56 protein-coding genes and 1 pseudogene (1 of these 57 only partly in view) are annotated in these 55,141 nt (G+C 69.1%); 40 read left to right on the top strand and 17 right to left on the bottom strand.

Features of this window, described 5'->3' with window-relative positions:
• The 17 genes from rplF to rplQ all read left to right on the top strand — a co-directional run.
• Nucleotides 1-11, top strand: the final stretch of a protein-coding gene (gene rplF / locus H0S67_RS19230) for a 50S ribosomal protein L6 (protein ID WP_180934348.1). 529 nt of this gene lie to the left of the window's left edge; the window shows 11 of its 540 coding nt (coding positions 530-540); its start codon lies beyond the left edge, outside the window; the stop codon is at nt 9-11.
• A gap of 2 nt (nt 12-13) precedes the next feature.
• Entirely contained in the window at nt 14-397 is a 384-nt protein-coding gene (gene rplR / locus H0S67_RS19225; RefSeq protein WP_180934347.1) for a 50S ribosomal protein L18, read from the top strand.
• 36 nt (nt 398-433) lie between these two features.
• Nucleotides 434-1,054, top strand: coding sequence for a 30S ribosomal protein S5 (gene rpsE, locus H0S67_RS19220; RefSeq protein WP_180934346.1), 621 nt, complete (start codon nt 434-436; stop codon nt 1,052-1,054).
• Nucleotides 1,054-1,236, top strand: a complete 183-nt coding sequence (gene rpmD, locus H0S67_RS19215; RefSeq protein ID WP_180934345.1) for a 50S ribosomal protein L30 — start codon at nt 1,054-1,056, stop codon at nt 1,234-1,236. The genes rpsE and rpmD overlap by 1 nt, the downstream gene beginning before the upstream one ends.
• A gap of 1 nt (nt 1,237) precedes the next feature.
• Nucleotides 1,238-1,678, top strand: a complete 441-nt coding sequence (gene rplO, locus H0S67_RS19210; protein WP_180934344.1) for a 50S ribosomal protein L15 — start codon at nt 1,238-1,240, stop codon at nt 1,676-1,678.
• Between the two features lie 178 nt (nt 1,679-1,856).
• Nucleotides 1,857-3,161, top strand: a complete 1,305-nt coding sequence (gene secY / locus H0S67_RS19205) for a preprotein translocase subunit SecY (RefSeq protein WP_180934343.1) — start codon at nt 1,857-1,859, stop codon at nt 3,159-3,161.
• Entirely contained in the window at nt 3,162-3,737 is a 576-nt protein-coding gene (locus H0S67_RS19200) for an adenylate kinase (RefSeq protein ID WP_180934342.1), read from the top strand.
• An 11-nt stretch (nt 3,738-3,748) separates the two neighbouring features.
• Complete coding sequence (gene map / locus H0S67_RS19195) at nt 3,749-4,567, top strand: type I methionyl aminopeptidase (protein ID WP_180934341.1); 819 nt, start codon at nt 3,749-3,751, stop codon at nt 4,565-4,567.
• A 225-nt stretch (nt 4,568-4,792) separates the two neighbouring features.
• Entirely contained in the window at nt 4,793-5,845 is a 1,053-nt protein-coding gene (locus H0S67_RS19190) for a TerC family protein (RefSeq protein WP_180937011.1), read from the top strand.
• A gap of 43 nt (nt 5,846-5,888) precedes the next feature.
• Complete coding sequence (locus H0S67_RS19185) at nt 5,889-6,935, top strand: LLM class flavin-dependent oxidoreductase (RefSeq protein ID WP_246354887.1); 1,047 nt, start codon at nt 5,889-5,891, stop codon at nt 6,933-6,935.
• A 297-nt stretch (nt 6,936-7,232) separates the two neighbouring features.
• Entirely contained in the window at nt 7,233-7,454 is a 222-nt protein-coding gene (gene infA, locus H0S67_RS19180; RefSeq protein WP_011757309.1) for a translation initiation factor IF-1, read from the top strand.
• Nucleotides 7,455-7,494: 40 nt separating this feature from the next.
• Complete coding sequence (gene rpmJ / locus H0S67_RS19175) at nt 7,495-7,608, top strand: 50S ribosomal protein L36 (protein WP_011757308.1); 114 nt, start codon at nt 7,495-7,497, stop codon at nt 7,606-7,608.
• Between the two features lie 158 nt (nt 7,609-7,766).
• Complete coding sequence (gene rpsM / locus H0S67_RS19170; protein WP_180934340.1) at nt 7,767-8,141, top strand: 30S ribosomal protein S13; 375 nt, start codon at nt 7,767-7,769, stop codon at nt 8,139-8,141.
• Nucleotides 8,142-8,209: 68 nt separating this feature from the next.
• Nucleotides 8,210-8,617 carry a 30S ribosomal protein S11 gene (gene rpsK / locus H0S67_RS19165; protein ID WP_090849777.1) on the top strand — a complete coding sequence of 136 codons (408 nt, stop codon included), beginning with the start codon at nt 8,210-8,212 and terminating at the stop codon, nt 8,615-8,617.
• 31 nt (nt 8,618-8,648) lie between these two features.
• The gene (rpsD, locus tag H0S67_RS19160) at nt 8,649-9,257 is read left to right on the top strand and encodes a 30S ribosomal protein S4 (protein WP_180934339.1); all 609 of its coding nucleotides are present in this window, start codon (nt 8,649-8,651) and stop codon (nt 9,255-9,257) included.
• A 117-nt stretch (nt 9,258-9,374) separates the two neighbouring features.
• Nucleotides 9,375-10,391 (top strand): DNA-directed RNA polymerase subunit alpha, encoded by a 1,017-nt coding sequence (locus tag H0S67_RS19155; protein ID WP_180934338.1) that lies wholly within the window; start codon nt 9,375-9,377, stop codon nt 10,389-10,391.
• 139 nt (nt 10,392-10,530) lie between these two features.
• A complete protein-coding gene (gene rplQ, locus H0S67_RS19150) occupies nt 10,531-11,097 on the top strand; it encodes a 50S ribosomal protein L17 (RefSeq protein ID WP_180934337.1) in 567 nt (188 codons plus the stop codon).
• Nucleotides 11,098-11,179: 82 nt separating this feature from the next.
• On the opposite strand, the gene H0S67_RS19145 is transcribed toward rplQ, so the two are convergent.
• Nucleotides 11,180-11,548, bottom strand: a complete 369-nt coding sequence (locus H0S67_RS19145; RefSeq protein WP_180934336.1) for a GntR family transcriptional regulator — start codon at nt 11,546-11,548, stop codon at nt 11,180-11,182.
• Nucleotides 11,549-11,640: 92 nt separating this feature from the next.
• Here H0S67_RS19145 and H0S67_RS19140 point away from each other — a divergent pair, with 92 nt between their 5' ends.
• Nucleotides 11,641-12,552: a PfkB family carbohydrate kinase gene (locus H0S67_RS19140; RefSeq protein WP_246354886.1), complete on the top strand. Its 912-nt coding sequence runs from the start codon at nt 11,641-11,643 to the stop codon at nt 12,550-12,552.
• 19 nt (nt 12,553-12,571) lie between these two features.
• Here the strand turns inward: H0S67_RS19140 and H0S67_RS19135 are convergent, their stop codons facing one another.
• On the bottom strand, nt 12,572-14,233 hold the full coding sequence (locus H0S67_RS19135; protein ID WP_180934335.1) for an NAD(P)/FAD-dependent oxidoreductase: 1,662 nt from the start codon (nt 14,231-14,233) through the stop codon (nt 12,572-12,574).
• Between the two features lie 69 nt (nt 14,234-14,302).
• On the opposite strand from H0S67_RS19135, the gene truA reads away from it, so the two are divergent.
• Together truA and H0S67_RS19125 are read left to right on the top strand one after the other, a co-directional pair.
• A complete protein-coding gene (truA, locus tag H0S67_RS19130) occupies nt 14,303-15,163 on the top strand; it encodes a tRNA pseudouridine(38-40) synthase TruA (protein WP_180934334.1) in 861 nt (286 codons plus the stop codon).
• Nucleotides 15,156-15,755: a class I SAM-dependent methyltransferase gene (locus H0S67_RS19125; protein ID WP_180934333.1), complete on the top strand. Its 600-nt coding sequence runs from the start codon at nt 15,156-15,158 to the stop codon at nt 15,753-15,755. The genes truA and H0S67_RS19125 overlap by 8 nt, the downstream gene beginning before the upstream one ends.
• Nucleotides 15,756-15,759: 4 nt before the next feature.
• Here the strand turns inward: H0S67_RS19125 and H0S67_RS19120 are convergent, their stop codons facing one another.
• Nucleotides 15,760-16,218: an ArsI/CadI family heavy metal resistance metalloenzyme gene (locus H0S67_RS19120; RefSeq protein WP_180934332.1), complete on the bottom strand. Its 459-nt coding sequence runs from the start codon at nt 16,216-16,218 to the stop codon at nt 15,760-15,762.
• An 80-nt stretch (nt 16,219-16,298) separates the two neighbouring features.
• Here H0S67_RS19120 and H0S67_RS19115 point away from each other — a divergent pair, with 80 nt between their 5' ends.
• From H0S67_RS19115 to H0S67_RS19095, 5 genes are all read left to right on the top strand, one after another.
• Entirely contained in the window at nt 16,299-16,658 is a 360-nt protein-coding gene (locus H0S67_RS19115; protein ID WP_180934331.1) for an ArsR/SmtB family transcription factor, read from the top strand.
• The gene (locus H0S67_RS19110; RefSeq protein WP_180934330.1) at nt 16,655-17,326 is read left to right on the top strand and encodes an aquaporin; all 672 of its coding nucleotides are present in this window, start codon (nt 16,655-16,657) and stop codon (nt 17,324-17,326) included. Before H0S67_RS19115 ends, H0S67_RS19110 begins: the two co-directional genes overlap by 4 nt.
• A complete protein-coding gene (locus H0S67_RS19105) occupies nt 17,323-17,727 on the top strand; it encodes an arsenate reductase ArsC (protein WP_180934329.1) in 405 nt (134 codons plus the stop codon). Before H0S67_RS19110 ends, H0S67_RS19105 begins: the two co-directional genes overlap by 4 nt.
• 48 nt (nt 17,728-17,775) lie before the next feature.
• Complete coding sequence (gene mgrA, locus H0S67_RS19100; RefSeq protein ID WP_180934328.1) at nt 17,776-18,843, top strand: L-glyceraldehyde 3-phosphate reductase; 1,068 nt, start codon at nt 17,776-17,778, stop codon at nt 18,841-18,843.
• A 180-nt stretch (nt 18,844-19,023) separates the two neighbouring features.
• Complete coding sequence (locus H0S67_RS19095; protein ID WP_180934327.1) at nt 19,024-19,698, top strand: hypothetical protein; 675 nt, start codon at nt 19,024-19,026, stop codon at nt 19,696-19,698.
• Between the two features lie 87 nt (nt 19,699-19,785).
• Here the strand turns inward: H0S67_RS19095 and H0S67_RS19090 are convergent, their stop codons facing one another.
• Nucleotides 19,786-20,055 (bottom strand): hypothetical protein, encoded by a 270-nt coding sequence (locus H0S67_RS19090; RefSeq protein WP_180934326.1) that lies wholly within the window; start codon nt 20,053-20,055, stop codon nt 19,786-19,788.
• Between the two features lie 108 nt (nt 20,056-20,163).
• On the opposite strand from H0S67_RS19090, the gene H0S67_RS19085 reads away from it, so the two are divergent.
• Together H0S67_RS19085 and H0S67_RS19080 are read left to right on the top strand one after the other, a co-directional pair.
• A complete protein-coding gene (locus tag H0S67_RS19085; protein WP_246354701.1) occupies nt 20,164-21,312 on the top strand; it encodes an IS30 family transposase in 1,149 nt (382 codons plus the stop codon).
• Nucleotides 21,313-21,796: 484 nt separating this feature from the next.
• Complete coding sequence (locus H0S67_RS19080) at nt 21,797-24,679, top strand: helix-turn-helix transcriptional regulator (RefSeq protein ID WP_180934325.1); 2,883 nt, start codon at nt 21,797-21,799, stop codon at nt 24,677-24,679.
• Between the two features lie 640 nt (nt 24,680-25,319).
• Here H0S67_RS19080 and H0S67_RS19075 read toward each other — a convergent pair.
• A complete protein-coding gene (locus H0S67_RS19075) occupies nt 25,320-26,507 on the bottom strand; it encodes an anti-sigma factor (RefSeq protein ID WP_180934324.1) in 1,188 nt (395 codons plus the stop codon).
• 1 nt (nt 26,508) lies between these two features.
• Complete coding sequence (locus tag H0S67_RS19070) at nt 26,509-27,036, bottom strand: SigE family RNA polymerase sigma factor (RefSeq protein ID WP_180934323.1); 528 nt, start codon at nt 27,034-27,036, stop codon at nt 26,509-26,511.
• Between the two features lie 488 nt (nt 27,037-27,524).
• Here H0S67_RS19070 and H0S67_RS19065 point away from each other — a divergent pair, with 488 nt between their 5' ends.
• From H0S67_RS19065 to H0S67_RS19055, 3 genes are all read left to right on the top strand, one after another.
• Entirely contained in the window at nt 27,525-27,986 is a 462-nt protein-coding gene (locus tag H0S67_RS19065; protein WP_180934322.1) for a hypothetical protein, read from the top strand.
• Nucleotides 27,983-28,390 (top strand): hypothetical protein, encoded by a 408-nt coding sequence (locus tag H0S67_RS19060; RefSeq protein ID WP_180934321.1) that lies wholly within the window; start codon nt 27,983-27,985, stop codon nt 28,388-28,390. Before H0S67_RS19065 ends, H0S67_RS19060 begins: the two co-directional genes overlap by 4 nt.
• Before the next feature lie 511 nt (nt 28,391-28,901).
• Entirely contained in the window at nt 28,902-29,360 is a 459-nt protein-coding gene (locus tag H0S67_RS19055; RefSeq protein WP_180934320.1) for a hypothetical protein, read from the top strand.
• Nucleotides 29,361-29,591: 231 nt separating this feature from the next.
• Here the strand turns inward: H0S67_RS19055 and H0S67_RS19050 are convergent, their stop codons facing one another.
• From H0S67_RS19050 to H0S67_RS19040, 3 genes are all read right to left on the bottom strand, one after another.
• Nucleotides 29,592-29,774 (bottom strand): hypothetical protein, encoded by a 183-nt coding sequence (locus H0S67_RS19050; protein WP_180934319.1) that lies wholly within the window; start codon nt 29,772-29,774, stop codon nt 29,592-29,594.
• 1,005 nt (nt 29,775-30,779) lie between these two features.
• Nucleotides 30,780-33,212: a hypothetical protein gene (locus tag H0S67_RS19045; protein ID WP_180934318.1), complete on the bottom strand. Its 2,433-nt coding sequence runs from the start codon at nt 33,210-33,212 to the stop codon at nt 30,780-30,782.
• Nucleotides 33,213-33,256: 44 nt separating this feature from the next.
• The gene (locus H0S67_RS19040) at nt 33,257-34,024 is read right to left on the bottom strand and encodes a peptidoglycan-binding protein (protein WP_180934317.1); all 768 of its coding nucleotides are present in this window, start codon (nt 34,022-34,024) and stop codon (nt 33,257-33,259) included.
• 377 nt (nt 34,025-34,401) lie between these two features.
• Between H0S67_RS19040 and H0S67_RS19035 the strand changes: the two genes are divergently transcribed.
• Nucleotides 34,402-35,079 (top strand): hypothetical protein, encoded by a 678-nt coding sequence (locus H0S67_RS19035; RefSeq protein WP_180934316.1) that lies wholly within the window; start codon nt 34,402-34,404, stop codon nt 35,077-35,079.
• 7 nt (nt 35,080-35,086) lie between these two features.
• Here H0S67_RS19035 and H0S67_RS19030 read toward each other — a convergent pair whose 3' ends face one another.
• The 3 genes from H0S67_RS19030 to H0S67_RS19020 all read right to left on the bottom strand — a co-directional run bounded on the left by H0S67_RS19030 (nt 35,087) and on the right by H0S67_RS19020 (nt 39,292).
• Nucleotides 35,087-36,358 carry a PP2C family protein-serine/threonine phosphatase gene (locus H0S67_RS19030; protein WP_180934315.1) on the bottom strand — a complete coding sequence of 424 codons (1,272 nt, stop codon included), beginning with the start codon at nt 36,356-36,358 and terminating at the stop codon, nt 35,087-35,089.
• Nucleotides 36,359-36,925: 567 nt separating this feature from the next.
• Nucleotides 36,926-37,192, bottom strand: a complete 267-nt coding sequence (locus H0S67_RS19025) for a hypothetical protein (RefSeq protein WP_180934314.1) — start codon at nt 37,190-37,192, stop codon at nt 36,926-36,928.
• 522 nt (nt 37,193-37,714) lie between these two features.
• The gene (locus H0S67_RS19020) at nt 37,715-39,292 is read right to left on the bottom strand and encodes a hypothetical protein (protein WP_180934313.1); all 1,578 of its coding nucleotides are present in this window, start codon (nt 39,290-39,292) and stop codon (nt 37,715-37,717) included.
• Nucleotides 39,293-39,746: 454 nt separating this feature from the next.
• Here H0S67_RS19020 and H0S67_RS19015 point away from each other — a divergent pair, with 454 nt between their 5' ends.
• On the top strand, nt 39,747-40,985 hold the full coding sequence (locus H0S67_RS19015) for an IS110 family RNA-guided transposase (protein WP_180934312.1): 1,239 nt from the start codon (nt 39,747-39,749) through the stop codon (nt 40,983-40,985).
• 115 nt (nt 40,986-41,100) lie between these two features.
• Here H0S67_RS19015 and H0S67_RS19010 read toward each other — a convergent pair whose 3' ends face one another.
• Both H0S67_RS19010 and H0S67_RS19005 read right to left on the bottom strand, forming a co-directional pair.
• A complete protein-coding gene (locus H0S67_RS19010) occupies nt 41,101-42,261 on the bottom strand; it encodes an NHL repeat-containing protein (protein ID WP_180934311.1) in 1,161 nt (386 codons plus the stop codon).
• On the bottom strand, nt 42,258-42,791 hold the full coding sequence (locus H0S67_RS19005) for an RNA polymerase sigma factor (RefSeq protein WP_180934310.1): 534 nt from the start codon (nt 42,789-42,791) through the stop codon (nt 42,258-42,260). Before H0S67_RS19005 ends, H0S67_RS19010 begins: the two co-directional genes overlap by 4 nt.
• A gap of 559 nt (nt 42,792-43,350) precedes the next feature.
• Between H0S67_RS19005 and H0S67_RS19000 the strand changes: the two genes are divergently transcribed.
• The gene (locus tag H0S67_RS19000) at nt 43,351-44,160 is read left to right on the top strand and encodes a Vgb family protein (protein ID WP_180934309.1); all 810 of its coding nucleotides are present in this window, start codon (nt 43,351-43,353) and stop codon (nt 44,158-44,160) included.
• A 268-nt stretch (nt 44,161-44,428) separates the two neighbouring features.
• On the opposite strand, the gene H0S67_RS18995 is transcribed toward H0S67_RS19000, so the two are convergent.
• Nucleotides 44,429-45,232 (bottom strand): SDR family NAD(P)-dependent oxidoreductase, encoded by an 804-nt coding sequence (locus tag H0S67_RS18995; protein WP_180934308.1) that lies wholly within the window; start codon nt 45,230-45,232, stop codon nt 44,429-44,431.
• Nucleotides 45,233-45,409: 177 nt separating this feature from the next.
• On the opposite strand from H0S67_RS18995, the pseudogene H0S67_RS28430 reads away from it, so the two are divergent.
• Nucleotides 45,410-46,555: pseudogene (locus H0S67_RS28430) on the top strand (IS30 family transposase).
• A gap of 124 nt (nt 46,556-46,679) precedes the next feature.
• Here H0S67_RS28430 and H0S67_RS18985 read toward each other — a convergent pair.
• Nucleotides 46,680-47,744: an alkaline phosphatase family protein gene (locus H0S67_RS18985; protein ID WP_180934307.1), complete on the bottom strand. Its 1,065-nt coding sequence runs from the start codon at nt 47,742-47,744 to the stop codon at nt 46,680-46,682.
• A 523-nt stretch (nt 47,745-48,267) separates the two neighbouring features.
• Here H0S67_RS18985 and H0S67_RS18980 point away from each other — a divergent pair.
• Nucleotides 48,268-49,101, top strand: a complete 834-nt coding sequence (locus H0S67_RS18980; protein ID WP_219635342.1) for an HAD family hydrolase — start codon at nt 48,268-48,270, stop codon at nt 49,099-49,101.
• Between the two features lie 37 nt (nt 49,102-49,138).
• Nucleotides 49,139-49,783 carry a hypothetical protein gene (locus tag H0S67_RS18975; protein WP_180934305.1) on the top strand — a complete coding sequence of 215 codons (645 nt, stop codon included), beginning with the start codon at nt 49,139-49,141 and terminating at the stop codon, nt 49,781-49,783.
• A 161-nt stretch (nt 49,784-49,944) separates the two neighbouring features.
• Here H0S67_RS18975 and H0S67_RS18970 read toward each other — a convergent pair whose 3' ends face one another.
• Nucleotides 49,945-51,450 (bottom strand): AAA family ATPase, encoded by a 1,506-nt coding sequence (locus tag H0S67_RS18970; protein ID WP_281369049.1) that lies wholly within the window; start codon nt 51,448-51,450, stop codon nt 49,945-49,947.
• 18 nt (nt 51,451-51,468) lie between these two features.
• Between H0S67_RS18970 and H0S67_RS25905 the strand changes: the two genes are divergently transcribed.
• From H0S67_RS25905 to H0S67_RS18955, 4 genes are all read left to right on the top strand, one after another.
• Nucleotides 51,469-51,855: a hypothetical protein gene (locus H0S67_RS25905; protein ID WP_246354883.1), complete on the top strand. Its 387-nt coding sequence runs from the start codon at nt 51,469-51,471 to the stop codon at nt 51,853-51,855.
• A 1,206-nt stretch (nt 51,856-53,061) separates the two neighbouring features.
• Nucleotides 53,062-53,529, top strand: a complete 468-nt coding sequence (locus H0S67_RS18965; RefSeq protein WP_180934304.1) for a hypothetical protein — start codon at nt 53,062-53,064, stop codon at nt 53,527-53,529.
• A 498-nt stretch (nt 53,530-54,027) separates the two neighbouring features.
• Nucleotides 54,028-54,420, top strand: a complete 393-nt coding sequence (locus tag H0S67_RS18960; RefSeq protein ID WP_180934303.1) for a YunG family protein — start codon at nt 54,028-54,030, stop codon at nt 54,418-54,420.
• A 135-nt stretch (nt 54,421-54,555) separates the two neighbouring features.
• Nucleotides 54,556-54,930: a VOC family protein gene (locus H0S67_RS18955; RefSeq protein ID WP_180934302.1), complete on the top strand. Its 375-nt coding sequence runs from the start codon at nt 54,556-54,558 to the stop codon at nt 54,928-54,930.
• Nucleotides 54,931-55,141 lie beyond the last annotated feature (211 nt).

The following is a 55,141-nucleotide window of genomic DNA, read 5'->3' as shown; positions in this document are numbered from 1 at the left end:
CTGGTAAGTGACCATGGCGATCTCGCTGAAGAACAACAAGCACACTGCGGGTCGCGTCAAGTCGCGCCTGCGCCGTCAGGTGCGGGGCCGCAAGAAGGTCGCCGGCACCGCCGAGCGTCCGCGCCTCGTCGTGACCCGCTCCTCGAAGCACATGACCGCTCAGGTCGTGGACGACCTGGTCGGCAAGACCCTTGCGTTCGCGTCGACCACCGAGAAGGACCTGCGGTCCTTCGAGGGCGACAAGACCGCCAAGGCCAAGAAGGTCGGCGAGCTGGTGGCCGAGCGTGCCAAGGCCGCCGGAATCGACGGCGTGGTCTTCGACCGCGCCGGCAACAAGTACCACGGCCGCATCGCGGCCCTTGCCGATGGCGCCCGCGAGGGCGGCCTGACGTTCTGATCGCAAGACAAGCAAGAGAGAGAAGAGGAAAGTCTCATGAGCGGAGCCCAGCGCGGACAGCGCGGTGGCGAGCGCCGAGGCAACCGCGACGACCGTCGCGGCGGCCAGGCTGCTGACAAGACCGCCTACATCGAGCGCGTCGTTGCGATCAACCGTGTCGCCAAGGTCGTGAAGGGTGGTCGTCGCTTCAGCTTCACCGCCCTCGTGATCGTCGGTGACGGTGAGGGTCTGGTCGGCGTCGGCTACGGCAAGGCGAAGGAAGTTCCGGCCGCGATCGCCAAGGGTGTCGAGGAGGCGAAGAAGCACTTCTTCCGCGTCCCCCGCATCCAGGGCACGATCCCGCACCCGGTCCAGGGCGAGAAGGCGGCCGGCGTGGTCATGCTGCGTCCCGCCGCTCCCGGTACCGGTGTGATCGCCGGTGGCCCGGTGCGCGCGGTGCTCGAGTGCGCCGGCATCCACGACGTCCTGAGCAAGTCGCTCGGTTCGTCCAACCAGATCAACATCGTGCACGCGACCGTCGAGGCGCTGCGGATGCTGGAGCAGCCGGAGGCCGTCGCGGCTCGCCGTGGCCTGCGGGTCGAGGACGTCGCTCCGGCGGCGCTGCTCAGGGCCCGCGCCGAGGTGCCCGAGGGCGTGTCGCAGGAGGTGTCGTCCTGATGGCACAGCTGAAGGTCCAGCAGAAGAAGGGCATCATCGGCGTCAAGGCCAACCAGCGCGAGACCCTGCGCACCCTTGGCCTCAAGCGCATCGGTGACGTCGTCGTCAAGGAAGACCGCCCGGAGATCCGGGGCATGGTCAACACCGTCCGTCACCTCGTGACGGTCGAGGAGGTGGAGTGACATGACGCTCAAGCTGCACCACCTGCGTCCGGCTCCCGGCGCCAAGACCGCGAAGACCCGTGTGGGTCGCGGTGAGGGCTCGAAGGGCAAGACGTCCGGTCGTGGTACCAAGGGCACCAAGGCCCGTTACCAGGTCCCGGTCGCCTTCGAGGGTGGCCAGATGCCGATCCACATGCGTCTGCCCAAGCTGAAGGGCTTCAAGAACCCCTTCAAGGTGGAGTTCCAGGTCGTCAACCTCGACCGCATCAACGAGCTCTTCCCCGAGGGTGGCACCGTGACCGTCGAGGACCTGGTCGCCAAGGGCGCCGTCCGCGACAGCCTGCCGGTCAAGGTCCTCGGCCAGGGTGACCTGTCCGTCGCCGTCCAGGTGAGCGCCAACGCGTTCTCCGGATCGGCGAAGGAGAAGATCGAGGCAGCCGGCGGCAGCACCACCGTCCTGTGACGGCACGCTGACCTGCCTTTCGAAAGATGGCTGTGACAGGGCGCGGGCGGCGGAAGCCGCCCGCGCCCTCGCCACATCCACCATGCATCGTCGGACCCTGTGGGGAGCCTGTTACGCTTCCCCGGGTCTTCGCGGGTGACGTGCGAGGGCCGCACCCCGCTCGGAGAAAGAGGATCCTGTGCTAGGCGCGTTCGCGAACGCTTTCCGGACTCCGGACCTGCGGCGCAAGCTGCTGTTCGTCCTGATGATCATCACGATCTTCCGGCTCGGATGCCAGATCCCGACCCCGGGCGTCGATGTGTCCAACGTCCAGACCTGCCTGAACAACGTGGGCAACTCGGGCATCTACAGCCTGATCAACCTGTTCTCGGGCGGTGCGCTGCTCCAGCTGACGATCTTCGCGCTGGGGATCATGCCCTACATCACCGCCAGCATCATCCTGCAGTTGCTCGTCGTGGTCATCCCGCGGCTCGAAGCGCTGAAGAAGGAGGGGCAGTCGGGGCAGACCAAGATCACGCAGTACACCCGCTACCTGACCCTCGGACTGGCGCTGCTCCAGGCGACCGGCATCGTGGCGCTGGCCCGCTCGGGCAACCTGCTCCAGGGCTGTGACCCGAACACCTACCCGCTGCTGCACAGCAACGGCACCGGGACCTTCCTGGTCATGGTCATCACGATGACCGCCGGCACCGCCGTGATCATGTGGCTCGGCGAGCTGATCACCGAGCGCGGCATCGGCAACGGCATGTCGCTGCTGATCTTCACCCAGGTCGTCTCCGGCTTCCCGTCCTCGCTGTGGGCGGTGCAGAAGCAGAAGGGCTGGTGGGTCTTCGGCATCGTGGTGCTGATCGGCCTCCTGGTCATCGCGGCCGTCATCTTCATCGAGCAGGCGCAGCGCCGGATCCCGGTGCAGTACGCCCGTCGGATGGTGGGGCGCAAGATGTTCGGCGGCAGCTCGACGTACATCCCGCTGAAGGTGAACCAGGCCGGTGTCATCCCGGTCATCTTCGCCTCGTCGCTGCTCTACCTGCCGGCGATGGCGGCGCAGTTCAACCAGAACAGCAGCTCCGCCTGGGTGGCGTGGATCAACAACTACTTCGTCCGTGGCAGCCACCCGCTGTACATGATCACGTTCTTCCTCCTGATCGTCTTCTTCACCTACTTCTACGTCTCGATCACCTTCAACCCCGAAGAGGTGGCGGACAACATGAAGAAGTACGGCGGCTTCATCCCCGGGATCCGGGCGGGCAAGCCGACCGAGGACTACCTGTCCTACGTCCTGTCCCGCATCACGCTGCCCGGTGCCCTCTATCTCGGCCTGATCGCCCTGATCCCACTGATCGCGTTCGTCTTCCTCAACGCGAACCAGAACTTCCCGTTCGGCGGGACGTCGATCCTGATCATGGTTGGTGTCGCGCTCGACACGGTCAAGCAGATCGAGAGCCAGCTCCAGCAGCGCAACTACGAAGGATTCCTCCGGTAAATGCGACTGATCATGATGGGCCCTCCCGGCGCGGGCAAGGGGACCCAGGCCAAGTTCGTCGCCGAGCACTTCGGGATCCCTGCGATCTCGACCGGTGACATCTTCCGGGCCAACGTGTCCCAGGGCACCGAGCTCGGCGTCGAGGCCAAGCGCTACATGGACGCCGGCGACTACGTCCCCGACGAGGTCACCAACCTGATGGTCCGCAACCGGATCGACGAGAAGGACGCCGAGCCCGGCTTCCTGCTCGACGGCTACCCGCGGACGCTGGCCCAGGTCGAAGAGCTCGACGGGATGATCAAGTTCACCGGGCACAGCCTGGACGCGGTCGTCGTGCTGACCGTCGACCCCGAGGAGATCGTCGGGCGCCTCCTGCAGCGCGCCCAGGTCGAGGGTCGCGCGGACGACACCGAGGACGTCATCCGCCGACGCCAGGAGATCTACGTCGAGCAGACCGAGCCCCTGATCGAGGTCTACCGCGGTCGCGGGATCCTGATCGAGGTCGACGGGATGGGCGAGGTCGCCGAGGTCACCCAGCGCATCTTCGAAGCTCTCGACGTCGTCCCTCAAAGCTGACGGGAGCCGACATGGGCCTGCGTGACCGCGGACTCGAGATCAAGACCCCCGCCCAGATCGCCGACATGCGTCGCGCGGGCCTGGTAGTCGGGCAGACGCTCGAGCTGCTGCGATCCTCGGTGCGGGGCGGGATCAGCACCGGCGAGCTGGACGCGATCGCGGAGGACAACATCCGCTCGTCGGGCGCGACGCCGTCGTTCAAGGGCTACCACGGCTTCCCCGGCTCCATCTGCGCCTCGGTCAACGACGAGGTCGTGCACGGGATCCCCGGTGACCGGGTGCTGGCCGACGGCGACGTCATCTCCATCGACTGCGGGGCCATCGTGGACGGCTGGCACGGCGACGCGGCCATCACGGTCGCGGTCGGCGACGTGCCCGCCGAGGTGACCGAGCTGATGCGGGCCACCGAGGAGGCCATGTGGCGGGGGATCGCTACAGCCCGTCTCGGGGGCCGGGTCACCGACATCTCGCACGCGGTGGAGACCCACGTGCGCTCCCAGGGCGACTACGGCATCCTCGAGGACTACGTGGGCCACGGCATCGGCTCGCAGATGCACCTCCCGCCCAACGTGCCGAACTTCGGCCGTCCGGGTCGGGGACCCAAGCTGGTCGAGGGGCTCGCGCTGGCGGTCGAGCCGATGGTCACCCTGGGCAGCAAGGACACCGTCGTCCTGGACGACGACTGGACGGTGATCACCTCCGACGGTTCCTGGGCCGCCCACTTCGAGCACACCTTCACGCTCACTCCTCGTGGGGCGTGGGTGCTCACCGCCCTCGACGGCGGTGCGTCGGCGCTCGCCGCGCTCGGGGTCCCGTACGGGGGCTCCTGAGCCGACGGTTGGACCGCGGTTGCCGCGGCGTGGGACCATGGGGTCCCAGGAGGGGAGTATTCCCGTCACGGTGGTGTCGTCAGTACGGCCCGGGCTCGCCCGGACCCGGTGCCACCGGCTCGGTCAGCCGAGCGGAAGAGACCTCCGGAGAAATGAACGGCCGGCGTAGCCACTACGCCGGCATGGCCGTCAACTCCGGAGGAGAGCAGTTCCTTGAACTCCATCATGGGCGACTCCGTCGCCTCCCCGTTCGTCTGGGCCCTCACGATCGTCGTCACGGTCGGTGCCCTGTTCATCGACCTCGTGGTGATCGCCCGGCGTCCGCACGAGCCCTCGATGGGCGAGGTGAGTCGCCACCTGGCGTTCTTCATCGGGCTCGCCGTCGTCTTCGGGGTCGCGCTGTGGGTCTTCGCCGAGCCGCACGCCCTCTCGCCGCACCCCGGCCCGGAGTTCTTCGCCGGCTGGCTCACGGAGTACTCGCTGTCGGTCGACAACCTGTTCATCTTCATCATCATCATGGCGAACTTCTCGGTGCCCCGGCAGTACCAGCAGACGGCCCTGATGATCGGCATCGTCCTCGCCCTGCTGATGCGGGCGCTCTTCATCATCGTCGGCGCCGCGGCCATCAACGAGTTCAGCTGGGTCTTCTACATCTTCGGCGCGTTCCTGCTCTGGACGGCGATCAAGCTGGCCCGGGAGGGCGCCAACGACGACGACCAGGAGGAGTACGAGGAGAACCGCCTGGTTCGGTTCGCGGAGCGTCACCTGCCGGCGACCAAGGAGTGGAACGGCACGAAGCTGTTCACCCGGGAGAACGGCAAGCGGCTGATCACCCCGATGTTCCTCGTGGTGCTCACCCTGGGCACCACCGACCTCCTCTTCGCCCTGGACTCGATCCCGGCCATCTACGGCCTGACCAGCGACCCGTACCTGGTGTTCACCGCCAACGTCTTCGCGCTGATGGGCCTGCGCCAGCTCTACTTCCTCATCGGTGGCCTGCTGCAGCGGCTGATCTACCTCTCCTACGGCCTGGCGATCCTGCTGGGGTTCATCGGCCTGAAGCTGGTGCTGCACGCGATGCACGACAACGAGCTGCCGTTCATCAACGGCGGCGAGCCCGTCGGGTGGGCGCCCGACATCCCGATCTGGCTCTCGCTGGTCGTCATCGTCGGCACGCTGGCCGTCACCGCGATCGTGAGCCTGACGGTGTCCAGGAACATGACGCAGGCCGAGATCGAGCAGCGGACGATCTCGCTCGGGGAGTCCGGCGAGCGATGAGGCGGCCCGGAATACCGGGTCCGCGGTCCCGGGTTGTACGAGGGTGAGTCCACGACGCCCGACCCTGTCCGTCCTCGACCTCGTGCCGGTGCGCAGCGACCAGGCGTCCCGGGACGCGGTGGCGGCCACGCTCTCCCTGGCCCGGGTGGCCGACGAGCTCGGCTACCGCCGGTACTGGCTGGCCGAGCACCACAACATGCCCGCGGTCGCGGCCACCAACCCGCCGGTGCTGATCGGTCTGGTGGCCGGCGCCACCCGCAACCTGCGGGTGGGGTCGGGGGGCGTGATGCTGCCCAACCACGCGCCGCTGGTCGTGGCCGAGCAGTTCGCCCTGCTCGAGGCCGCCTACCCCGGCCGGATCGACCTCGGCATCGGCCGGGCCCCGGGCAGCGACCCGGTCACCACCTACGCGCTGCGGCACGGTGCCGGCGGGGTCAGCGACGAGGCGGTGACCCGCTTCCCGGAGTACGTCGACAACGTGCTCGCCATGATGGACGCCGGGGGAGTGTCGATCGGGATCCAGGGACGCAGCTACCCGCTGCGCGCCACGCCGGCCGCGACGTCGGTGCCCGAGATCTGGCTGCTGGGGTCCTCGGACTACTCCGCGCGGCTGGCGGCGGAGAAGGGCATGCCCTACGTCTTCGCCCATCACTTCTCGGGAAGTGGGACCGCTGAGGCCCTCGAGCTCTACCGCTCGACCTTCCGGCCCTCACCCGAGCTGGCCGAGCCGCGCACCTTCCTCACCGTCAACGCCGTCGTCGCCCCGACCCCGGAAGAGGCCGAGCGGCTCGCGCGGCCCCAGCTGCTGTCGATGCACGCCCTGCGCACCGGGCAGCCGCTGGCCGCCCAGGTCCTGGTGGAGGAGGCAGAGAAGGTGGAGCTGCCCGACGCCCACCGCGACATCGTCGACGCCATGCGCTCGCGCTGGGTGATCGGGGCACCGGAGCAGGCGCAGGCCCGGATCGCGGACCTCGCCGCGACGTACGACGTGGACGAGGTGATGGTGCACCCGGTCGCCGGAGCGTACGTCGGCACCGAGCCGGCCGGCAGCCCGGCCCGGGAGGAGACCCTGCGGCTGCTCGCGGGGTGACCCTGCCGGCGAATTCGTGTTTGCCGGCGTTTTGCCACTAAACTGGCGTGTCGGCCCAACGTGGGTCTGCTTCGTGGTGCCTCGCGGCTGCCCGGATCACCGTCAGACGAGCTCCATCGAGCACGTCCGGCTGTGCCCGGGAAGAGGTTTCCGGAGCGGCTGCACGAGGTCCACCCGCCACCCGTGGCGGGAGGTTCCCGGGCCACCCGGACCCGGTCCATGCCGGTTCCGGTGCAGACACGGTAGACCACCCGACCCCCTCCCAGGGGTCGGACCGACCAACAGATTGTGGAGGACATGCCGAAGAAAGAAGGCGTGATCGAGATCGAGGGCACCGTCGTGGAGGCCCTGCCGAATGCCATGTTCCGCGTCGAGCTGAGCAACGGGCACAAGGTTCTCGCCCACATCAGCGGCAAGATGCGCCAGCACTACATCCGGATCCTCCCCGAGGACCGCGTGGTGGTGGAGCTCTCGCCGTACGACCTCACCCGAGGTCGGATCGTCTACCGCTACAAGTAAGCAGCCGAACGAGCTTCTTTGAAGCGGGAAAGGACCTTTCGTGAAGGTCAAGCCGAGTGTCAAGCCGATCTGTGACAAGTGCAAGGTGATCCGTCGCCACGGCCGCGTCATGGTGATCTGCGAGAACCCGCGCCACAAGCAGCGCCAGGGCTGATCCAGCCCGACCACAACTGAACACCTCAACGTGATCGCTTGGCCCGTCGCACGACGAGCCGAACCACCTCCGGCGCAGAGGCCGGAGCCCACCCGACGAGGAGTGGGGCGCGACACGACCAGAAACCTCTGCAGATATCGAAGGGACACCGCCACCACATGGCACGCCTCGTTGGTGTCGACCTCCCGCGCGACAAGCGCATCGAGGTCGCACTCACCTACATCTACGGCATCGGCCGTACCCGCGCCCAGCAGCTGCTGGAGACCACCGGGGTCAGCCCCGACCTCCGCGTCCACCAGCTGGGTGATGAAGAGCTGGTCAAGCTCCGTGACGCGATCGAAGCCAACTACAAGATCGAGGGTGACCTCCGTCGTGAGGTCCAGGCCGACATCCGCCGCAAGATCGAGATCGGCAGCTACCAGGGTCGCCGCCACCGCATGGGCCTCCCGGTCCGCGGTCAGCGCACCAAGACCAACGCGCGTACCCGCAAGGGCCCCAAGCGCACGGTTGCCGGCAAGAAGAAGGCCAAGTGACGTCTCGCCTCACGGCGAGCCACTGACCTCTCGAACTCTTTCGACCAGCTACTTCAGGAGATAACTGCATGCCTCCCAAGAGCCGCACAGCGGCTGGCGCCAAGAAGGTGCGCCGCAAGGAGAAGAAGAACGTCGCTCAGGGCGAAGCCCACATCAAGAGCACGTTCAACAACACCATCGTCACGATCACCGACCCGACCGGTGCGGTGATCTCGTGGGCCTCTGCCGGCACCGTCGGCTTCAAGGGCTCGCGCAAGTCCACCCCGTTCGCCGCGCAGATGGCCGCCGAGGCCGCGGGTCGCCGGGCGATGGAGCACGGGATGAAGAAGATCGACGTCTTCGTCAAGGGTCCGGGCTCGGGCCGCGAGACGGCGATCCGTTCGCTGGGTGCCATCGGCCTCGAGGTCGGCACCATCCAGGACGTCACGCCCACGCCCCACAACGGATGCCGGCCGCCCAAGCGCCGCCGCGTCTGATCACCCGAGACTGAACAGGAGACTTTGAGCTATGGCCCGTTACACCGGCCCCATGACCAAGAAGTCGCGCCGTCTCGGTGTCGACCTCGTTGGTGGCGACTCGGCGTACGAGCGTCGCCCCTACCCGCCCGGCCAGCACGGCCGCGGTCGCATCAAGGAGAGCGAGTACCTCCTCCAGCTTCGTGAGAAGCAGAAGGCGCGCATCTCCTACGGCATCCTCGAGCGTCAGTTCCACAACTACTACGTCGAGGCCTCGCGCCGCTCCGGCAAGACCGGTGACAACCTGCTCCAGCTGCTCGAGTGCCGCCTCGACAACGTGGTCTACCGCGCCGGGTTCGCCCGCACGCGTCGCCACGCTCGTCAGCTCGTCGTGCACGGTCACTTCAAGGTGAACGGCAGGAAGGTCGACATCCCGTCCTTCCAGGTCACCGCCCACGACGTGATCGACGTGCGGGAGAAGTCGCTGGAGATGACCCCGTTCATCGTGGCTCGCGAGACCCACGGCGAGCGCGTCGTCCCCGCGTGGCTCGAGGCGATCCCCTCGCGCATGCGCATCCTGGTGCACCAGCTCCCGGTCCGGGCCCAGATCGACATCCCGGTCCAGGAGCAGCTGATCGTCGAGTACTACTCGAAGAAGTAACCCGGGGGACCGCGCCGGTCTCACCCCTCTCGGGCGCCGGCGCGGTCATCCACTTCCTTTTCAACCACGCAGTTCGGGCTCGTCAAATAGCGGGTGGGCCCGGAAAGGAAAGAAATAGTGCTCATCGCACAGCGCCCCACACTGTCGGAAGAGACCGTCGACGACTTCCGCTCGCGGTTCGTCATCGAGCCTCTCGAGCCCGGCTTCGGTTACACGCTCGGCAACTCGCTGCGTCGCACGCTCCTCTCGTCGATCCCCGGTGCCTCGGTCACGAGCATCAAGGTCGACACGGTCCTCCACGAGTTCTCGACCATCGAGGGTGTCAAGGAAGACGTCACCGAGATCATCCTCAACCTCAAGGGCCTCGTCGTCTCCTCGGAGCACGACGAGCCGGTCACGATGTACCTCCGCAAGTCCGGCGCCGGTGCCGTCACCGCCGCCGACATCGCGCCGCCCGCCGGCGTCGAGGTGCACAACCCCGACCTGAAGATCGCCACCCTGTCGGACAAGGGCAAGCTGGAGATGGAGCTCGTCGTCGAGCGCGGTCGTGGCTACGTGTCCGCCGTGCAGAACAAGGGCGCCGACAACGAGATCGGCCGGATGCCGGTCGACTCGATCTACAGCCCGGTCCTGAAGGTGACCTACAAGGTCGAGGCCACCCGTGTCGAGCAGCGGACCGACTTCGACAAGCTGGTCATCGACGTCGAGACCAAGCCGTCGATCCGTCCCCGCGACGCGATCGCCTCGGCAGGCAAGACCCTGGTCGAGCTGTTCGGTCTGGCCCGCGAGTTGAACGTCGAGGCCGAGGGCATCGACATCGGCCCGTCGCCCGTCGACGAGCAGCTGGCTGCCGACCTCGCCCTCCCGGTCGAGGACCTGCAGCTGACCGTCCGGTCCTACAACTGCCTCAAGCGTGAGGGCATCCACACCGTGGGTGAGCTCATCTCGCGCTCGGAGCAGGACCTGCTCGACATCCGCAACTTCGGCGCGAAGTCGATCGACGAGGTCAAGGCCAAGCTGGTCGAGATGGGCCTGTCCCTCAAGGACAGCGCGCCCGGCTTCGACCCGCACGCTGCCCTGGCGGCGTACGGCGACGACGACGACGACGCGTTTGTCGAAGACGAACAGTACTGATCAGCGTCGAGGACGAGCAGTACTGAGAGCCCCGGTGCGGGGCGGCCGGTGACGGCCGCCCCGACCACCCAAACCGACCGGTGACCGCCGGTCGTCTACCCCGGTACCTGACACGGCCGGAGAGAAGCGAGAGAGCAAGATGCCCACTCCCAAGAAGGGCGCCCGCCTCGGCGGCAGCCCGGCCCACCAGCGCCTGATCGTCTCGAACCTGGCCACCGCCCTGTTCGAGCACGGCCGGATCACGACCACCGAGGCCAAGGCGCGCGTGCTGCGTCCGGTCGCGGAGAAGCTGATCACCAAGGCGAAGAAGGGCGACCTGCACAACCGTCGCGAGGTCCTCAAGACCATCCGCGACAAGTCCGTCGTGCACGTCCTCTTCACCGAGATCGCGCCGACCTTCGCCGAGCGCCCGGGTGGCTACACCCGGATCACCAAGATCGGCCCCCGCAAGGGCGACAACGCGCCGATGGTCGTGATCGAGCTCGTGACCGAGGCGTACTCGCCGAAGGCTCCCACGAGCAAGTCGAAGTCGACGCCGGCTCCGAAGGCTGCTCCGGTCGAGGAGGCCCCGGCCGAGGACGCCACCGAGACCGAGGCCCCGGCCGAGGACGCGGCGGTCGAGACCGAGGCTCCGGCCGAGGCGAGCGACGAGGCCACCGAGGAGGCTCCGGCCGAGGAGACCTCGGAGACCGAGGACAAGGCCTGACCCGCACCAGGTCAATGAAGGCCCGTCACCCGCAAGGGTGGCGGGTCTTCGTCGTTGTCTGGGACACTCCCGGCGCGGCCGCTCAGCGGCCCGCTGCCGCCCACGCCTCGTCGAGGAGCTTGTGGGCCTCCGTGAGCCCGAGGCCCAGCCGGCGCGCGGTGGCGGCGTACGTCGCCGCGGCCCCTGCCGCCTCACGGGTGCCCGCGGCGGCCGAGGCGGCGACGAAGGTCCCGCGCCTCCCCTCGGTCACGACGACGCCGTCGGCCTCGAGCTCGCGGTAGACGCGGGCCACGGTGTTGACCGCGAGGTGCAGCTCGTCCGCCAGCGCGCGCACCGTCGGCAGCCGGGTGCCTGCGGTCAGCTCTCCGGTGGCCACCCGGGAGGCGATCTGCCGGCGCAGCTGCTCGTACGGCGGGTCGCCCGCGCTGGGATCGAGCGGCATCAGCTCCATGCCCGGACCCTAGACCCTGTCCGGCCGTCCCACGGTCCGGACCGTGAAGCCCCGGCGTCGCCGACGGCGGGGCGATGCTGTAGACCCGTCCCATGGATCGCGACGTGCTGGTGGTGGGTGAGTCCCTGGTCGACATCGTGAATGCGGCCGACGGCGAGGTGAAGGAGTACGCCGGCGGCAGCGCCGCCAACGTGGCCGTGGCGCTCGCCCGGCTCGGACGACCGGTCCGCTTCGCGACCAGCTTCGCCGAGGACGACCACGGACGCCTGATCGCCGAGCACCTCGACTCGGCCGGGGTCACCCTCGCCACCGACCCGGGCGCGGTCGCCCGCACCTCGACCGCGGAGGCGACCATCGGCGTGGACGGGGCCGCGGACTACGAGTTCGACCTCGAGTGGCGCCTGAACCCGGTGGACGTGGAGCCGCACCCGCTGGCCGTGCACACCTGCTCGCTGGGCGCGGTGCTCAGCCCCGGGGCCGACGACGTCTTCGCGCTGCTGGAGGGGCTCCGCGAGGTCGCCACGGTGAGCTACGACGTCAACGCGCGGCCGGCGATCACCGGCACCGGCCCGGACCTCATCGACCGGGTGGAGCGGATGGCCGGCATCGCCGACCTGGTCAAGGCCTCCGACGAGGACCTGGAGGCCCTCTACCCCCAGCTCGACCTCGTGACCGCCGCCCGACGGCTGCTCTCCCTGGGCTCCGCGGTGGTCGTGGTGACCCGCGGCGGCGAGGGGGCGATGTGGGTGGGACCGGACCACGTCGTCGAGGTCGACTCCCACGTCGTCGAGGTCGCCGACACGATCGGCGCGGGGGACACCTTCGGCGCCGCGCTCGTCGACGCGCTCTGGGACGCGGGTCGGCTCGGCGCGGACCGCCGGGACAGCCTGCGCGACCTGGCCCCCGACGAGATCGAGAGCATCCTGGCCCACGCCGCACGCGCGGCCGCGGTCACCGTGTCGCGGCCGGGCGCCGACCCGCCGTACCGCCACGAGCTCGCCTGAGCCCAGGATCAGGTCCGGGTCACTCGAGCCAGGCGTGCACGAGGGGTACGACGGAGGCCCCCTCGCCGCTGGCTGCCGCCACCCGCTTCATCGAGCCGGCCCGGAGGTCACCGACTGTGAAGACGCCGGGCACCGTCGTGGCGAGGCTGCTCGGCGGCAGGCCGTCGACCCACCGGGCCCTGGGGACGTCGCGCCCGGTGAGCACGAAGCCCTTGTCGTCGCGGGCGACGGCGTCGGGCAGCCAGTCGCAGTGCGGCTCGGCACCGAGCAGCAGGAAGAGCCCGCGCGCCTCGCGCCGCTCGAGCGAGCCTGAGACCGTGTCGCGCACGGAGACCCACTCGAGGCGGCCCTCGCCGCCCACCTCGGCGACCTCCGAGCACGGCTGCACGGTGATCCGCGAGCTGTAGCGGATCTCGTTGACCAGGTAGCTCGACATCGTCTCCTCGAGTCCCGGCCGACGCACCAGGATGGTGACGGAGGAGGCGAACCGCGCCAGGTGGATGGCGGCCTGCCCGGCGGAGTTGCCGCCGCCGACGACCACGACGTCGTACCCCTCCATCTCGCGGGCCGCGGTCATCGCGCTCCCGTAGAAGACGCCCGTCCCGGTGAGCTCGTCGATGCCGGGCACCCGCAGCTTGCGGTAGGAGACGCCCGCGGCGACCACGACCGCGCGGGCGCGCACGTCGCCTCCGTCGGTGCGCAGCACGTGCGGTGCGCCCTCGGCCCCGGGCTCGAGCGCGAGGACCTCCCAGCCGGTGAAGAAGCGGGTGCCGAAGCGGATCGCCTGGTTGCGGGCCCGCTGGGCCAGGCGCATCCCGGAGATGCCGCGCGGGAAGCCGAGGTAGTTGCGGATCATCGAGCTGGTGCCGGCCTGGCCGCCGACCGCCTCGGCCTCGACCACCACCGTGGACAGGCCCTCCGAGGCGCCGTAGACCGCGGCCGCCAACCCCGCCGGGCCGGCCCCGACGATCGCGAGGTCCACCACGGTGTCGACGTCGATGTCCTCGGGGCGGCCGTAGATCGTCACCGCGACGTCGCGCACGCTGCGCGGCGCGATCGCCGGGTGGTCGAGCGCCTGCACGAGGGGGTACGACGGTGCCCCGTCGAGCTCGGCGGCGATCTCGCGCCCGAGCTCGCTGTCGGGCGCGTAGACCCGGTTGGGCATCCCCATCCGGTCCAGGAAGTCGCGGATGGCGAGGGTGAGGGCGTCGGCGGTGGGCGAGACGACGCGCACCGTGTCGACCTCGGGGGCCGCGACCGTCGAGCCCCAGTCGGAGAGCAGCTCGGTGACCGCGGTGTGGAACTCCTCGTCCCGCGGCCCGCGCGGCATCAGGAGGTAGGCGTCGTACTTGCCCTTGGCCAGGCCCGCCCGCAGGTCCGGTCCGTCGAGGAGGAAGCGCGACCAGTGCGCCGCGATGAGCCGCCGCGCGGTGGGGACCACGGCGCGCCAGCGCGCGAAGGCCTCGAGCACCGGGGCGTCGGGCAGCACCGACTCGGAGACGAAGAGCGCCACCTGCTGCCCCTCGTCGCGGAGCCGGCCGGCGAGCTCCTCGGCCGCTGCCGCGCCCGTGACCGCGTGCAGGTCGTAGTCGCGGGCGTAGCGCCCGAACTCGTCGAGAAGCAGGTCGGCGTTCTCCTCCGAGACCAGGAGGACGGCGGGTTGGCGCGGCCGGTCGCTCACCCGGTCATCCTAGGGACGACCCGGGTGCGGCCGGGAGGCCCGACGGCGACCGATGGCAGGATTCTCGTCGTGCGGATCCGGATCGACCTCGCCTACGACGGCACCGACTTCCACGGCTGGGCGACCCAGCCGCGGCTGCGGACCGTGCAGGGCGAGCTCGAGGCCGCGCTGGCCACCGCCCTGCGGGTGCCCGAGGTGTCGGTGGTGTGCGCCGGCCGCACGGACACCGGGGTCCACGCGCGCGGCCAGGTGACGCACCTCGACGTCGACGACGCGACGCTCTCCGCATCCGCGGGCCGGTCCGAGGACCCGCCGGCCGAGGCGCTGCTGCGGCGGCTCAACGGGATCCTGCCCGCGGACGTGCAGGTGCGGCGGGTGGTGGAGGCCGCTGACGGCTTCGACGCCCGCTTCTCCGCGACGTGGCGCCGTTACGCCTACCGGGTCGCGGACCGGCCCGAGACGGTGGACCCGCTCACCCGTCGCCACGTGCTCGCGTGGTCTCGCCCGCTCGACCTGGACGCGGTGAACGAGGCGTCGGCGTTGCTGCTCGGTGAGCACGACTTCGCGTCGTTCTGCAAGCGACGCGAGGGGGCGACGACGATCCGGACGCTGCTCGACCTCGCCTGGGAGCGGGACCCGGCCGGGGTCGCCGTCGCGACCGTCCGTGCCGACGCCTTCTGCCACAGCATGGTGCGCGCCCTGGTCGGCTGCCTGCTCGCCATCGGCGAGGGGCGTCGCCCGGCGGCGTGGGCGGCCGAGGTGCTCCGGGCGCAGGTCCGTGACCCCTCCGTCACCGTCGCCCCGGCCCACGGGCTCACCCTCGAGGAGGTCGGCTACCCCGGCGACGAGGAGCTGGCGGCCCGGGCCGAGCAGACCCGCGCGAGGCGCGTCGTACCCACGGACTCGACCACCGAGGTGCGCGATGGATGAGCACTACTTCAGCGCCGACCCGTCGGTGCCGTTCAAGCGCGCCCCGGTCCGGGCGTCGGTCTGGGGCCACGACCTCGACCTGACCAGCGGGTCCGGTGTCTTCGCACAGGGAAGGCTCGACGTGGGCACCGCGGTGCTCTTCCGCGAGACCGATCCGCCGGCACGGGGCCGGATCCTCGACCTCGGCTGCGGGTGGGGCGTGATCGGGCTCGCCGTCGCGGTGGCGGTGCCGGAGGCGGTGGTGACCGCGGTCGACGTCAACGAGCGTGCCGTCCTGCTGGCCAACGAGAACGCCACGGCGCTGGGCGTCGCGGACCGCTTCACGGCCAGCACGCCGGCCGGGGTCGCCGGCGACGCGTCGTACGACGAGATCTGGTCGAACCCGCCCATCCGCATCGGCAAGGAGGCTCTGCACGAGCTGTTGCTGACCTGGCTGCCGCGGCTCGCGCCGGGTGGTCGGGCAGTGCTGGTGGTCGGCAAGAACCTGGGTGCCGACTCGCTGCAGCGCTGGCTGGGGGAGCAGGGCTACCCGACCGAGCGGCTCGCCAGCGCGAAGGGGTTCCGGGTGCTGGAGAGCCGTCGGCCGGGGTGAGCGCTCAGCAGCACGCCGTGGCGGACGGCACGAGGTCGCAGCTCGCCTTGCCGCAGCAGCCGCAGGTGGACCCCTCCGGGACCTCGCCGAACGTGTCGGCGTCCGCGAGCACGGTGTAGACCTCCCAGCGCTCGCCATGGGGTGCGCCCTCGACCCAGAACTTGTCCTGCTTGGCGTAGCAGCAGGTGGTGCCGCGCTCGTCGATCGACGCGAGGCCGCGCCCGGCGAGCCGGGTCTGCTCGGCGTCGACGGCGTCGGTGTCGGCGACCTCGACGCCGAGGTGGTTGATCGAGCCGCCCTGGCCGGGGTTCTCGATCAGCACCAGCTTCAGCGGTGGCTCGGCCACGGCGAAGTTGGCGTAGCCCGGCCTGGTCTTGGCCGGCGCGACGCCGAACAGCGCGCTGTAGAAGGCGATCGAGACGTCGAGGTCGTCGACGTTGAGCGCGAGCTGGATGCGGGACATGGAAACCTCCTGTAGACATTGATCGGTGTCGATGTGATGCCACCTTGCAACAACGCATCGATATCTGTCAATATAGACGCATGTCAAAGTCCGTCCTCGAGCTGACGCCGGTCCAGACCGTGGCCTGCTGCTCGCCGCTCACCCAGGAACCGCTCACGCTGGAGGCAGCCGAGCGGATCGCGCCGCTCGTCAAGGCCATCGCGGATCCCGTCCGGCTCCGCCTGTTGTCGCTCGTCGCCTCCCACGAGGGCGGCGAGGCGTGCGTCTGCGACCTCAACGACGCGTTCGACCTCTCCCAGCCCACGATCAGCCACCACCTGAAGGTGCTGCACGACGTGGGGCTCCTCGATCGCGAGAAGCGAGGGGTGTGGGTCTACTACCGCCTCAACGCCGCGGCCCTCGTCGACGTCGGATCGCTCCTCGGCGGCGTCACCCGATGAACCTGGCCCGTCGCGCGGGGGCCGAGCTGGTCGGCACCGCATTCCTCGTCATGGCGGTGATCGGCTCGGGCATCGCGGCGAGTCGCCTCTCGCCCCACGACGTCGGCCTGCAGCTGCTCGAGAACAGCCTGGTCACCGGCGCCGCGCTGGTCGCGCTGATCCTGGCCCTCCAGCCGGTGTCGGCGGCCTTCAATCCGGTCGTGACGCTGGTCGAGCGGGCGCTCGACATGATCACGACCCGTGAGGTGCTCGCGCTCGTGCCGGCCCAGCTCGTCGGCGGCGTGGTCGGCGCTGTTGTCGCGAACCTGATGTTCGGCCTCGACGCGGTCTCGCTGTCGACCCACGAGCGGACCGGGGGCGGGCTCTGGCTGGGCGAGGTGGTCGCCACCCTGGGCCTGGTCATGGTGATCTTCGGCAGCGTGCGCACCGGGAGGGTGGAGACCATCGCGTACGCCGTCGGTGGCTACATCACCGCGGCGTACTGGTTCACCAGCTCGACCAGCTTCGCCAACCCCGCGGTCACCGTGGCCCGGATGTTCTCCGACACGTTCGCCGGCATCGCGCCGGCCTCGGTCCCCTCCTTCGTGCTGATGCAGCTGATCGGCGGCGCCCTCGCGCTCGCAATGGTCCGGCTGCTCTACCCCCGTCCCCGAGAGGCCCGCGCATGACCGACCGTCCCACCGTGCTCTTCGTGTGCGTCCACAACGCCGGCCGTTCCCAGATGGCGGCCGGCTTCCTCCAGCACCTGGCGGGGGACCGGATCGAGGTCCTCTCCGCCGGCTCGCAGCCCGCCGACCGGATCAACCCGGTCGCGGTCGAGGCCATGGCCGAGGAGGGCGTCGACATCACCACCGAGAAGCCCAAGGTGCTCACCACGGAGGCGGTGCAGGAGTCCGACGTGGTCGTGACCATGGGCTGCGGCGACGAGTGCCCGTACTTCCCCGGCAAGCGCTACGAGGACTGGCTGCTCGACGACCCGGCGGGCCAGGGCATCGAGGCGGTGCGCCCGATCCGCGACGAGATCCGCGCCCGGGTCGAGGCGCTGGTCGCGGAGCTGCTCCCGGCGTAGCGCGCCCGCGTCCAGAGTGGTTGCGGAGCACTGGCAGGCTTGGGGTCCATGAGCTCCGACTACACCGCCGCCGAGAACCGCTACGACACCGACGCCACCGGCATGGAGTACCGCTTCACCGGGCGCAGCGGCCTGAAGCTCCCCGCGCTGTCGCTGGGGCTGTGGCAGAACTTCGGCGACGACCGCTCGGAGGACAACCAGCGCGCCATCCTCCGACGCGCCTTCGACCGGGGCGTGACCCACTTCGACCTCGCCAACAACTACGGGCCGCCTTACGGTCGCGCCGAGGAGAACTTCGGGCGCTACCTCAAGGACGACCTGGCCCCGTACCGCGACGAGCTGGTCGTCTCCACCAAGGCCGGCTACGACATGTGGCCGGGCCCGTACGGCCAGGGCGGCGGCTCCCGGAAGTACGTCCTCGCCTCGCTCGACCAGTCGCTGACCCGGATGGGCCTGGACTACGTCGACATCTTCTACAGCCACCGCTTCGACCCGGAGACCCCGGTCGAGGAGACGATGATGGCGCTGGACCACGCAGTCCGGCAGGGCAAGGCGCTGTACGCCGGCATCTCGTCGTACTCCGCGGAGAAGACCCACGAGGCGGCCTCGATCGCCCGTGACCTCGGCACCCCGCTGCTGATCCACCAGCCGTCGTACTCGCTGCTGAACCGCTGGATCGAGCAGCCTGACAGCGGAGGGCAGAGCCTCCTCGACGAGCTCGAGCAGCAGGGGATGGGCTGCATCGTCTTCACCGCGCTGGCGCAGGGCCTGCTCACCGACCGCTACCTCGATGGCGTCCCGCAGGACTCCCGGGCTGCCCGCAGCGACTCGACGATCCCCGGCGACCACCTCGACGAGAAGGTGCTCGCTCACGTCCGCCGGCTCAACGAGATCGCGCAGGCGCGGGGCCAGAAGCTCGCCCAGCTGGCCCTGCAGTGGGCGTTGCGCGACGACCGGGTGACCTCAGCGGTCATCGGGGCGAGCTCGGTCGAGCAGCTCGACACCAACCTCGACGCACTGGCCTTCCCTGCGCTCAGCCAGGAGGAGCTCGCGACGATCGACCAGAGCGCCGTGGACGCCGGCATCAACCTGTGGGCGAAGGCGACCGAGGACTGAGCCCGCGGGACCAGAAACAGGCGAAGGTCTGGACTGACCGTTTCTCCGGGGAACTCGGACTGGGAGTGACGCCTCGAAAAGCCCGGCAGTGGTGACGAGGGGCGATTAGCCTGACCTGCACGGCGACGACCGAGCTCGCCGGCATCAGGCTGGGCGCGTGATCCGACTGCTGCCAACCGGGTGAAGGAAGTCGATCCCTCAGTGATGCGACGATCGCTCCAAGGCTCCGCGTGCTCCCTGCTGCTCGTCTCCATCCTCGCGCTGTCCGGGTGCACAGCGACGCAGTCGGCAGGCGGGCACGAGAAAGCGCATGGAGCGGGCCCCCTTCGGCTCCCGGATCCTCATGCCTGGGCCCAAGCGATCTCGGCTGGGGAGTCGTTCACCGATGGACTCGAGGTACTGCGGCTGCGTGGGGCGCCCTCGGCGGTCTTGACCGATGTTGCGCTGGTCGGGGATCCCGCCATCGAGCTGCGTGGGGCGATGCTCGTCGGACCCGGCCGGGAGGAGGGAGCCATCCAGGTGATCGACTCGTGGCCACCCGACGACTTCGAGCTGGACGAGTCCGCCATGGTCGAGGCGGACGGCGCCTCCATCTCCGACGATTCGGCGGGCTCGGAGCTGCTGCTCGGGCTGCGGGTGAAGAGCGCGGGGACCTTTGATCGCGTCGGGATCCGGATCGGCTATGAGGTTGAAGGAGTTCAGTACACGACCTTCATCCCCGCCTTCTTGCGGATCTGTGCCACACACGGGAAGCCGGAACCGTCGTACAAGTGCGCAGCGCCCTCGGACTGGCTGGACACTGAACCAGCGACCGTTGACGAGTTCCAGACGGGGCCGGCATCGGGAGCGTCGTGAGCCGCCACTCGCCACTCAAGGATGTCGACGCAGGAGGCGACGAGACGCACGCACATGCCGATGAGCGGATGAGCCGTGGCCGGGCTGTTACTGGAGGGGGTTGTCCCGATATCCAGCCACAGCGGCGCCCACCAACCAGGCGATGCCACACAAGAGCCAAGCGACGAGGAGCCCGCCCAGGATCAGCACAATCCACGGCGGCACGTCGTCGGGCCGAAGATGTGTATCGAAGACAGCGTCGAAGAGGTCGAGCGCGAGCACGAACAGCCAAAGCGCCACGTACACCCAGAACCCGGTCTTGAACGCTCGGCGCGCACCGGCACCCCAACGAGGAAGGTCCCGGTCGCTGTCGTGCATGCCCTAAGTCTTCTACAACGACCCGCTCATGCCGCAATCCCGAGCGTCCGCACATGCCGGCGGTCTCAATTGGTCAGCGCAACACTTCCTTGATTCGAGGAGGTTGCGATGGGACGTGGCTATCACCGGGTGACGCCGGCTGTTGAGGATGAGATCTGGGCTCGTCTGCGGGCGGGCTATGCGGCCAAGCCGACGGCTCGTGCGTTGGGGCTGTCGACCAGCGGAGTCCATGGCTACCTGGTGCGGTGTGGCGGGATCCGTCCGGCTGCTCGACGGCGTTCGACGGGCCGGTTGAGTCTGCTCGAACGCGAGGAGATCTCCAGGGGTCTGGCAGCGGGATGGTCGTTGCGCACGATCGCGGCCGGCTTGGGCAGGGCGCCGTCGACGGTGAGTCGTGAGGTCGGCGGGCACGGCGGGCGGAGTCGGTACCGCGCGGCGAGGGCAGATGAGCAGGCGTGGGCTCGAGCTCGGCGTCCCCAGACCTGCAAGCTGGCCAGCCGGCCGCTACTGCGTGACATCGTGGCGGAGAAGCTGAGGCAGCGGTGGTCACCGCAGCAGATCGCGGGTTGGCTGAAGGCCACCTACCCAGATGAACCGGAGATGCAGGTGTCGCACGAGACGATCTACCGCACCTTGTTCATCCAGTCCCGCGGTGCGTTGCGCAAAGAGCTGACCGCCTATCTGCGGACCAAGCGAGTACTTCGGCGGTCGGCAGGGATCCGGCTTCCTGATGGTCGTGGTGGCCGGCCCGGGATCCTCAACATCTCCGAGCGGCCGGCTGAGGCCGAGGATCGCGCTGTGCCGGGTCATTGGGAGGGCGACTTGGTCTTCGGCAAGGGCATGACCCCAGTCGCGACTCTGGTCGAACGCTCGACTCGGTTCGTGATGCTCGTCGCGCTGCCCAACGGCCACAAGGCAGATCTGGTCGCCGATGCACTGGCTGCGAAGATCACGAACCTGCCAGCAGCGCTGACCAGGACTTTGACCTGGGACCAAGGCCACGAGATGTCCGAGCACGCCAAGTTCACTCAAGCCACCGGAGTCGAGGTCTACTTCTGTGATCCCAAGTCACCGTGGCAACGCGGGTCGAACGAGAACACCAACGGCCTGCTTCGCCAGTACCTGCCCCGCACCCTCGACTTCCGGACCCTGACCCAAGCCGACTTCGACGCCATCGCCGACGAGCTGAACGGACGACCTCGACAAACCCTCGGCTTCAAGACACCATCCCAAGCACTAGCCGAGGTGTTGCGTTGACCGCCTGAGCCCGCACCGATGAGCGTGCGCTGTCCAAGACACCGACTTCAGGCGTTGGCGAGTTCGGCAGCAAGGTGCGAGTTCGGCAAACCACTGGGACGGCTGTGTCTAATTCCCAAGAAGGACGGGACCTCCCAGGAGGCGTTGTCCACGTGCTGTGGACACCGAGCTCGGGGACGATTCCCTGTCCGGGGCGTGTCTGTTCCATCGGGCCGATGGCCGACCGCCGCCCGCACGCGCCCTGAGCCGTTTCGGTCGCATTCCCCTCGCAGGACGACGCGAGGGCGTGGCCCGGACGGAAACTGACGTGGGCGGAACGCTCGAAGCCTGGACCTCCTCCGTCCCCGGTCGTCGGCATGTCGACGGTCGAGCACGCCGACCAGGAGCGCGAGCGGGCCCAAGCCGACCAGGGTGCTCGTGGACAGGTCGCCCACGGGCCTTTCCGGTGGGTGACCACGCATCCCTGCGGTGCGAGTATGGGGCCATGTCGGCGACAGGTTCCGCGCCGATGGTCGGCCGGGAGGGGCCGATGGCGGATCTCCGCGAGCTGGCGGCAGCCGCGGCTGCCGGCCGGCCCCGGGTCGCGGTCGTGCTCGGTGAGGCGGGGATCGGCAAGACGCGGCTCGTGGCGGAGCTGGCCGACGGGCTCGTGCGCGAGCGCGCGCTGGCTGCGTGGGGGTTCTGCTCCGCGGGCGCAGGTCGGTCGCTGCCGTTGGCGCCGATCCGGGGCGTCCTCGAGAGCCTGCACTCGCAGCTCGGCGCCGGCTTCGGTCGGCTCACCGGGCGCGGGCGGGACGCCGTGGCAGCGCTCGTCCCGGAGATCCTCGCCGTCCCGGGCACCGGCTCGCCGGTGCTGTCGCAGGCGCAGCTGTTCGACGTCGTGATCCGGCTGCTCCGTGACGTGGGCCAGGCCCGAGCCCTGCTGGTCGTCATCGAGGACGTGCACTGGGCCGACGAGACCAGCCGCGACCTGCTCGAGCTGCTCGCTCGCTCCCTGCGTGACGAGCGGATCCTCCTCGTTCTCACCGCGCGCACCGACGACCCGGCCTTCGCGCGCTGCGAGGCCCTGATCGCCGAGCTCGGGTCGCTGCGACACGGCGTGCGTGTGGAGCTCGCCCGGCTGTCGTCGGACGACGTCTCTGCGCACGTGACGGCACTGCGCGGCGGGACGCCCGCGCCGGATCAGGAGTCGAGGCGGATAGCGGAGCTCAGCGGCGGTGTCCCGCTGCTGGTCGAGGAGGTGGTGGCCGCGGGCCCGGACGACGTGGGGCACCTCGCGGAACGAGTCCTCGGCTATCGGATCGACCGCCTCTCGCCGGCGGCACGTGCCGTGGTCGACACGGCGGCGCTGGCGGTGCTCACCGCGTCGCCAGACGAGCTGTCCCGGGCAGCACCGCTCGCACCGGGGGCCTTCGACGCCGGGTACGCCGAGGCGGTGTCGGCCGGGGTTCTGGTGCGCCGGACCGGCCGCGTCGAGTTCCGGCACGCGCTGCTCCAGGAGGCCGCGTTGGCGCGGATCCTGCCCGGTGCGGAGCGCGAGGCGCACCGACGATGGAGCGCGGTGCTGGGTGACGAGCCGCACGGGCTGGGCCCGCTGGTGGCGGCCGCGCACCACCGCCGGCGCGGCGGCGATGAGTCCGGCGCGGTCGTCGCCTCCGTCCGGGCGGCTTCCGAGGCGCGCCACCTGTCGGCGTACGCCGAGGAGAAGCGGCTACTCGTGCAGGCCGCTGACCTGTGGCCGCGCGTCCCCGACGCGGAGGAGCGGACCGGGACGAATCTGTGGATCCTGTACGCCGACGCAGCCTGGGCCGCCCACCTGCTCATGACCGACGGCGAGGAGTGCCGGCGGTACGCCGACCTCGCCGTCCAGGCGCTGCCGGCGGACGTGACGCCCCATGAACGGGCGATGCTCAGGCTGCTCTGGCACCGGACGCGGTGGGGTGGGCCGGGGCACCTGCCGCCCGACGAGGTGCTCGCCTGCGTCGCCGACGTGACGATGGATCCGCCGACCGAGTCGGCGATGCTGGCCTGCCTGGAGGCCGTCGACGCGCTCCTCGACGACGGCCGGTCGGACCGAGCCGGCGAGTTCGCGCGCCGGGCGGTGGCGGTCGCGGAGTCCCTCGACCGACCCGAGCTTCTCTCGCGCGCCCTGGCGTCGGCGTCGATTGTCGCGGCGCTGGTCGGCGACGACGCCGATGCGCTGGCGACCGCTCACCGGGCGGTGAGCGTCGGGGACCGCACCGAGGACGTCTTCGTGCGCGTCGAAGCGCTGATGAGCCTGGCCACGGTGCAGCGGACGACCGGGACGGACTCCCTCGAGACTCACGCGTGCCTGCTCCGGATCCTCGGCGGCGACCGGCCCGGCCCGCTGCCGGGGCTGTGGGCCCACGCCCAGGTCGAGCATGCGGTGAGCCTCATCGAGGCAGGCCGGTGGGACGAGGGTCGGGCCGCGCTCGACCTGGTGATCGACGAGGACGTCGCCGCGCCGTTCACCCGACGCGCCGGGCGCCGTCGCGCTCACCTCGAGGCGTGGGCGGTCGGTGCGGCGACACCGTCGCAGCAGGCGCCGGCCGGCCTCGATCGCGACGGCCTGATCGAGCTCTGCTACCTCGAGGCCGACATCGCGGCACGCACGGGCGACCCGGCGCTGGGACGCGCCTGGGTCCGGCGGGGGCTCGATGACGAACGGCTCAGCCGGTCCCCTACCCCGAGGAGCCAACTGCTCTGGGTCGCTGCCCGGATCGAGGCGGAGCTCGTCGGGCCGGCAGCAGCGGCCGAGGAGGGGGCCGCGGTCGTCGAGCGCATCGAGGAGCTCCTCGGCCGGCGGCCTCCGCGCCGGCCGCAGGACCTCGCGTTCGCTCTGCACACTCGGGCAGACCTGGCCCGCCGCGTCCAGGCGGACGGACCGGAGATGTGGTCCGACGTCGTGGACGCCTGGCGCCCGGTCGGTCTCCCGTTCCACCTCGCCACCGCGCTGGTCCGGGCGGGTGCCGCACACGCGGCGCACGGAAGGTCTGGATCCGCCGCCGGCCTCCTGGTGGAGGCGCACGAGGTCGCTCGTCGTCTCGGCGCAGGGCCCCTGGCCGAGGAGGCAGTCACGGTCGCGCGCACGGCTGGCCTGCGCAGGCCCGCAGCCGCGTCCGGTGACGCCGACCTCGGGCTCACGCCCCGCGAGCTCGACGTGCTGCGGCTGGTGGCCGAGGGCGCCTCGAACTCAGCCATCGCGGCGACTCTCGTGATCTCCCCGAAGACCGCCTCGGTGCACGTGTCGAACATCCTGGCCAAGCTCCAGGTCACCAACCGCGGCGAGGCGGCGGCCATCGCCCACCGGGCGGGCGTGGTGGCACCTGTGGCCAAGCAGAGATAAGGCGATCGCCCTATTCCAGGGCTTCCCTTGCGGGCGCAGCCTGTCAGCAGCTGCCACTGACTGAGGAGGAGCCATGTGGATTCTCGCGATGATCGGGACGGCACTCGTGCTGTGGGGCGCCTGGACCGTCCTTCGACCCGGCCGCGCCCGGCCTCCGATGTCCCCCGACACGGCCCGGACTCGTATCGAGGCCTCGATGGTGACCGGACGGGACTGGCGTCGACGGTGATCGGCGCACCCGACCGGACTGTGCCCACGCTTCCGATCCCGCGGGAGCGCATCGGCCGCGCCGGCTTTCTGGCTGTGCTCGTCAGCGCAAAGGCTTTTGCTGCCCGTCGGCGTGTAAGCAAACCGCCCGAGAGCGCCGCTGTCCCCGGACGTCGTCGCGCTACCGCGCGCCTGATCCCTCGCCGATGGGCCGTGACTGGTCTGAATTAGACACAGGTAATCCAAGTGGTTTGCCGAACCTGGCAAGGTGTGATTTCACGTGTGAATGCACGCGCTTGAGCGCCAGGCACTTCCACCTTCGAGCACCGCCACCCACCCCGGCTAGACGCGCCGCAGACCCGCCCGCAGATGCGTGGTGTCGTCGCCGCAGGCCGTTCAGCTGGGGCCGCTCACAGCGGGAGCGGGTCGAGTGTCACCAGTTCATCACGTCGGTCAGCTGCACGTCGCTCTTACCGACGTCGAGCTTGGTGGACTCGCACGTCGCGGAGTCTGCGCCACAGACGTCGACCGTGCCGGCCGTCGGGGTGACCCGCAGGACGGAACCGGCCGCGGTCCAGCTGAGCAGAGCGTCCTTGGCGTCCAGCTCGACATGATCTCCGGTGTCCAGGTCGTAGATGAACGCCGTGCTCGGGAGCTTGTCGCAGGCGGACGAACCGGTGCACCCGCCGGCCGAGACGATCGCGTGGCTTCCGTCCGGGGAGACGGAGGTGACGTGTCGCTCGTCCGCGCCGTCGCTCTTCAAGACGACGTCTCCGGTAGCGATGTCGACGATCTGCCAGGTGTTCTCGATGGTGCCGTCGTCGCTGAACGTCATGTCTCCGAAGGAAAGGGCCTTGCCGCCGTCGATGTTCAGCACCTCGCTGGCCGGCAACACGTCGTTCGGCGTGACCTTGCGCGTCTTCAGGTCGACAGACACGGCGGTGTCGTCGAAGCTGATGTAGACGTGGGAGCCACTGAGGAACACGTCCGGGACCCCTTCGGGGGTGTTGTCCGTCCACGTGTAGGAGCCCTTGACCGAGATCGTGTCCACGACCTTGTTGACGCGCAGGTCGCGAACGACGAGGTCCCAGGTGGTCGGTGAGTCAGTCGCCTGCGCGTAGACGACGTACGGCTGGGTGGGGTCGGTGCCCGGCTGGATGTCGTCGACCGGGATGGTGAAGTCGGTCCGGGTGGCCCCGTCGTCGGAGAGCAGTGCGTACCTGCGGCTCCCGGCCCACGGGGCTTTCTCCGACCCGAACATCACGAGCACGCCGGCCGAGGTCTGGTACAGGAACCCGACGGGCCGGTGCAGGTCGACGGTCTTGCCGCTACCGAGCTGCACGGTCGTGCCGGATGCTACGGCCCACCCGGTGTCGCTCGGCCTGGGAGAAGGTGCAGGCTGCAGGTCGTGCCTGCCTTCCTGCGCGGCCAGCAGGCCCACGACAGCGAGCACCACGATCGTGGCCGCGGCAACGAGCAGCGGCCGCTCCCAGGCTCGACGGCTCGGCCGGCGCCCGCCGGAGGACGCGTGGGCAGGCAACGCCGGCATCGGCGGCACGGCCAGTCGATCGGCCACCTCGTGCAGCTCGCGGCTCAGGGTCTCTTCCAGCTCGATCCCCATTTCAGGCCCCCTCTCCCTCGTGCGCGTCGGACCCGATCACGGCCCGCAGGGCTGCCAGCGCGCGGTGCGCGGTGGACTTGACGTTGCCGGTCGAGCAGCCCAGCGTCTCGGCGATCTCGCGCTCACTGAGTTGCTCGTAGTACCGCAGCACGATCACCGCTCGTTGCCGCGGTGGCAGCGACGCCACGTGCGGCCACAGCTCGAGCCGGTCCTCGTGCCCGGAGCCGCAGCCCGTTCGCGGCTCGGGTGGGGTGTCGGTCAACAGCTCGAACCTGCGGGACTTCGGCCGCCGTCCCGAAATGTAGAGGTTGGTCATCATGCGGCGCAGGTACGCCGCCGGCTGGTCGGCCCGGCTGACCTTGTTCCAGGTGCGGTAGGCCTGCACCAACGTCTGCTGGGCGAGATCTTCGGCGTCGGCGTGGCTGCCGGCGAGCAAGTAGGCAGTTCGGTACAACCGCGGCCACGCGGACGCGGCGTACTCCTCAAACGTCGGCGCATCCTGCGCATGTCTCTGGTTCGCGATCAACATCGAGCACCCCCTTCGCACCCCTGACGCTGGCCGCGCCGAGAAGGTTGCGTCCCGGACCGTACCGGCTCGGGTGCGTGGCCCCGGAAGGCTCCAGCGTCACCACCGCGACGTCTGCGGCGACGGTGCCGTGCCGTCGCCACCGCCAGACCCGCGGGCGATCGCGACTCAGCCCGGGTGGTCTCGCAGCCGGCAACCACCCGCACGGACGTCACCCACCACCCGACACTGTCACGTCGGACCGGGCGCCGGTCGCTGAGCCAGTCACGCAGTGGGTCTTTGTCGCCACCAACTGGCCCTCTGACTTACCGGATCTGCCGCGTTGTGAGCGGTCGAACGCCGAAGGTCGGAACCGAGCGATACGCCATACCGTCCAATTGATCGATTGAGTGACCGTGGGTCTCAGACCCAATCGCGTGAAAGCGCCGCGACCCGTCCACAGGACGGCGAACATGGGGGCGGGCACTGGCCCCAAACACGAAGGGGAGCGGATGTTGAGGACGGTCGCCGCGATCGCGGTAACCCTGCTTCTTTGCGCATGCGGAGGCGAGACTGTCGTGTGCGGCGCGTGCGCCGGCGCCGCGTCCTTCGGCGTCATCGTCTTCTCCGAGGTGCCCACCTCTCCGGTTCGTGCCGACATCTGCATCGATGGCGACTCCTGCTATCACCTCCGCGCAGCAGCAACCCGAGATCAAGGGCTCGTGCGGTGCTCGACGAACATGCCCGCACGGGCCGCTGAGTATCCGGAGAAGTGTGTTGCGCAGGCGACCGTGGACGGCACGTGGCGTGTCAACCTGGTGCTGCCCGGGAACATTGATGGGAAGACCGTCACCGTGCGCTCGGTGTCGCCGAACTCTCCCTTCGAGGGGCAGGCGGTGGGCAAGGTGGAACCGACTGACCACGGCCCCTGCTCCTGTCCTCCGAACACCGTCGCCTCGATGAACGTCGAATGACCGGCGGGAACGCGCACTCACATGCCGCTGATCGCGCGGTTCTGCCGATTGGCGTGCACCTGACGACGCCCGATGCGAGGGTGAGAGTCGTGCATGCGCGAGCGCGAATCGAACTGGCCGAGGTGGCGGGCGGTGGTCTCCTGGAGCCGATGCCGTCGCCCTGTAGGTCTCTGCTCCTCCGGGTCGAGCGAGACGTGGCCGACGAGGACGAGGTGAGTCTCGGGGTTCAGATCACGACTGACTCGGGCGAGCCCTTGTCACCCGGTCAGTCCGCCCTGACGGTTGACCTGCACTTCTGGTCAGACCTGGCCGACGTATTCGTAGTCCCGAGCACGCGGTTCACGCTCCCCTACCCAAACCGGGTCGTGGGGAGTGGCGAGGTCCTCGACGTGCTGCCGTTCTGAGCATCCGGTCATGCCGCTGTTCGACCGATCCCGAGGCGCCTGTGCTCCGGTCGGGTTGAGCGGATCAGTAGACGAAGAGGTCGCCCCAAGCGCCGGCCAGCAAGTGCACCAGGTATGCGACTGGCAACGCGACCAAGGCGAGTATCACTGCGAGTGCCAATAGTGCGAGCACCCAAGAAGGAGGGCGACGACTGTGTTGGCGGTTGGCCCCTTCAAAGAGCCCATCCAAGTCGTCTTGTCCTTCGTCCCCGGTCACATCTCGAGGCTATGAAGGTCGCACCTTCCAGGGGATGAGTGCGACTACTCACATGTCGAGCGAGATCCAGACCGCGTCGCGCATGGGCCGTGCCTGTTGACTGCTCGATGGCTCATCCCTGGCGCACCTCCGGGGCGGTCGAGTCGCGCGGATCTGCCGCATAGCGTGCGCGTGGGCGCCTGCGGATCTGCCGCTGATGGCGCGCTTCGTGCCGATCAGCGATTGACGGGCGGTGTGACCGATGATGTGCGAGTGATGCGGCGTCCCTTCCTTACAGCGCTCCTCGTATCGAGCGTTGTTCTCTTCGCACTCGCAACATTTGTGGCTCTGCAGCGCCAGAGCCGGAACGACTTGGACTACACGGACAAGATCCTGGCGGCTACTCACGGCGCACAGGTTTCGACGCTCTCAGACCACACCTCGGAGCGTTGGTCCGACAACGGCGGGCCCACCTGGGCGAAAGTTCAGGAACTCGTCGAGCCAGGGAACTCGCGTCTGAAGTCTGTCTTCGATGAGGCCAGCGCCGAGGCTAGGCAGCGAGATGGCCGGGCAACCAGTTCCTACTCAAGCCTCGACTGCTTGTACTGGCCAGTGGTCCCCAAGGCAAGCGATCGGGTCACGAAGACCGAGTACCTGCTCCGCATGTGCTACCAGACCACCAAGCCCACAGAGCGGCCGTATGCGATCACCGGGATGGCCGTGCGTTTCGATTAGCGGGCTGTGACCCACGCCGGGAAGCGGTCGGTTACCGGGCAAGGACGTCACGCGGATCGCCGAGCTCATCGACGCCAACAAACTTGGTCTCGCTCTTGAACAGCACGATCATGCCGTGGTCCACGCGGCCATCAGGCGCATGCATCTGCCGCATAGCGTGCGCGTGGGTGCGCGCGGATCTCCGCTTTCCGTGCGCGCGGTACTGCCGAATTGAGTGCGGATCGGAGTTCCCTAACGAGAGACCGGTCCATCGAATGGGTAGATCACGTAGCCCTCGCCGTTGACGTCGTTGGTCCTCCGATAGCGATGGACCGGGCCGTCGTCGACATCAAAGTCCTCGAACTCGGGCAGCTCGGGACTGTCCTCGGTCTCAGTGCCGTCGTAGAAACCGCCCTTGAAGACGTACTTGTACACACCGCAAGGCTAGGCCCCTGCGGCAGGTCTCGGCCTACGCGACGGGCCCCCGTACTTGCCGCCCAGAGAGAACGTTCATCACGGCACGATGCGTAGAACCAACGACCACGCGGCCTGCGGAGCATCCGGGGTCGAGAGAGTGCTGGCCGCGACCAGCACCGTCCGCTGCGAAAAGCCAGCACGCGAGACTGCTGCGTCCCTGCAGTACTCAGCGACACCTCGGAGAGATGCGCGCGCCCGGCCACACTGACCGTTGGCGGTTGCCACGCGCCCACGGGGCGCGGATCCGCCTCGATCGTGACGACCACTCCGACTCGAACGCAGTGAGTCGCGACCGCTCTGCCTGACGGCAAGAAGTGAACTCGGAGCTGCCCAGCCACGCACCCCGGGCCGGCCGGACGAGCGTGCACACCAGACCCCGGATGGGGTGTGCTCGTCGGGCGCGAACCCACGTGGCCAGCCACGTGGCTGCGCGAACCCAAGGCCCGAGACTCGGGGCTACTGCCGTCACCGCACCCAGCCATAAACACCCAGCCATAAACAGGGCAGCCGCCAGCAGCAGGCCGCTAACCCGGAACGCCGCAATCACGCCACTAAGACGCCCGGAGACTTACGCGGTTCCGCAGCCGAGCAGGCGCACTCATCTGCCGCTGAGCGCGCGGCCCTGCCGAGATCCGGACACGCTACGCCTCGGTCCAGAAGCAGCCGTTCCAGCATGCCCGTCGTGGAGCTGTGCGGACTCTGGAGGAGGATCTCGGCGCGACGGTCCGGGAGGATGCGGCCTCAACGTCCGCACCCACCGGCTTAGCGGACGACCCCCGTGGTCGCGCCGTGCACCGGCACCGTTGTCGAGACCGTGCCGCAGCGAACCCAGCGCGACCTGTCGGCCTTTTTTACGGAGACCACTATGCGGCCGGTCGAGACCACTGTGGAGGCGTTCCGCCCCGGTGAACGGCGGCCCCGCAACCCGGGGGTCACTCGGCCATGTGGCCCCCCGTCAGCAAGTCAGGGGCCCGTGGGGCTCGCCGACGCCGGCGACGGGCTGGCCGTCGGCGTCGGGGAGCCGGTGGTCGTTGTCGGCGAGGGCGCGGTGCTCGTCGTCGCGGAGGAGCTCGGAGAGGCACTGGCGCCGTTGTCGGCGCCCGTAGCCGGCGGCAGCGTCGCGCTCGAGGTGGCGCTCGGGGGCTCCTCGACGGGCGTGGTCGTAGCCGACGACGGCGAGGGCGACGTGGCCGGCGAGGTCGGTGTCGGGCTCGTCGACGGGGAGGACGAGGACGAGGCGTCCGGCACCACGCCCGGCTGGTCGGCACGCACGATGTCGAGGATCTGGGACTGGTAGTCGTCCAGCATGGCCTGGATCTCGTCCAGCGGCACGTCCTGGATGTGCTTGCCGAAGGCGACGATCTGCCTCCACAGCTGCGCGAGCTGGGCTTGGGCGTGGTCGCTCAGCGGCCCGTCGAGAGTCACGAACAGCTGGACGGCCAGCGAGTAGGTCAGGCAGCCCACGCACCCGCTGGTGAGGGAGACCGAGACATTCTGGGGCACCGCGACGTCGGCCTGGCCGGTGACCATGACGACCTGGAAGGCCACGGCCACTGCGGCACAGTGCTGGCAGCTGGCCAGCGCGTAGGACTCGTTGGTGTTGTCGGCCGGGGTCTCGCCGTCCTCCCAGACCAGCGCGAAGGCGGTGTCGTAGGTGACCGTGCCGTCGGTGGTGTTGACGGCGAGCGCCTGGTTGTCCCCCTCGCCCGGCGCCAACGGCTGGTCGATCGGGAAGACCCAGGTGCCCGGCGCGCTGCCGTCGTCCACGCCGGAGGAGTTGGAGGAGTTGGAGGAGTTGGAGGAGTTGGAGGAGTCGGAGGTGCCGGAGGTGCCGGCGGAGTCGGAGGTGCCGGCGGAGCCCGTGGTCGAGCCGGCGCTGTCTTCGTGGGGCACGAGCACCACCGCCAGCATGGGGTGGTCGCGCGTCGGGGGGGCCTGACCCTCGGGCAGGTAGATCGCAGCTGAGCCCTGCGTCCCCGCGACGAGGCCGCTGGCGGGGCGGGCCAGCGGCAGCGCGTCGGTGATCGTCCCGCCCTCGTAGGCCTGGACCGGGCGGTAGCGTTCGGGCGAGGGCCACCACGACCACGCCAGGCCAGCGAGCAGCGCCAGGGTCAGCACCCCCGCGAGCACGCGGCGCACGGGACGTCCGGCCGTCCGGGTCCACATCGAGGCCATCACGCGCCGAGCGACCCTGAAGAGTGCGATGCCCATGGCGAGCGGTGGCAGCAGTACGACGAGCGCGGCCAGACCACGAGCCGCCATCGCCAGGAGGTCCCCGTCGTTCGAGGCCACGACCAGTTCTGCCCACTGCGCCCGGCTGCTGGCCAGGGCGCTGCCGACGATTCGCGGGAAGGTCGTGACCAGCATCAGCAGCGTGAAGCCAAGGACCGGCACCACGGTCAGCACCCACGCCGACACCACCGCGCGCGCCCACGGCTTGAGGAGGCGGGCCTGCGGGTCCCGCCAGTGCCACGGCAGCAGGCCGCGCAGGGTCGGCCCGATCCGCTGGAACAGGTCCGGGACGCCTGTGAGGTCGGCGAGCACGTGGTAGCCGTCGAACCGGACCAGCGGCAGCAGCTGGTGCAGCATCTGCAGGACCTGGGTGGCGACCAGCAGCAAGATGGCGTCGTCCCGGGTCAGCCACCAGGTCAGCGCGGTGCCGACCACCACCAGCGCGTTGAAGTAGAGGCCGCCGAGGTCCACGCGGAGGCGGCCGGCCCGGCCGAGGCGGTAGGAGTCGGTGACGTCGGTGTAGAACGCCGGCCAGATCAGGTAGAGGCCGACCCCCATGACTCCGGGCGTCGCGCCACCACGGCGGGCGGCGGCCGCGTGGCCGAACTCGTGGAACCCCGCGGAGAGCACGGTGATCGCGAGCACCACGAGCAGCAGCCCGGGACGGGCGAACGCGTCGTGGGTGGCGCTGGCCAGGCCACGCTCGAAGAGCACCCACCAGGTGATCCAGGCGAACACGGCCACGACCGCGGCCACGAGGAGCGGGTGGAAGAGCCGGGCGAACGGCGAGGTGAGCCGGCGGGTGCGCGCCGGGTCGGACACCACCGCCTTGAAGCGCAGCGCCAGCAGCGGGTTGCTCCGCCTCGCCTCGGGCTGGCTGCCGTCCGTGGACGCGGCCAGCCCGAGGGAGCGCAGCCGGTCGATGAGCTGCTCGACGTTCGCGGACGAGACGTCCCGACCGCTCGCTGCGGAGAGGTGCGCCGCCAGCTCGTCGTGCCCCCGCCTCCCGTCGAGGCCGGAGAGCAGCAGGTAGAGCAGCGGCGTGAGCTGGACGACCTGCCCGTCGGCACGGCGGGCGAGCGCGGGTGGCTCGCGGTAGCCCGAGCCGGGCATCTCCCCCATGAGCCGCACGCCCTCCGCGCGGGCCGGGGGGTGCGGAAGCACTCGCGAGGCGGTACCGGTGAGCTCCTCCCGACCCCCGGTCGTGGTCACGGCTGGGTGATGTCGGAGGTCTGGTCGGAGTTGGCGGTCGCGTCGCCGGTGATGTCCTGGTTGATGACAGCGGTCTGCTGGGCGATCGACACCGCGTTGCTGTCCACCGAGCCGACATTGGCCGCCACCGAGGCATCGATCGGCGCCGCCACGTTGGCGTTCGCGGCGACCGCGCCGTTGATCGGGGCGGCGATGTTGGCGTCGCCGTTGAGGTTCACGTCGACGTTGAGCAGGCTGCCGTCCGCAGCGCTGCCGACGGTGGAGCCGACGTCCCCCGTGCTGGGAACGGTTCCGTCGGCGGGCAGCGACGGCACGGCGCCGCCCGCCGCGTCGGTGCCGGCAGGGTCGGTCGGATCGGCGGGCAGCGACGGCACGGCGCCGCCCGCGTCGGTGCCGGCAGGGTCTGTCGGATCGGCAGCCACCGCGCCGTCGGGCGAGGCGCCCTGCTCGAGGCCGCTGTCCTGGACGGCGTTGGCCGTGGCGTCGGCGTGGATGCCCTGGTTGACCAGCGCGCCCTGGTCGGCCAGCGCTTGCGCGGTCGAGCCCGTCGAGAGGACGTTGGCGCCGACGGCGGCGTCGATGGGAGCGGCGACGTTGGCGTTGGCGGCGACGCCGAGGTCGATGGGTGCCGCTGCGTCGAGCGCGAGGGCGAGGTCGGCGTTGAGGTCGAGGATCGAGACGACCTCCTTGTCGGGCAGCGCAATGCCCTGCTCGGCGGCCAGCTCGGCGTCCGAGAGGCCCTTGCCGGTGGTGTCGTCGTTCATGGTGGTTCCCCCGTGGTCGGTGAGATCTGGTCGGCCCCACGTACCCCCCGCACCTCGCCGCCAAACCACGAGGGCGGCGCCAGCCGTCGCCCGAGGGGCAGCCGGCGGTCCAGATCCAGCCGTCGACGATGACGTGCTCGATGCCGAGCCGGTCGGCATGGGCGACGAGGTGCTGCGCGATCGCCCAGCCACGGATCCGGTTCTCGGGGGCCGCGACGTCACGCTTGGGTGGACCCCGTGCGGGAGGGCTTCGAGATGGCGCATGTGCACGTGCCGACCGGGTTCGCGGCTCGGCCAGCGCAGGTGAGGGGTGGCATGCTGCTGGAGGCCGTGCACGGACTGGTCGGTCGGCTCGCCGTCGCGACGACGGCGCGACCGTGGCGTCCTCGGACAAGTCGCTGGCGTTCTGCACCAGCCCCGGCTTCCGTCGGGCCGCGAAGTCGCTGCGGTGGCGCGGCAAGAAGAGCGTGTCGCTGGGGCCCTACGACTGGGTGCCTGCGGTGCGCGGTGGAGAGCGGAGTCTTTCCCGCGAGGGCGGTGCGTGGCGCAGCTCGGTCGTTGACTACCTGACCGGCCGCCCGGTGCCCGCCGGCGACCCGACGCTGCCGCCCCTTCCAGTCCAGGTGGTGCGCCGAGGGGACGCCGCGGTCGGACAGCCACCCCGTATCGCCTTCGTCGGCGGCGGCCCGATCCAGACTCATCAGATCGACCGCTTCCACGATGCCTTCCGCGCCGAGGTGGCGCGGTTCGCCTCACCATCTGGTCACGACTGGTGGCGATCCGCCGGCATACGGTCGCTGGAGGTGCAGATCGGCTACGGCGGCGAGCGGGCGCGGGTCCGCAGCCGCCGCAGCGAGCATCGGCTGCGGATCTTCGTGGATCAGCCCGGGTCCTCGCTTGCGAGCCAGGACTCGGCACCCTTGGCCCGCGAGGTCGCCCGTCAAGTCGCGGCTTTCGTGCGTCAGCGGACGGGTCTGGGCCCCGTCCCGAGTTCGCGTCGTGAGGCGGTGTGCCGCCTCGGGCCGCTGGGCTCGTCCGCAGCTGCCGCTCCCTAGCGTGCGCTCATGCCGAGATGAGTGCGCTCGTGACGTGCGCCTTCCCGTGGGTCACGTCACTGGGGAACGACCTGCCGCACGCTGTGCCGACCAAGTCGGCGACGGCAGTCACCACCAAATGGAACACACCCGCTGAGCCGGGTTTGGCTGTGCTCAGGCGCTCGTCGCCGGGCCGGAGATCCAGGGGTAAGAGTGGGACCGAAGACGCAGATTCCCTGGCCGTTTCCTGTAACCGCTGAGTCGCGCTTGTCCCGGTGTGTTCGAGCAGAACGACGGCCAGATCGTCTGCCAACGCGCCGCCGGGCACGTGCCGACGGACTCGCTCCAGCAGTCTGTCGAGCGCGCCGTCGAGGGTGCCCGAGGTGAGGTCGGGTGCGAGGTCGAGCAGCGGCAGGAACTCGCCCTGGGCGTCGCGAGCCTCGCTGAGCCCATCGGTGTAGATCAGCAGGCGGTCGCCCGGCTGCCAGGGCACGCTGGTACGGCTGAAGCCGGGACCGATGCCAAGGGGCAGCCCTGGCGGGACCTCGACGAGGAATGCCTCGCCGTCAGCGCGCGCCAGGAGTGCGGGCGGGTGCCCGCAGCTCGTGAGCACTACCGCCTCGGGGTCGGACACATCGACCAGGACCGCGGTCACGAACTCTTCCTCACCGAGGAACGGTGTCAGGTAGCGGTTCATGTCCTCGGCGACCTCGTCGAGTCCTGCTCGCACCGCTGCCGCCTGACGGAAGGCCCGGATGACTCGAGCAGCTTGCTCGACGCTTTCGATGCCCTTGCCGCGTACGTCGGCGACGATGAACCGCCGAGAGCCGTCGACAAGCGAGCAGTCGTACAGATCTCCGCCCACGAGGGCGTCCGTGGCCGCGGAGAGGTAGCGCGCGGCGGTGGCGAGGTTCGGACCGGTGGATGGCAGCTTCGGCAGGATCGCCCGTTGGGCCGTTTCCGCGATCGCGGTGACGCGCGCGAGGTGCCCCTCCCGGCGCTCGCGAACCACGGAGATCGCCGTGCCTGCCGCTCCGATGAGGACAACATCGACCAGGCGAACCCACTGCTGAGCCTGATCCCAGACGCCGTTGAGCCACCCCGACCACACCGTGAGCGCGACCGCGGCGGTGCCGAAGAGTGTCGTGACCCGTGGCGAGAGGAAGGCGCAGGCGATCAGCGGAGCCATCCCGAAGAGCACGTCGGGGATCACCGACAGGGGCGCAAGGAGGTCGATCACCACCAGCGCGATCAACCACGCTGCTGCTGCGGATGCAGCCGCCGCACGGTTCCTGTTCATCAGCCCTCCGCCGTTCGAGGTTGCCCCGGCCCGGAACCGGCGACTACCGCACCGGTTCCGGGCCCACATGGGAACCGCAAGACCGCTGCGGCCGCTCCGTCAATCCCATCCTTTCACTCACGAGCGGAACGGTCACGAGCAGTGTTATGTGCCGAGCGGTCGTTCGCTCCCTGCGACCAGCCGCACCAGTACTAGCGGACCCGGAGGTCTGGCGAACCTCCCGAGTCTGGACCTGCACCCCTCGCCGGCTGAACTCGCCGCTACTGCCAAGCGACAGTGCACCTACGGCGTCCAAGTCGATGACACCGACATCACCTTCACCGCGGTCTGGGATCCACGATCGGCGCTACGGGAGAGGTCACAGATCGCCGGCGCCTGCTTCATGTTCGACAAGTCCGGTCAACCCCTCCGCCTGCGGCAGTAGAACCACAGGAAATCCGACGCTGGTCACGGGTCAGAGCGTCCGGATGTGCCGCGATCCGCGCGGTCCTGAGGTCAATGAAACAAGTAGCCGATGAGGCGGTGGCCTCTGCGAGTCCGTGGAGGAACGAGGCTTGTGATCCGGGCTCAAGAGGAACCGGAACGATAGATCCGCAACTCCCAGATGCCACCAGCCAGGTTGAGGGCTGCAAAGAACAAGAAGAAGGCTGCCCACCCGTAGGCCTTGGCACCGCTTCCGGCAAACGCGAGGGTCAAGAGGCCACACGTGGTCAGGACCAGCGCTCCGCCGACCCGGGCGAACCCAAGCGCACGCAGATGACCGAACTCCCATCGAGGGATCAGGCGACGAGCTCCGGTGCGCAGAGCCATTGCATCTTGAATCTGCTCGTTCATGGCGTTGAGGCTCCTCCTGGACACCTCGAGTGTCCCTCGCTGAAGCGCCGCGAGCCAGGCCGTGGACCCAAACGTCAGAGTCTGGCCCGCACTGTCATGCCGCGATGTGCGTGCTCCTGCCGATGTGCGGAAGTTCGCTAGGTGGTGGCTCGAAGCAAGAAGAGCCCGCCGATGCCGACCGCGAGACAGGAGAGGAGCAGTCACAGGCCCCGTTCAGGGAGCACTGGCTGCAGAGGATCCTCGGCGAGCACCCGGACAGTGTGGTGAGCCGCTTTGTTGCACGCCAGCTCGGCGTACAGGCCGAGCTCGAGGGGGACAACGCCTTCACCCTGGGTCTGCTCCACGGCCTCGAACAGGGACGGGGGGCGCTGCCGCAGGACGCTTCTGGGAAGCCTGGCCGAAACAGGCCGGGAAGATCCGGCGGGTCCTGAGCTGAGTCGGCGAGCTCGATCCAGCCCATCCCGGCCTGCTGAGCCGGTCAGGCGACTCAGGGACGGGCACGCAACGTCGTGCGGCGGTGTCTCAGGACGGCCCGGCCGCGCTGAACACCTGGGGACCGTACAGACCGCCGTGGTCGGTCCGCCGGAGCTGCTCATAACCCAGGGCGACCGCAGCTCGGAGGCGGGACTGTTCCGCTCGGCTGAGCGTGGTCGAGGCGTACCACTGCCAGTTCCCGAAGCGGCCCAGGTCGGTGTAGTCGGCGCCGAGGACGCCTTGCAGCCACCGCTCGGGATCCGCGCCGCCGACAACGACGACCCCAGGTCTGATGCGAGCCACCCACCTCGCATACCCCGCGAGCCCTCCGGGATAGTGGGCGTTGATGAAGCGGTCCTCAGAGCCGTTGAAGACCTGCCACGGCGTCGGGTTGGTGCGCCCCGCCAGGAACATCGCATCAGGGGCGTTGACCGACAGGAACCCGTCGCCCCGCGGCAGGACGTCCATCACACTGTCCACGGCCAGCCGCTGGCCGACCAGGGCGTCGGACCTGCTCAGCACGGCGTACGACGTGGCGACCGCCACCGCTGCCAGAGTGCAGGCACCGAGAAGGGCAACGAAACCACGCCTCGGCAGCGGACCGGCCAGACGTACGACGGCACCCGCAGCACCAAGGGCCCCGAAGGGCAGCACGTCGAAGAGATCGGCGGCCCCGTTGATCGCGACCAGGAGCCAGCCGACTGCGCCGATCTCGGCAGCCACCATCACCCCGAGGGGGCGCCAGCCGTCGTGCTCGGCGCGCCGTCGCCAGGCGTCGAGAAGGAGCATCGGCAGGAGCACCAGGCCGAGGACGAACGGCAGCACCGTCCATGAGTACCCCTGCCACACGAACCCGACCGTGCCGATGGGGTTGGTCAGCAGGGACGGCTGCCGCGTGTAGACGGCGTCGATGACGATGAAGCCGTCGAGTGCCCTCCCCAGGGCGCCCGTGGCCGCGAAGGCCACCACAGCAGCAAGGCTGGGGACCGCGCCACCGAGGACGAACTGTCCGAGCGCCCGGGGGCGCCGGTTCGTCAAGAGTGCAACCGCGCCGATGAAGCCGGCCGCCGCAACGGCGAACCCTGGCTGCCAGGTCAACGTGGCAAGCGCTGTAGCAGCACCGGCCAGGAACCAACGCTGCTCGAGCAGCCAGATCAGCGCGAGCAACAGGCACAGCAGCATCAGGGTCTTCTCGCGCGGACCGTCGGAGGACAGCCGCGTGAAAGTGGCCGCACCGGCAAGCAACGCCGCGGCCAGGAACCCCGCAGCGGAAGAGTCGAAGACGCGCCGGGTTAGGACGTACAGGGCGGCGCAGCAGCCGGCGGACAGGGCCAGGAAGAGCAGCCGCGGCGCCAGGACCGGATCGAGGCCGAGGCTCCGGCCGACGAGGATGGCCACGCCGGGAACGGCATCGGACAAGGGACCGACGGAGTTGAAGATCCCGACGTACGACGGCGCCCCGCGGGTCAGCTGCTCACCGCCGTAGAGGAACACCCCGAAGTCCCGACTCAGCGCACCGTGGGTGCCGTGCAGCGCGAACACCACGCATGCCGCGGCGAACACCACCGCGGGCTCCCACGCGCCGGGAGCGCGAAGGGCGCTCGGGCGACCGGCCCACCTGGTCACCGACCCAGAATCACCCGGCTAGGTGAAGGTTTCCTGACCGGGAGCCCAGCGTTTCCTAAGGACACCCTTCGAGTGAGTCGTGCCGCACACCTACCGCAAGACGGTGGCCACGCTTCTCGATGCCGGCGGCTTGAGCGCCACGACCCGCATAGTCCACCGGGCTCGACATCCCGCAATGGTGCACGGGGCGGCGGCCCGAACGTCCTCATCTAATGGCTTGTGCCGGCCTGCTGCGGCAGTTCCGGTTCCGGTAGCGGCCAGCGGGGCAGCACTCTTCTCATCTGACCCGTGGAGGTCTCGCGGCAGACCGTGCGCCCGTTGGTCGTGAGGAGGCGTAAACCGCTGCTGGGATGTCGTGCCCCATCGGTGATGGTGAGCACTTGGACCATTAGATCGCTGGCTGTCCTCCTCCGCGCTGCTGACCAATGAGATGGCGAGTAGGGAGGCCGAGGCGATGCTCTTCATCGGAGATGATTGGGCCGAGGATCACCACGACGTCGAGCTGGTCGACGACGAGGGCCAGGTCATGGCACGCAGACGGTTGCCCGAAGGCATCGAAGGCATCGCCGGACTGCACGCGTTGGTCGCCGACCACCTGCCCGAGGACTGGGCCGAGCTGGAACCCGAGCAGGTGCAGGGCCTGGTCAAGGTCGGCATTGAGACTGACCGGGGACCCTGGGTCGCGGCTCTGGTCGCTGCGGGGTACGAGGTCTTCGCGATCAACCCGCTGTCGGTGGCCCGCTACCGTCAACGGCACTCCACCTCCGGAGCGAAGTCCGACGCCGCAGACGCCCACCTGCTGGCTGAGATTATCCGGGTCGACCGGGCTCACCACCGTCCGCTGGCCGGTGACTCCGAGGAGGCCGAGGCGATCAAGCTTGTGGCTCGCACGCACCAGAGCTTGATCTGGGAGCGCAGCCGCCATGTGCTCCGGCTGCGCTCGGCGTTGCGGGAGTTCTTTCCCGCCGCGCTCGAGGCCTTTGCTGACCTCGATGCACCCGACGCGCTCGAGCTGCTGGCGTTGGCGCCCGAGCCCGACCGCGCCCGTCAGCTGACACGGCGCCGGATCACCGCGGCGCTGCGAAGGGCGAACCGGCGCAACGTCGACGCCAGGGTCAACGAGATCCAGCAGATCTTGGGTGCCGAGCAGTTGCACCGGTCAACTCCGGTGCAGTCGGCCTACGCGGCGATCGTGGCCGGCCAGGCCGCCATCGTGGCGACCCTGAACGCCCAGATCGACCAGATGGCGGCGGTGGTGGACGCGCATTTTGGCCAACACCCGGACGCTGAGATCTACACGAGCCAACCCGGCCTCGGCGTGGTCCTCGCAGCCCGGGTGCTCGGCGAGTTCGGCGATGACCCCCACCGCTACACCGACGCCAAGGCCCGCAAGAACTACGCCGGCACCGCCCCGATCACCAAAGCATCAGGGAAGAAGAAGATCGTGTTGGCCCGCTACGCGCGCAACCGCCGACTCGGCGATGCGCTGCAGCAATGGGCGTTCTGCTCACTCCGCGGCTCATCCGGAGCTCGGGTCTACTACCAACAGCTCCGCGCCCGCGGCACCGGCCACCAAGCCGCGCTACGCCAGCTCGCGAACCGGCTCGTCGGCATTCTCCACGGTTGCCTGAAGACCCACACCACCTATGACGAACACACCGCCTGGAGTCACCACCTCACCAGCGCCGCTTGACATCGAAAAACCTAGGATGTCTGCCGCATAGCGTGCGCGTGGGTGCGCCCGGATCTGCCGCTGACGGCGCGCTTGGAGATGCCCGTGGGCCTTGCTGGACCAGCCACATGTCAGATCACGGCTGCGGCGCAAGTTCGCGGACCCTGTCATTGACGCGGATCCACACTGCTCGGCCGCTGGCAGCAAGGGCGATGGGGACGTTCGACTCGTGATTCAGCCCGGTCAATGGAATCCGTTCACTGATCCTCAGCGTCTCCGGGTCGATGCGCAACAGGTCGTCGGGATTCAGCGTGGCGGCCCAGAGTGATTCCGTGCCGACGGCAAACCCTGCGAGCATGCCGCCCACGTCCTGGGTGAGCGGCAGTTCGTCCCGAATCCGGTCGGGCCCGGGCGGACCGGTGTTGATCTGGAAGATGCTGTTGCCGCGGAGGGCGTGGGCGTACAGGACGTGGCGGCGAGTGTCGATGCCGTCGAAGCGGACCCCGCGGATGGGTAGTTGGAGGCGGGAGGTCTCCTCGCCAGTTGCACCGTCGAGCCGCGTGATCAAGCCGTTGTCATTGCCCACCCAGACGCTGTGGCCGTCGCTGATCAGGCTCTGCGGGGCTCGACCGTTGCGGTTGTCACCCAGGTGGATGGTCTGACGTACCTGGCGGGTCTCGGGATCCATCCGGAGCAGGTCGCCCGAGGTGTAGTTCGCCACCCACAGGTTGCCCGCTGCCCAGGCCGTTCCATGCGGCAGCTGCCTGGGGTGGGAGGTGCTGGTCCGCGTGACCTCGTGGCTGGCCAGGTCAACGCGGGTCAGCGTGTTGAGACCACCTGCCGCGGTGGACAGCCAGATCGCTCCGGCGCCGACGTTGGGCCAGCCACCGACCGCGCCCGGGATCCGGTCGAGCACTACGCCGGACCTGGGGTCGATCTGGTAGAGGTCCCCGGAAGGGGTGCCGTCTTCAGTGAGCTCCTGGTTCCTGTTGTCGATGACCCAGAGGGAGCTGTCGCCGTAGAACGCGTCGCCCGAGCCGGGGATCTCGAGGGTCCGGATGACTCGCCACCCGTCGATCGGGCCTCCCGGTTCCGGACCTGACCGGGCAAACGGGTGGGTGACGATCGCGACGGAGGTCACGACAGCCATCACGGCGAGCACGGTGGCCCCGACCGTGAAGCGGGCCCGTCGTTGCCGGCGGAGCGTGTCGCCGGTGCGGCGAATGTCCTCAGGGGTCGGCAGCAGCCGGGTGTCGACGTCGTCGGTGAGTTGGGTCATCAGGTCTGCGAGGTTCACGACATGCTCCCTTCGCCGGCCCGGGTGGGTGCGCCGCCGGCCAGGTAATCGGCGCCGAGGGCCGCGGCCAGAGCGGCCCGGGCCCGCGCGAGGCGGCTCTTCACGGTCCCCTCGGCGGCGCCGGTTTCGGCGGCCACCTGAGCGATCGACAGCCCGCACATCTCGTACAGGACCAGGGCACGTCGATGCTCGGGTGAGAGAAGGCGCAGAGCCGCACGCAGGTCGATGACCTCGTCACTGGCCGGGCTTCGGTCGACCGCAGCCTCCGGCGCGATGAATCGGCGGAGCCGGTCCGAGGCCACGAGGGACCGCCTGTGTTGGCTGATGGCCAAGCGCCAGGCGACGGTGCGAACCCACCCCATCGGGTCCGCCAGGGTCGACACCCGACCCCACCGTTGCCACGCGCGAGAGTACGCCTCCTGCAACACGTCAGCGGCTTGCTCGGCATTGCCGGTCATCACCGTGAGCTGGCGCAGCAGGGCAGCCCGCGTGCCCAGGTAGAACTCGTCGAACGTCCGTTGGTCGACCACGTTCGCCTCCCGCCCCTCTGATGGGAGTCACGCCTGGAGTGGGTGTTCGGTTCCCTCGCCGCCATACCTTCTCGAAGTGTCCTCCCCAGGCGGCCCGGACGGCTATGGCGCAGATCGGGCAACTCGCCGTGCATTGAGGCATCCAAGGCAGTGCCGAGCTGCGCGCTGCTCGGAGTCTGTGTCGGCCGGAAGTGGTCGGTGAGCGGGGGGCCTGCCTTATGCCAGTGGCCAGATCGCCGCGTTCGCGCGGGCAGCGTGGCGCCGCCACTGCAATCCACGAACGGGAAGGCATGTGGAGGGAACGGCGAGCACCACGCTCGCGTGTTTCTGTCATGAGGCACATTCGCGCACTCCTCGCCATTGCCCCGGTGATCTTGGGACTCGCCAGCTGCGGTTCCAACGGCCCGACCGCGGGACCAGCCTCGATCAGCAAGACCACGGTCCCCACGGCCGTAGCCTCGACCGGCGACTCGCTCCGTGTCGTTGCGACGCTGAACCTGCCGCCCGGAAACGCGCTGGTGGCCAGGACTGGCTGTGGGTGCTCGGGGGGCCAAGCGGAGTGCTCTCCCAGATCGACCCTGCGACCAACACCGTCGTCCGGAAACTGCGCCCGCCGCACCCGCCGGGTTTCGGGACGTACGCCGACGGGTCGCTGTGGATTGCCAGCTTCCTCGAGGACGCGATGATGCAGCTGGACGCGGATACGGGTCGGGTCCTGCGCACCATCGAGTCGTCGCACGGCAGGCCGTTCTCCCGGCCTGTCGGGATCGCCGCCACCGGTGAGGACCTGTGGGTTCTGAATCACGGTGATGAGTCGGTGCGGGCAAGCTTGACGCGCCTGGATGCCCGCACCGGTGAGGTCACCGGCACCACGGAGCTGCCCGGCCACAACGCCGGCGGCCCGTTCCTCGTTGCAGACCAGCTGTGGATCACGCTGACCATGGAAGGCACCGTCGTGCGCGTGGATCTCCGCACCGGCCGGGTCGACGGGCCACCCATCGTCGTCGACACCGGCACCTGCCTTGCTACCTCCGTCGCCGACGGCGACCTCTGGTACACCGGGCTGGACGACGGCGAGGGGGGCAGCTGCCGAACCGTCGCCCGCCGGCTCGACGCCGACTCCGGGGAGCTCTCCCCGATCAGCTACGGACCGGACAAGAGCCTTTTCAACTTCGCCAGCGCTGGCGGATCGGTGTGGGCCAGCGACATCGGCCACACCATCTACCACGTCGACGTCGACTCGGGTGCGCTCCGCCCCAGCCTCACCCTGCACGGCCCCAACGCCACCAACCGCCTCGTCACGGCATTCGGATCCTTATGGGTGCTGGGGGGAGAGTCCGGTCAGCTCGTGCGCATCGACGTGTCCTGACCCGACCCATGCAGCCGCTGCCGCATGCGGTCGCGCCGCTGCTCGAATACCTGAAAATGAGCCGGGCCGCATATCTCGGGGTCGGTCGAATGGATCTGTGGGCCGACTCGGCGACAAAGCATCACTGGGGGTCCCGCAAGGGAGAAGGCCCAAGAAGTAGCCCTTCGTGATTCGCCCGGACATGCCGCAATCCGGTCGGCGGCATAGCGTCTGATCGGTGCCGCGATGAGTACGGCACGCGTGACCGGTCGGGCGGTCGGGTCGCGGGCTATCCGGCGGTGACCCAGCCACCTTCGACGTGGATGACTTGGCCATTGATGTAGCCGGCACCGTCCGAGGCCAGGAAGAGCACGGTCTCCGCGATCTCACGGGGATCCCCGAAGCGCTTCATCGGGTTCATCCCCTTTGCCTCGGCGATGTGCTCGGGGGCGATACCCCACTCCTGCTCCCAGTTCCCGGAGATCGGACCGGGGGCCAGGGCATTGACGCGGATCTCCGGCGCGAGGTCACGCGCGAGGGATGTCGTGAGGCCGCGGATGGCGCCCTTCGCCGCGCAGTAAGTGACCGGCACCCAGTTGATCGGGTTGTCGGGGTTGACGCCGTTCCCGTAGGTGCTCGAGAAGTTGATGATCGCCCCGCGGCCGTGGCGCCGCATGATCGGGATCGCAGCGTGACACATGCGCATCGCGCCGACCACGTCCACCGTGAGCAGAACGGTGGCCGCATCCGCGCTCATGTGCTCGAAGCGGACAGTGTCCGCCTCGTCGAGACGCCCAGCCGCATTGACCAGGACATCGATCCGGCCGTAAGTAGCGTCTGCCTCGTCGATGAAACGAACCACCGACGCCTGATCAGTGACGTCGAGCTGATGCGCAGATGCGGTGCCGCCGGCGTCGACGATCGCTGCCACCACCGACTCGGCCTCCCCCCGTGAGCTCCGGTAGCCAACCACGACGGAGGCACCCTCGCGACCGAAGCCCAGTGCCACCGCTCCGCCCAGCGTCCCGCCGGCACCGGTCACCATCGCCACCCGCCCCGAGAACCGATGTCCGTCGTTCCACGTACCGTCCACGGTGCCCTCCGCTTCCCCCGAAAAATCATGTCACGGCGACGGGGCACCCGCAACGGCCGTACGCCGCGACGACGGCACGCCCGAAAGGCCATCCGCTCATGCCGCGATCCGCCCGCTCTGTCATGCCGGCGGTCTCAATTGGTCAGCGCAACACTTCCTTGATTCGAGGAGGTTGCGATGGGACGTGGCTATCACCGGGTGACGCCGGCTGTTGAGGATGAGATCTGGGCTCGTCTGCGGGCGGGCTATGCGGCCAAGCCGACGGCTCGTGCGTTGGGGCTGTCGACCAGCGGAGTCCATGGCTACCTGGTGCGGTGTGGCGGGATCCGTCCGGCTGCTCGACGGCGTTCGACGGGCCGGTTGAGTCTGCTCGAACGCGAGGAGATCTCCAGGGGTCTGGCAGCGGGATGGTCGTTGCGCACGATCGCGGCCGGCTTGGGCAGGGCGCCGTCGACGGTGAGTCGTGAGGTCGCGGGCACGGCGGGCGGAGTCGGTACCGCGCGGCGAGGGCAGATGAGCAGGCGTGGGCTCGAGCTCGGCGTCCCCAGACCTGCAAGCTGGCCAGCCGGCCGCTACTGCGTGACATCGTGGCGGAGAAGCTGAGGCAGCGGTGGTCACCGCAGCAGATCGCGGGTTGGCTGAAGGCCACCTACCCAGATGAACCGGAGATGCAGGTGTCGCACGAGACGATCTACCGCACCTTGTTCATCCAGTCCCGCGGTGCGTTGCGCAAAGAGCTGACCGCCTATCTGCGGACCAAGCGAGTACTTCGGCGGTCGGCAGGGATCCGGCTTCCTGATGGTCGTGGTGGCCGGCCCGGGATCCTCAACATCTCCGAGCGACCGGCTGAGGCCGAGGATCGCGCTGTGCCGGGTCATTGGGAGGGCGACTTGGTCTTCGGCAAGGGCATGACCCCAGTCGCGACTCTGGTCGAACGCTCGACTCGGTTCGTGATGCTCGTCGCGCTGCCCAACGGCCACAAGGCAGATCTGGTCGCCGATGCACTGGCTGCGAAGATCACGAACCTGCCAGCAGCGCTGACCAGGACTTTGACCTGGGACCAAGGCCACGAGATGCCGAGCACGCCAAGTTCACTCAAGCCACCGGAGTCGAGGTCTACTTCTGTGATCCCAAGTCACCGTGGCAACGCGGGTCGAACGAGAACACCAACGGCCTGCTTCGCCAGTACCTGCCCCGCACCCTCGACTTCCGGACCCTGACCCAAGCGACTTCGACGCCATCGCCGACGAGCTGAACGGACGACCTCGACAAACCCTCGGCTTCAAGACACCATCCCAAGCACTAGCCGAGGTGTTGCGTTGACCGCCTGAGCCCGCACCGATGAGCGGTCGATCCGTGCGGTGCCTTGCCTTGCCGGACAGCGGATCGTCACCGGTGATCGGGCAGCGTCCGTGGAGCGACTTGTCCGACCATTGAGGTGGTTGGGTTAGCGCCAGATTTTCGCGACCGGGTGGGCGGTCCTTGCATGGGCCAGGTGGGGCAGCCCGAAGGCGTCCTCGACGGTGCGCAGGAGACTGGCCTGGTTCCAGCGGCCGCGGTAGTCGCCCGGCTTGACGTGCGCACCGATCCAAACGCTGCCGATGCGCCTGTCCTTCGGGGTCGCGTCGCCCTGCTCGTCCCAGGTCACGTTGATCACCGATCGGCGGTCCCACGCAGGTGAGGCCATGATCTTGGGGATCTCGCGTCGCAGGAACCCGTCGAACTGACCCACCGTGCTGTGCGTCCCGCACAGGTCGTGCCCGTTCTCGCAGTCGTTGGGCACGACATAGTTGAAGCGTGGAATCCGGCCAGTCGCGAGGGCTCGGTCGAACCGCACTGTGTTGTTGGGGGCCGTGGTGCCCATGGGGAGGTCGTGATGGAGGCACGCCCCCTTCGGGGCGCTTCCGAAGTCCTCGACGTACCGGTTGCCCTCGATATCGTCGTAGTAGATGGCGGGGTTGTGGTGCGCCCCGTACACGTCGCCGGCCCAGTTGGTCCCGTCGTCGTAGAACGCACAAGGATGCGGCATGGACTCCTGCCAGTCCGCCCAGGAGATGTGTCGGGCCTGGAGCTGGTGGAAGACGTTGTCGACCTTCTGGTGGCAGATCGACCGGTCCGTATTGGGATTGACGGGGTTGCTGTCGTTGCGCTCACACGCAATCGACTGACCGCTCGTCATCTTGATGTAGTTGCCCGTCGAGCTGCTGTTGCGCACCGCACGAAGGCCATGCAATCGCGCCGAGCGCCCGCGGAGGATGCCGGCGAGGTACGGCGCGGACCGGCGGGTGACCTGCCGCAATGAGGTGTTCTCCCCGACGATGACGAAGACGTGCGAGGCGCGAGGTACGCCGCCGCGGCCGGACGTGGCTCGTTGCTCATGGCTCCCGGAGCTGGCGTGGGCGCCTGCTCCGGCCGGTGACGCCGAGCCGGGCCCGGCGCCCAGCGCGAGCGCCAGGAGCAGCAGCCCGATCCCGGTCAGACTCCTGAGGCGGGGCTTGTTCGCGGTGTTCATCCGGCACTCACTCTCCCTTCGCCGCAGGAACGAACTTGGACATCCGCCAGAGGCCAGGCCGCGCTGCCTGACCCCAGCGTAGGCCGGACCGCGCCTTACGAGCGGTGGAGGGCGATCGGAGTATGGCGACGGTCCGCCGCGCGAAGCGGGCCCATACGGACCGGGAGAGCAGCTCGGGTCCGTCTGCGGAGCGCACTCACATGGCTCATAGCGTGCGCGTGGGCGCGTAGCGTGCGCGTGGGCGCGCGCGAATCTGCCGCTGAGTGCGCGGTCGTGTCGATGAGCGGTCGACCGGGTCCCGGTCGGCGGGCCGGGTCCGTCGCGCTGGACGATCTGGGGACCAAAGTAACTACGCTGCCCGTTGCATCTACTGCTGGGATGTGGATCAGGGGCGCACGCCCCCGGTCAAGCGCGTGTTTGGCGCTCCTCGAGGGTTTGTGCCGTGGCTGTGCCGGTCTGAGGGGGTTCTGTGAGCAGCGCTGACCTTGCGAGTTGGGTCGAGGGGGCTGCGAAGGCGGCCGTGGTGGACTTCGTGCATCGTGCGACGACGCCTGGTCCTGACTTCGTGTCGGTCGCGGACCGGATGGCGTGCTTCGACAACGACGGCACGTTGTGGGTCGAGCAGCCGCTGCCACCGCAGTTCGACTTCGTGTTCCGGACCTGGGCCGAGGAGGTCAAGGCGGATCCGACGCTGGCGGAACGCCAGCCGTACAAGGCGCTGATCGAGAAGGACCCGGCCTTCGTCCAAGGGGTCGCGACCCAGGACCCGCCCGTGGTCGAGTCGCTGCTGCAGGCGTTCAGCAGGTCATGGGCAGGTACGACGCCGGCTGATTTCGACGCCCAGGTCCGGGAGTGGCTGACCACCGTCAAGCAGCCGAAGCTCGATGCCCTGTACAAGGACCTCGTCTACCGGCCGATGCTCGAGTTGTTCGACCTACTCCGCGCTCGCGACTTCCGCATCTTCGTGTGTTCCGGCGGCGGGCGGGACTTCATGCGGGTCTTTGCCGAGGAGACGTGGGCGGTGCCCAAGGAGAACGTGATCGGGTCCGCCGCCGAGTACACCTACGCCGATGGTCGGATCGTTCGCGGCCCTGGCCTGTTGGGGAACCTCAACTTGGGACCGGGGAAGCCCGAGCACATCTTCGCTCAGACCGGTCGGTTGCCAATCTTCGCGGGCGGAAACGCCGACGTCGACATCGAGATGCTCACCTGCGCGAAGTTCGCCCTGCTGATCAACCACGACGACGACGAGCGCGAGTTCGCCTACACCACCTCTGCCGAGGCATCCCAGGCCCAAGCCGCCGAACAGGGCTGGACCGTGGTGAGCATGAAGAACGACTGGATCACCATCTTCTGACCGCCCCGCCGCGCCTTCCCCAGGGAAACAAAGACCCATGACCGACCTGACAGCGATCGATGTCCTGATCAACCCCGACGACAACGCGCTGGACCGCGCCCGGACGCTCAACCAACGCATGCGTCGCAGCGTGCCGAGCGGGTTCGCCCTCGACGCCACCCATGCCCCGCACATCACCACCCTGCAGCGGTTCGTGCGCAGCGCCGACCTGGACCGGGTGTTCGACGCCGTGGAGAAGACGATCGCCGAGACCGACATGGCGGCGTTGTCGCTGCGTGCCATCGCCATCCGCCACGCCGACTGGGGGGTCCCAGGACAGGGCCTCGCGGTGTTCCAGATCAAGCCCAACCCAGCCGTGTTGGGCTACCAGGCTCGACTGCTGGCCGCGATCTCGCCCTACGTCGCGTCAGGGGGAAACGCCGCGGCGTTCGTGACCGACGCCGCAGATCCGTACATCAACCCGACCACCATCGCCTGGGTCGAGGGCTTCGTGCCCGCCCAACTGGGCGGGGGCTACATCCCGCACATCACCGTCGGCTTCGCCACCCTGGACGACCTGAGCGAGATCGAGGCCGCCCCGTTCGACGCCTTCGACGTGCACCCCATAAGCGTGGCCGTCTACCACCTCGGCAACAACGGCACGGCACGCCAACAACTCAAGGCGTGGACGCTTACGCCGTAGCGACCGCTCATGCCGCCGATAGGGGGCGCGGTCCTGAATGACCAGCCCTATCGCCCTTCGACGTGTCGAGACGTCCGATCCCGCTCAGACGCTGTCCCAGTCGCTTCGTGCTTGCTCGCGTGTCGGTGCCACGCGGTCCGGTGGTTCAGGGACCCGGACACTCAGCGACGATCACTCAGGTCCTCATGTCGGGTGGCTGCGGCCTCGAGCACGGTGGTGATCTCGGCGCCGATCAGCTCATGGCGGCTCACCAGCGCATCCCGCAGGGCCGCGACCAGGTGCATGTTCACAGTCAGTAGGTCATGGACATGCTGCTTCTGCTCGTGCAGCAGACGTTCCACGGCCGCGCGACCTTGGGGGTCACCGAGGACCCGCCCGACGATGTTGGTATCCGACAGTGCCGCGCCCTGGACGGCCTGGAAGGAGACCAGGCTGTCTTCCATGCCGCACACTCCGACCATCTGTGCCGCCACCGTGGTGGCTGTGATCAGGTCGCCGCCGGGACCGGTCGAGACGTCGGATACGAACAGTTCTTCGGCGACCATGCCACCCAGTGCGATCCGGATCAGGTTGAGCATCTCGGTCCGTGATCGGGTGAAGACCTCGTCCCGGTCGCCGTGTGCCAGCAGCCCCAGCGCGTCACGGCGCTTGATGATGGTCAGGACCTCCAGGCGTCGCTCGGGTGCGAGCAGCCAGGCCGTGGTGGCGTGCCCGGCCTCGTGGGTGGCGATCAGGGTTCGCTCGTGGTCGGTGTACTGCACCGGCTGGCCGAGACCGATCTCCTCGGTCAGCCGGGCGCGTTCGATGTCTCGGATGGTCATCGCGCGGGCCCCGCGCCGCAGCGCATTGACCAGGGCCTCGTCGAACAGGTGCTCGATCATGACGGGCGTGTAGCCCTGGGTCAGGGCGGCCAAGTGTTCCCGGACGTCGTTGTCGTCCAGATCGGGTACGTGTGCCTTGCGGGCCATGAAGTGGTCGACGAGCTCGCGACGGGCCACCCGCCCGGGTGGGTCGAATGTCAGCCGGCGGTCGAAGCGACCCGGACGGAGCAGTGCCGGGTCGAGGTTGTCGGCTCGGTTCGTCGCCGCGATGATCAGTACGTTCGTCGGCGCGGGCAGGGGTCGGGGCAGCTGTCGGTGGGCCGGCAGCAGCGCGTTGAGCTGCTCGACCAGCCAGGCGTGGATTCGCTGGGGACCGCTCGGCTCGTCGAACGACTGCATCTGGACGAGGAGTTCGTTGACCACGCCGCCGGTGCCCTCACTGATGGTCGAACGGTTGGTCGCTGCGGTCCGGTTGACGGTGAACGCTGTGGCCGGCGCGTTCCAGCCGCATGAGGTGTATCCGAGGAGGGACGACTCAAACGGCAGCACAGGATCGGCGTGACTCGGAGCGGGCACGGCGGCCAGGCCTCCGCGGGTCATCGCGATGGCGTCGATCTCCTCGATGAAGCCGATGGCACCGCCGTCGCGTCGGGCAGCCTTGCGCAGCGCGCGGAAGTAGGAGCGGATCTTGCGCGCTGTAGCGCCGTAGTACATCGACTGGAACGAGGTCGCGGACACGAACAGGAACGGGACGCCGGCCTCGCGGGCCATCGCCTTGGCCATGTGTGTCTTCCCGGTTCCCGGCAGCCCTTCGAAGAGCAGTCCTCGCCGCGGCGTTCCTCCCATCTCCTCGGTGAAGGCGCGATGGGCGAGGAACAGGTTGAGGGAGCGGACGACGTCCTCCTTGACGGCGTCGACCCCCTTGACGTCGTCGAGGGTGACCTCGATCTGTTCCGGCCTGAACATGATGTGGGGCGAGCGGCCTGCCCCGATCGTCGCGCCGAGCAGCACGCCCACCATGGTGAGCAGCAGCAACGAGGCCATGACCATGAACGGGTCGAACGTCGGGAGCCGCCACGAGCGAATGTCCATCGGATCGCCGCGGAGCAGGCGCCACCACAGCCACGCCATCAGCAGGGTCAGAGCGAGCGCGAGTCGGCGGAGGGCGAGTTGCCTGCGCCGCTCGCGGGCAGCGCCGACGTCGGCGTCGGAGGCGACCAGGCGGCCTATCCCCGCATCCGTCAGCAGTGATCGTCCATGCTCGAGCCTCTTCGTCACCCGTCCACCTCCGCCAGCCACGCCTTTGGCCCGCCGGTTCCACCGTCGGCGACGTCGTCGACATCGTCGAGGAGGGAAGGAGCCTCGGCCGGCAACCGCGCGTTCAGTCCCCAACTCAGGTGACGCTCGGACCCCAGAGCGGTTGCTTTCACGCGTGGACCTCGCCGTTCTACGACCGGTAGTCGGAACGACCTCGCATGCCGATGAGCGTGCCTCTCATCCGGGCCATTCTCCCCGTCGAAGCGCGGTACCTGGCCTACGATCACGCCGTGCAGGTAGCAGGGGACTTGGCACCCCAGAGGGGTGAACCACGCGCTGAGGTCGCGGATGGGCGGCCGCGCTGGCTGGTCTACCTGATCGCGTGCGTGGTGCTGCTTGTGTGTGCAGCTGGTGGGCTTTGGCTCTGGGAAGAGCTTCGCCATCCAACCGCTTTCCCTGACTCTGGATACGCAGCTGGTGCAACGGTCGCAGCGGGGACAACGGTCACGTTTCCGCTGACCCCAGATCCGTGGCACAGCGACCACGGGACCCTTCATGTCCACGCGATCACCCCAGCGTCCGTCGAAGACATCCCGCCCGGGGCGACCGTGTCGGTGTGGCGGTGCTCGCACACTGACGTAGGGGCACCCGGTGGTCCGACCATCGGCGAAGGCCCCATCAAGAGCGTTTGCGCAGGGGCGGAGCGCGTCTCGGGCCACTTCGACTATGACGCGAGCCACGGCAGCAGAGAGGCCCTCCTGCTCGCCGTGACGTCACCGACCCCCGGTGTCGCTCGTTTCAACGGTGTTGTCATCGACTACCGCGAGGGACTTCAGTCGGGCCGACAGGACATCAGCGTTGACGGCGAGGTCCACTTCCGGCACAACTAGCGGCAACGCTGTGTGCGATACGCACCCTCTGCAGCTGTCCGCCCGGCGGCGACTGCGCTGCCTGGGCCTGGCGCGACCGCCTCGCCGTGGCACATACGAACTATTGCTTACTGGGGCGCGTGGAGAGCAGAGTGGATGATCAAATTCGCGGAGTGGGCGGTCCCGGGGCCCGGGAGGACTCGACATGAAGCGGTTAGTTGCAGTGCTGTCGGCAGTGGTCTCGGTGGTGGCCCTCTCGGGTGTGGGATTGGGGACGCCCGCCGGGGCTGCGAATGAGTCGCCGGTGTGTGCCCCCCAGGCCAAGGACCAGGTGGCCGACGTGACCGAACACGTGCGGAACCTGGCGGACCTCGGCACCGACGGACACGTTTGGGCGCTCACCGAGGACGACATCAGAATCCGGATCTGGAGCGTCGGCACCAACCACTTCTGCGTCCGGCGCGACTTCCACGGCACGTTCCGGTCCTTCGCGGGGGTCAGCCCGAACCTGACGGGCACGGTCAGTGCTGGGGTCACCGGCACCGAGGACGGCACCGACTGGGCCGTCTTCACCGGCACCTGGGCGCCGCGCGTCCCAACCTCGGGATTTGTTGGTGACTTCGACTTCGGCTGCACGCAGGACGGTGCCTGTGAGGCCCATCGCGGAGTCGGCTATCTTTTCTTCGCCGACGGCTTCCAGGCCCTTCACGTACGTCAGTACGACCTCGTCTACGACGGCGGTGCCCACGGCGTTTGGCATGAGTCCAGTAATGCCAGCACCGGTGACATCACGGGCTGAGCCCACCGTGCACCAGCGTCCGCTCATACCGCCGAGCGCGGTCCCGCCGACAAGCCGTATTGCATCATTCCGAGATCAGCCTTCACTCATCCAAGCGGGCATGCGGCGCCGGCTCGGCAATAACCATTCCTTGACCGCCCAGCCCCCGGCGCTAGCGCGTGCATGCGGAGGCACACTCGTTGTATGGGACATGCGGTAGAGATCGGTGTGAGCGCACTTGTCTCGTTGGCGGCTGTGGTGCCACTTCTCTTCGTTTGGAGGGACGACCATAGACCGAACCCCCATCCCGCCCGCCAAGTAGACGTGAGGGTCGCGTCGGGTCATCCACTAGGCCGCTCCCAGCCACACAGGAACGCCTAGGAGCCAAGGCAATCCGAAGCGCTCTCATGCCGCACAGCGTGCGTGGGCAGGCGCGGATCTGCCGCGGGCCGCGCGGACTGCCGCCGAGCGGGTGGCGGCTTCGTGAGGTGTGTCGGCGACCGGTGCCACGCTCCGGGTATGCCGATCACAGCTGCTGAACTTCGTCCCTACTTCTTATCTGCCTGGGGCCCTGACACCTGTTATCCCGACAGTCGGGAGGAGTGGAATCCCCAGAACCCAGCCCGCGACCAGTGCGGCATGACGGCGCTGGTCGTGCAGGACGTCCTCGGTGGCGACCTCGTCCTTGCCGAGGTCCATGTGGACGGAATCAAGGTCGGTCACCACTACTGGAACCGGCTCCCAGATGGTTCGGATGCGGACCTCACCGCAGACCAGTTCCGGCCGGAAGAGGACGTGGTGGGCGGCACGGTGGTCGTTCGACCGCCGGACGCTCCGCGTCGACACCGCGAGCAGTACGAACTTCTCCGGGGGCGAGTCCTCGAAGCACTTGCCGCCGATGGACTGGCCTGAACCATCGCGCCGCCGTCACCGCTTCGAGGCGCCGCGATCCGGGCGGCGGCATAGCACCCGTGCCGCGTTGAGTGCGCAACGTGTTCGTGCGACACACTGAAGAGTCAGGCTGTCGCCGACGCTGAGGGGTCCACCGTGTTAGCAACCAGCGACGTCATTGCTTTCGCTTCCACCACGGACCTGGCCAGGGCACGTTCCTTCTACGAAGTCACGCTTGGGCTCCCCGTCGTGGAGGAGAACGCGTACGCATGCGTGTTCGATGCCCACGGCACGATGCTGCGCATCACGGCCGTCGCCGAGGTCGCCCACCCCGGCTACACCGTGCTCGGCTGGCGCGTGACTGACATCAGTGGGACTGCCGCCCGGCTGGAATCCCTCGGCGTTGCATTCGCTCGCTACGACGGCATGGAGCAGGACGCCCACGGCGTGTGGACCACCCCGAGCGGGGATCGCATCGCCTGGTTCACCGATCCCGACGGGAACGTTCTGTCCCTCACCGAGTTCCACTGACGGCCCGCCTGCTCGCGCACTCACAGGCCGCTGATGGCGGCGGCATGCCGATGAGCGAACGCTTGATGCGCCCAGGAGGGTGCTGATGTGCCCGGTGATGCCGCTCGGTGGCCGGCTTGGCCGTACGCGGATCTGCCGCATTGCGCGCGCTCGAAGACGCCCTCGCGGCACGATCCTCGCGACCGCCTCACCCGGCATTGGCGAAGTGCCA

The sequence above is a fragment of the Nocardioides ungokensis genome, assembly GCF_013466985.1.
Taxonomy (GTDB): domain Bacteria; phylum Actinomycetota; class Actinomycetes; order Propionibacteriales; family Nocardioidaceae; genus Nocardioides; species Nocardioides ungokensis.
The sequence above is the reverse complement of the archived record's forward strand: the minus strand, read 5'-3'. Positions and strand labels throughout refer to the sequence as shown.

What these genes read in the sequence shown, in the direction of transcription:
- rplR (WP_180934347.1), top strand. Translation starts at nt 14, where the DNA reads ATGGCGATCTCGCTGAAGAACAACAAGCACACTGCGGGTCGCGTCAAG.
- rpsE (WP_180934346.1), top strand. Translation starts at nt 434, where the DNA reads ATGAGCGGAGCCCAGCGCGGACAGCGCGGTGGCGAGCGCCGAGGCAAC.
- rpmD (WP_180934345.1), top strand. Translation starts at nt 1,054, where the DNA reads ATGGCACAGCTGAAGGTCCAGCAGAAGAAGGGCATCATCGGCGTCAAG.
- rplO (WP_180934344.1), top strand. Translation starts at nt 1,238, where the DNA reads ATGACGCTCAAGCTGCACCACCTGCGTCCGGCTCCCGGCGCCAAGACC.
- H0S67_RS19200 (WP_180934342.1), top strand. Translation starts at nt 3,162, where the DNA reads ATGCGACTGATCATGATGGGCCCTCCCGGCGCGGGCAAGGGGACCCAG.
- map (WP_180934341.1), top strand. Translation starts at nt 3,749, where the DNA reads ATGGGCCTGCGTGACCGCGGACTCGAGATCAAGACCCCCGCCCAGATC.
- H0S67_RS19190 (WP_180937011.1), top strand. Translation starts at nt 4,793, where the DNA reads ATGGGCGACTCCGTCGCCTCCCCGTTCGTCTGGGCCCTCACGATCGTC.
- infA (WP_011757309.1), top strand. Translation starts at nt 7,233, where the DNA reads ATGCCGAAGAAAGAAGGCGTGATCGAGATCGAGGGCACCGTCGTGGAG.
- rpsM (WP_180934340.1), top strand. Translation starts at nt 7,767, where the DNA reads ATGGCACGCCTCGTTGGTGTCGACCTCCCGCGCGACAAGCGCATCGAG.
- rpsK (WP_090849777.1), top strand. Translation starts at nt 8,210, where the DNA reads ATGCCTCCCAAGAGCCGCACAGCGGCTGGCGCCAAGAAGGTGCGCCGC.
- rpsD (WP_180934339.1), top strand. Translation starts at nt 8,649, where the DNA reads ATGGCCCGTTACACCGGCCCCATGACCAAGAAGTCGCGCCGTCTCGGT.
- rplQ (WP_180934337.1), top strand. Translation starts at nt 10,531, where the DNA reads ATGCCCACTCCCAAGAAGGGCGCCCGCCTCGGCGGCAGCCCGGCCCAC.
- H0S67_RS19145 (WP_180934336.1), bottom strand. Translation starts at nt 11,548, where the DNA reads ATGGAGCTGATGCCGCTCGATCCCAGCGCGGGCGACCCGCCGTACGAG.
- H0S67_RS19140 (WP_246354886.1), top strand. Translation starts at nt 11,641, where the DNA reads ATGGATCGCGACGTGCTGGTGGTGGGTGAGTCCCTGGTCGACATCGTG.
- H0S67_RS19125 (WP_180934333.1), top strand. Translation starts at nt 15,156, where the DNA reads ATGGATGAGCACTACTTCAGCGCCGACCCGTCGGTGCCGTTCAAGCGC.
- H0S67_RS19120 (WP_180934332.1), bottom strand. Translation starts at nt 16,218, where the DNA reads ATGTCCCGCATCCAGCTCGCGCTCAACGTCGACGACCTCGACGTCTCG.
- H0S67_RS19115 (WP_180934331.1), top strand. Translation starts at nt 16,299, where the DNA reads ATGTCAAAGTCCGTCCTCGAGCTGACGCCGGTCCAGACCGTGGCCTGC.
- H0S67_RS19110 (WP_180934330.1), top strand. Translation starts at nt 16,655, where the DNA reads ATGAACCTGGCCCGTCGCGCGGGGGCCGAGCTGGTCGGCACCGCATTC.
- H0S67_RS19105 (WP_180934329.1), top strand. Translation starts at nt 17,323, where the DNA reads ATGACCGACCGTCCCACCGTGCTCTTCGTGTGCGTCCACAACGCCGGC.
- mgrA (WP_180934328.1), top strand. Translation starts at nt 17,776, where the DNA reads ATGAGCTCCGACTACACCGCCGCCGAGAACCGCTACGACACCGACGCC.
- H0S67_RS19090 (WP_180934326.1), bottom strand. Translation starts at nt 20,055, where the DNA reads ATGCACGACAGCGACCGGGACCTTCCTCGTTGGGGTGCCGGTGCGCGC.
- H0S67_RS19085 (WP_246354701.1), top strand. Translation starts at nt 20,164, where the DNA reads ATGGGACGTGGCTATCACCGGGTGACGCCGGCTGTTGAGGATGAGATC.
- H0S67_RS19080 (WP_180934325.1), top strand. Translation starts at nt 21,797, where the DNA reads ATGTCGGCGACAGGTTCCGCGCCGATGGTCGGCCGGGAGGGGCCGATG.
- H0S67_RS19075 (WP_180934324.1), bottom strand. Translation starts at nt 26,507, where the DNA reads ATGGGGATCGAGCTGGAAGAGACCCTGAGCCGCGAGCTGCACGAGGTG.
- H0S67_RS19070 (WP_180934323.1), bottom strand. Translation starts at nt 27,036, where the DNA reads ATGTTGATCGCGAACCAGAGACATGCGCAGGATGCGCCGACGTTTGAG.
- H0S67_RS19065 (WP_180934322.1), top strand. Translation starts at nt 27,525, where the DNA reads ATGTTGAGGACGGTCGCCGCGATCGCGGTAACCCTGCTTCTTTGCGCA.
- H0S67_RS19060 (WP_180934321.1), top strand. Translation starts at nt 27,983, where the DNA reads ATGACCGGCGGGAACGCGCACTCACATGCCGCTGATCGCGCGGTTCTG.
- H0S67_RS19055 (WP_180934320.1), top strand. Translation starts at nt 28,902, where the DNA reads ATGCGGCGTCCCTTCCTTACAGCGCTCCTCGTATCGAGCGTTGTTCTC.
- H0S67_RS19040 (WP_180934317.1), bottom strand. Translation starts at nt 34,024, where the DNA reads ATGAACGACGACACCACCGGCAAGGGCCTCTCGGACGCCGAGCTGGCC.
- H0S67_RS19030 (WP_180934315.1), bottom strand. Translation starts at nt 36,358, where the DNA reads ATGAACAGGAACCGTGCGGCGGCTGCATCCGCAGCAGCAGCGTGGTTG.
- H0S67_RS19025 (WP_180934314.1), bottom strand. Translation starts at nt 37,192, where the DNA reads ATGAACGAGCAGATTCAAGATGCAATGGCTCTGCGCACCGGAGCTCGT.
- H0S67_RS19015 (WP_180934312.1), top strand. Translation starts at nt 39,747, where the DNA reads ATGCTCTTCATCGGAGATGATTGGGCCGAGGATCACCACGACGTCGAG.
- H0S67_RS18985 (WP_180934307.1), bottom strand. Translation starts at nt 47,744, where the DNA reads ATGAACACCGCGAACAAGCCCCGCCTCAGGAGTCTGACCGGGATCGGG.
- H0S67_RS18975 (WP_180934305.1), top strand. Translation starts at nt 49,139, where the DNA reads ATGACCGACCTGACAGCGATCGATGTCCTGATCAACCCCGACGACAAC.
- H0S67_RS18970 (WP_281369049.1), bottom strand. Translation starts at nt 51,450, where the DNA reads ATGGGAGGAACGCCGCGGCGAGGACTGCTCTTCGAAGGGCTGCCGGGA.
- H0S67_RS25905 (WP_246354883.1), top strand. Translation starts at nt 51,469, where the DNA reads ATGGGCGAGGAACAGGTTGAGGGAGCGGACGACGTCCTCCTTGACGGC.
- H0S67_RS18960 (WP_180934303.1), top strand. Translation starts at nt 54,028, where the DNA reads ATGCCGATCACAGCTGCTGAACTTCGTCCCTACTTCTTATCTGCCTGG.